At 50.0% G+C, this 57,671-nt stretch carries 58 protein-coding genes and 1 pseudogene (1 of these 59 running past the window's edge); 13 read left to right on the top strand and 46 right to left on the bottom strand.

Features of this window, described 5'->3' with window-relative positions:
* The first annotated feature begins 1,308 nt into the window (after positions 1–1,308).
* Positions 1,309–2,982, top strand: a complete 1,674-nt coding sequence (locus tag JOD01_RS05360; protein WP_204517204.1) for a restriction endonuclease — start codon at positions 1,309–1,311, stop codon at positions 2,980–2,982.
* Positions 2,983–3,333: 351 nt separating this feature from the next.
* Here JOD01_RS05360 and JOD01_RS05355 read toward each other — a convergent pair whose 3' ends face one another.
* The 34 genes from JOD01_RS05355 to JOD01_RS05195 all read right to left on the bottom strand — a co-directional run bounded on the left by JOD01_RS05355 (position 3,334) and on the right by JOD01_RS05195 (position 34,310).
* Complete coding sequence (locus JOD01_RS05355) at positions 3,334–4,596, bottom strand: MFS transporter (protein WP_204517203.1); 1,263 nt, start codon at positions 4,594–4,596, stop codon at positions 3,334–3,336.
* A gap of 560 nt (positions 4,597–5,156) precedes the next feature.
* Positions 5,157–6,707 (bottom strand): YifB family Mg chelatase-like AAA ATPase, encoded by a 1,551-nt coding sequence (locus tag JOD01_RS05350; RefSeq protein WP_204517202.1) that lies wholly within the window; start codon positions 6,705–6,707, stop codon positions 5,157–5,159.
* 95 nt (positions 6,708–6,802) lie between these two features.
* The gene (locus JOD01_RS05345; RefSeq protein WP_338028527.1) at positions 6,803–7,168 is read right to left on the bottom strand and encodes a YolD-like family protein; all 366 of its coding nucleotides are present in this window, start codon (positions 7,166–7,168) and stop codon (positions 6,803–6,805) included.
* A gap of 109 nt (positions 7,169–7,277) precedes the next feature.
* Positions 7,278–8,402, bottom strand: a complete 1,125-nt coding sequence (gene yfkAB, locus JOD01_RS05340; protein ID WP_204517233.1) for a radical SAM/CxCxxxxC motif protein YfkAB — start codon at positions 8,400–8,402, stop codon at positions 7,278–7,280.
* 199 nt (positions 8,403–8,601) lie between these two features.
* Positions 8,602–8,958, bottom strand: a complete 357-nt coding sequence (locus tag JOD01_RS05335) for a YraN family protein (protein ID WP_204517200.1) — start codon at positions 8,956–8,958, stop codon at positions 8,602–8,604.
* Positions 8,955–9,248, bottom strand: coding sequence for an EscU/YscU/HrcU family type III secretion system export apparatus switch protein (locus tag JOD01_RS05330; protein ID WP_204517199.1), 294 nt, complete (start codon positions 9,246–9,248; stop codon positions 8,955–8,957). The genes JOD01_RS05335 and JOD01_RS05330 overlap by 4 nt, the downstream gene beginning before the upstream one ends.
* Positions 9,245–11,272 carry a hypothetical protein gene (locus JOD01_RS05325; protein ID WP_204517198.1) on the bottom strand — a complete coding sequence of 676 codons (2,028 nt, stop codon included), beginning with the start codon at positions 11,270–11,272 and terminating at the stop codon, positions 9,245–9,247. The genes JOD01_RS05330 and JOD01_RS05325 overlap by 4 nt, the downstream gene beginning before the upstream one ends.
* A 38-nt stretch (positions 11,273–11,310) precedes the next feature.
* Positions 11,311–12,087 carry a ribonuclease HII gene (locus JOD01_RS05320; RefSeq protein WP_204517197.1) on the bottom strand — a complete coding sequence of 259 codons (777 nt, stop codon included), beginning with the start codon at positions 12,085–12,087 and terminating at the stop codon, positions 11,311–11,313.
* Positions 12,088–12,197: 110 nt separating this feature from the next.
* Positions 12,198–13,100, bottom strand: coding sequence for a ribosome biogenesis GTPase YlqF (ylqF, locus tag JOD01_RS05315; RefSeq protein ID WP_204517196.1), 903 nt, complete (start codon positions 13,098–13,100; stop codon positions 12,198–12,200).
* A gap of 52 nt (positions 13,101–13,152) precedes the next feature.
* Complete coding sequence (lepB, locus tag JOD01_RS05310) at positions 13,153–13,710, bottom strand: signal peptidase I (RefSeq protein ID WP_204517195.1); 558 nt, start codon at positions 13,708–13,710, stop codon at positions 13,153–13,155.
* Between the two features lie 166 nt (positions 13,711–13,876).
* On the bottom strand, positions 13,877–14,224 hold the full coding sequence (gene rplS, locus JOD01_RS05305; protein WP_204517194.1) for a 50S ribosomal protein L19: 348 nt from the start codon (positions 14,222–14,224) through the stop codon (positions 13,877–13,879).
* A 160-nt stretch (positions 14,225–14,384) separates the two neighbouring features.
* A complete protein-coding gene (gene trmD, locus JOD01_RS05300) occupies positions 14,385–15,128 on the bottom strand; it encodes a tRNA (guanosine(37)-N1)-methyltransferase TrmD (protein ID WP_204517193.1) in 744 nt (247 codons plus the stop codon).
* Between the two features lie 12 nt (positions 15,129–15,140).
* The gene (gene rimM / locus JOD01_RS05295) at positions 15,141–15,659 is read right to left on the bottom strand and encodes a ribosome maturation factor RimM (RefSeq protein WP_204517192.1); all 519 of its coding nucleotides are present in this window, start codon (positions 15,657–15,659) and stop codon (positions 15,141–15,143) included.
* Positions 15,652–16,074, bottom strand: a complete 423-nt coding sequence (locus tag JOD01_RS05290; protein WP_204517191.1) for a YlqD family protein — start codon at positions 16,072–16,074, stop codon at positions 15,652–15,654. The genes rimM and JOD01_RS05290 overlap by 8 nt, the downstream gene beginning before the upstream one ends.
* 149 nt (positions 16,075–16,223) lie before the next feature.
* Entirely contained in the window at positions 16,224–16,451 is a 228-nt protein-coding gene (locus tag JOD01_RS05285) for a KH domain-containing protein (RefSeq protein WP_204517190.1), read from the bottom strand.
* Between the two features lie 21 nt (positions 16,452–16,472).
* Positions 16,473–16,745: a 30S ribosomal protein S16 gene (gene rpsP / locus JOD01_RS05280; RefSeq protein ID WP_204517189.1), complete on the bottom strand. Its 273-nt coding sequence runs from the start codon at positions 16,743–16,745 to the stop codon at positions 16,473–16,475.
* A gap of 123 nt (positions 16,746–16,868) precedes the next feature.
* Positions 16,869–18,248 carry a signal recognition particle protein gene (gene ffh / locus JOD01_RS05275; protein ID WP_204517188.1) on the bottom strand — a complete coding sequence of 460 codons (1,380 nt, stop codon included), beginning with the start codon at positions 18,246–18,248 and terminating at the stop codon, positions 16,869–16,871.
* A 10-nt stretch (positions 18,249–18,258) separates the two neighbouring features.
* Positions 18,259–18,597 carry a putative DNA-binding protein gene (locus JOD01_RS05270; RefSeq protein ID WP_204517187.1) on the bottom strand — a complete coding sequence of 113 codons (339 nt, stop codon included), beginning with the start codon at positions 18,595–18,597 and terminating at the stop codon, positions 18,259–18,261.
* A gap of 149 nt (positions 18,598–18,746) precedes the next feature.
* A complete protein-coding gene (ftsY, locus tag JOD01_RS05265) occupies positions 18,747–19,760 on the bottom strand; it encodes a signal recognition particle-docking protein FtsY (RefSeq protein WP_204517186.1) in 1,014 nt (337 codons plus the stop codon).
* A 37-nt stretch (positions 19,761–19,797) separates the two neighbouring features.
* Positions 19,798–23,370 carry a chromosome segregation protein SMC gene (gene smc / locus JOD01_RS05260; RefSeq protein WP_204517185.1) on the bottom strand — a complete coding sequence of 1,191 codons (3,573 nt, stop codon included), beginning with the start codon at positions 23,368–23,370 and terminating at the stop codon, positions 19,798–19,800.
* 173 nt (positions 23,371–23,543) lie between these two features.
* The gene (locus tag JOD01_RS05255) at positions 23,544–23,720 is read right to left on the bottom strand and encodes a hypothetical protein (RefSeq protein ID WP_204517184.1); all 177 of its coding nucleotides are present in this window, start codon (positions 23,718–23,720) and stop codon (positions 23,544–23,546) included.
* Between the two features lie 30 nt (positions 23,721–23,750).
* The gene (locus JOD01_RS05250) at positions 23,751–24,146 is read right to left on the bottom strand and encodes a DUF4257 domain-containing protein (RefSeq protein ID WP_204517183.1); all 396 of its coding nucleotides are present in this window, start codon (positions 24,144–24,146) and stop codon (positions 23,751–23,753) included.
* A 170-nt stretch (positions 24,147–24,316) separates the two neighbouring features.
* Complete coding sequence (gene rnc, locus JOD01_RS05245; protein WP_204517182.1) at positions 24,317–25,003, bottom strand: ribonuclease III; 687 nt, start codon at positions 25,001–25,003, stop codon at positions 24,317–24,319.
* A gap of 51 nt (positions 25,004–25,054) precedes the next feature.
* Positions 25,055–26,296: a beta-ketoacyl-ACP synthase II gene (gene fabF, locus JOD01_RS05240; RefSeq protein ID WP_204517181.1), complete on the bottom strand. Its 1,242-nt coding sequence runs from the start codon at positions 26,294–26,296 to the stop codon at positions 25,055–25,057.
* A 210-nt stretch (positions 26,297–26,506) separates the two neighbouring features.
* On the bottom strand, positions 26,507–26,740 hold the full coding sequence (gene acpP, locus JOD01_RS05235) for an acyl carrier protein (RefSeq protein WP_204517180.1): 234 nt from the start codon (positions 26,738–26,740) through the stop codon (positions 26,507–26,509).
* 85 nt (positions 26,741–26,825) lie between these two features.
* On the bottom strand, positions 26,826–27,572 hold the full coding sequence (gene fabG, locus JOD01_RS05230; protein ID WP_338028526.1) for a 3-oxoacyl-[acyl-carrier-protein] reductase: 747 nt from the start codon (positions 27,570–27,572) through the stop codon (positions 26,826–26,828).
* Entirely contained in the window at positions 27,569–28,513 is a 945-nt protein-coding gene (fabD, locus tag JOD01_RS19595; protein ID WP_239565202.1) for an ACP S-malonyltransferase, read from the bottom strand. The genes fabG and fabD overlap by 4 nt, the downstream gene beginning before the upstream one ends.
* Before the next feature lie 14 nt (positions 28,514–28,527).
* Positions 28,528–29,532 (bottom strand): beta-ketoacyl-ACP synthase III, encoded by a 1,005-nt coding sequence (locus JOD01_RS05225; protein WP_204517232.1) that lies wholly within the window; start codon positions 29,530–29,532, stop codon positions 28,528–28,530.
* 5 nt (positions 29,533–29,537) lie between these two features.
* Entirely contained in the window at positions 29,538–30,545 is a 1,008-nt protein-coding gene (plsX, locus tag JOD01_RS05220) for a phosphate acyltransferase PlsX (protein WP_204517178.1), read from the bottom strand.
* A 70-nt stretch (positions 30,546–30,615) separates the two neighbouring features.
* Entirely contained in the window at positions 30,616–31,194 is a 579-nt protein-coding gene (gene fapR / locus JOD01_RS05215) for a transcription factor FapR (protein WP_204517231.1), read from the bottom strand.
* Positions 31,195–31,522: 328 nt separating this feature from the next.
* Positions 31,523–31,693, bottom strand: coding sequence for a 50S ribosomal protein L32 (gene rpmF, locus JOD01_RS05210; protein ID WP_204517177.1), 171 nt, complete (start codon positions 31,691–31,693; stop codon positions 31,523–31,525).
* Between the two features lie 122 nt (positions 31,694–31,815).
* A complete protein-coding gene (locus tag JOD01_RS05205) occupies positions 31,816–32,334 on the bottom strand; it encodes a YceD family protein (protein WP_204517176.1) in 519 nt (172 codons plus the stop codon).
* Between the two features lie 102 nt (positions 32,335–32,436).
* Positions 32,437–33,519, bottom strand: a complete 1,083-nt coding sequence (locus JOD01_RS05200) for a SepM family pheromone-processing serine protease (protein ID WP_204517175.1) — start codon at positions 33,517–33,519, stop codon at positions 32,437–32,439.
* On the bottom strand, positions 33,516–34,310 hold the full coding sequence (locus tag JOD01_RS05195) for a patatin-like phospholipase family protein (RefSeq protein WP_204517174.1): 795 nt from the start codon (positions 34,308–34,310) through the stop codon (positions 33,516–33,518). Before JOD01_RS05195 ends, JOD01_RS05200 begins: the two co-directional genes overlap by 4 nt.
* 133 nt (positions 34,311–34,443) lie before the next feature.
* Here JOD01_RS05195 and ylbJ point away from each other — a divergent pair, with 133 nt between their 5' ends.
* Positions 34,444–35,667: a sporulation integral membrane protein YlbJ gene (gene ylbJ, locus JOD01_RS05190; protein ID WP_204517173.1), complete on the top strand. Its 1,224-nt coding sequence runs from the start codon at positions 34,444–34,446 to the stop codon at positions 35,665–35,667.
* Here ylbJ and coaD read toward each other — a convergent pair.
* Both coaD and rsmD read right to left on the bottom strand, forming a co-directional pair.
* Entirely contained in the window at positions 35,664–36,149 is a 486-nt protein-coding gene (coaD, locus tag JOD01_RS05185) for a pantetheine-phosphate adenylyltransferase (protein WP_204517172.1), read from the bottom strand. The genes ylbJ and coaD overlap by 4 nt on opposite strands.
* 53 nt (positions 36,150–36,202) lie before the next feature.
* Positions 36,203–36,784: a 16S rRNA (guanine(966)-N(2))-methyltransferase RsmD gene (gene rsmD, locus JOD01_RS05180; RefSeq protein ID WP_204517171.1), complete on the bottom strand. Its 582-nt coding sequence runs from the start codon at positions 36,782–36,784 to the stop codon at positions 36,203–36,205.
* 447 nt (positions 36,785–37,231) lie between these two features.
* Here rsmD and ku point away from each other — a divergent pair, with 447 nt between their 5' ends.
* Positions 37,232–38,134 carry a non-homologous end joining protein Ku gene (ku, locus tag JOD01_RS05175; protein WP_204517170.1) on the top strand — a complete coding sequence of 301 codons (903 nt, stop codon included), beginning with the start codon at positions 37,232–37,234 and terminating at the stop codon, positions 38,132–38,134.
* A 25-nt stretch (positions 38,135–38,159) separates the two neighbouring features.
* Complete coding sequence (locus JOD01_RS05170) at positions 38,160–39,095, top strand: ATP-dependent DNA ligase (RefSeq protein WP_204517169.1); 936 nt, start codon at positions 38,160–38,162, stop codon at positions 39,093–39,095.
* 183 nt (positions 39,096–39,278) lie between these two features.
* On the opposite strand, the pseudogene JOD01_RS05165 reads toward JOD01_RS05170, so the two are convergent.
* Positions 39,279–40,665, bottom strand: a pseudogene (locus tag JOD01_RS05165) (transposase).
* A 438-nt stretch (positions 40,666–41,103) separates the two neighbouring features.
* Positions 41,104–42,342, bottom strand: coding sequence for an aminotransferase class V-fold PLP-dependent enzyme (locus JOD01_RS05160; protein ID WP_204517168.1), 1,239 nt, complete (start codon positions 42,340–42,342; stop codon positions 41,104–41,106).
* Between the two features lie 129 nt (positions 42,343–42,471).
* On the opposite strand from JOD01_RS05160, the gene JOD01_RS05155 reads away from it, so the two are divergent.
* Positions 42,472–43,785: an amino acid permease gene (locus JOD01_RS05155; RefSeq protein WP_204517167.1), complete on the top strand. Its 1,314-nt coding sequence runs from the start codon at positions 42,472–42,474 to the stop codon at positions 43,783–43,785.
* Here JOD01_RS05155 and JOD01_RS05150 read toward each other — a convergent pair whose 3' ends face one another.
* The 3 genes from JOD01_RS05150 to JOD01_RS05140 all read right to left on the bottom strand — a co-directional run bounded on the left by JOD01_RS05150 (position 43,786) and on the right by JOD01_RS05140 (position 46,732).
* Positions 43,786–44,415, bottom strand: coding sequence for a LysE family transporter (locus JOD01_RS05150; protein ID WP_204517166.1), 630 nt, complete (start codon positions 44,413–44,415; stop codon positions 43,786–43,788).
* Positions 44,416–44,551: 136 nt separating this feature from the next.
* Positions 44,552–45,475, bottom strand: a complete 924-nt coding sequence (locus JOD01_RS05145; RefSeq protein WP_204517165.1) for a hypothetical protein — start codon at positions 45,473–45,475, stop codon at positions 44,552–44,554.
* Positions 45,476–45,616: 141 nt separating this feature from the next.
* Positions 45,617–46,732, bottom strand: a complete 1,116-nt coding sequence (locus JOD01_RS05140; RefSeq protein WP_204517164.1) for a hypothetical protein — start codon at positions 46,730–46,732, stop codon at positions 45,617–45,619.
* A 213-nt stretch (positions 46,733–46,945) separates the two neighbouring features.
* Here JOD01_RS05140 and ligD point away from each other — a divergent pair, with 213 nt between their 5' ends.
* The 3 genes from ligD to JOD01_RS05125 all read left to right on the top strand — a co-directional run bounded on the left by ligD (position 46,946) and on the right by JOD01_RS05125 (position 49,146).
* Entirely contained in the window at positions 46,946–47,848 is a 903-nt protein-coding gene (gene ligD, locus JOD01_RS05135; RefSeq protein ID WP_204517163.1) for a non-homologous end-joining DNA ligase, read from the top strand.
* Between the two features lie 108 nt (positions 47,849–47,956).
* Positions 47,957–48,754: a prolipoprotein diacylglyceryl transferase gene (lgt, locus tag JOD01_RS05130; RefSeq protein ID WP_204517162.1), complete on the top strand. Its 798-nt coding sequence runs from the start codon at positions 47,957–47,959 to the stop codon at positions 48,752–48,754.
* Between the two features lie 155 nt (positions 48,755–48,909).
* The gene (locus JOD01_RS05125) at positions 48,910–49,146 is read left to right on the top strand and encodes a hypothetical protein (RefSeq protein ID WP_204517161.1); all 237 of its coding nucleotides are present in this window, start codon (positions 48,910–48,912) and stop codon (positions 49,144–49,146) included.
* Positions 49,147–49,198: 52 nt separating this feature from the next.
* On the opposite strand, the gene JOD01_RS05120 is transcribed toward JOD01_RS05125, so the two are convergent.
* From JOD01_RS05120 to JOD01_RS05110, 3 genes are all read right to left on the bottom strand, one after another.
* Positions 49,199–50,218, bottom strand: coding sequence for an inorganic phosphate transporter (locus tag JOD01_RS05120; RefSeq protein WP_204517160.1), 1,020 nt, complete (start codon positions 50,216–50,218; stop codon positions 49,199–49,201).
* Positions 50,211–50,828, bottom strand: coding sequence for a DUF47 domain-containing protein (locus JOD01_RS05115; RefSeq protein ID WP_204517159.1), 618 nt, complete (start codon positions 50,826–50,828; stop codon positions 50,211–50,213). Before JOD01_RS05115 ends, JOD01_RS05120 begins: the two co-directional genes overlap by 8 nt.
* A gap of 187 nt (positions 50,829–51,015) precedes the next feature.
* Complete coding sequence (locus tag JOD01_RS05110) at positions 51,016–51,648, bottom strand: GGDEF domain-containing protein (RefSeq protein WP_239565200.1); 633 nt, start codon at positions 51,646–51,648, stop codon at positions 51,016–51,018.
* A gap of 254 nt (positions 51,649–51,902) precedes the next feature.
* Here JOD01_RS05110 and JOD01_RS05105 point away from each other — a divergent pair, with 254 nt between their 5' ends.
* Positions 51,903–53,162, top strand: coding sequence for an MDR family MFS transporter (locus tag JOD01_RS05105; RefSeq protein ID WP_204517158.1), 1,260 nt, complete (start codon positions 51,903–51,905; stop codon positions 53,160–53,162).
* A 133-nt stretch (positions 53,163–53,295) separates the two neighbouring features.
* Here JOD01_RS05105 and JOD01_RS05100 read toward each other — a convergent pair whose 3' ends face one another.
* Together JOD01_RS05100 and JOD01_RS05095 are read right to left on the bottom strand one after the other, a co-directional pair.
* Positions 53,296–54,999, bottom strand: coding sequence for a diguanylate cyclase (locus JOD01_RS05100; RefSeq protein ID WP_204517157.1), 1,704 nt, complete (start codon positions 54,997–54,999; stop codon positions 53,296–53,298).
* 147 nt (positions 55,000–55,146) lie between these two features.
* On the bottom strand, positions 55,147–55,407 hold the full coding sequence (locus JOD01_RS05095; protein WP_204517156.1) for a DUF2573 family protein: 261 nt from the start codon (positions 55,405–55,407) through the stop codon (positions 55,147–55,149).
* A 143-nt stretch (positions 55,408–55,550) separates the two neighbouring features.
* Here JOD01_RS05095 and JOD01_RS05090 point away from each other — a divergent pair, with 143 nt between their 5' ends.
* The 4 genes from JOD01_RS05090 to JOD01_RS05075 form a co-directional block, all read left to right on the top strand.
* Positions 55,551–56,621, top strand: coding sequence for a type III polyketide synthase (locus JOD01_RS05090; RefSeq protein ID WP_204517155.1), 1,071 nt, complete (start codon positions 55,551–55,553; stop codon positions 56,619–56,621).
* A gap of 4 nt (positions 56,622–56,625) precedes the next feature.
* Complete coding sequence (locus JOD01_RS05085; protein ID WP_204517154.1) at positions 56,626–57,147, top strand: isoprenylcysteine carboxyl methyltransferase family protein; 522 nt, start codon at positions 56,626–56,628, stop codon at positions 57,145–57,147.
* Positions 57,148–57,294 (top strand): hypothetical protein, encoded by a 147-nt coding sequence (locus tag JOD01_RS05080; protein ID WP_204517153.1) that lies wholly within the window; start codon positions 57,148–57,150, stop codon positions 57,292–57,294.
* Positions 57,295–57,383: 89 nt separating this feature from the next.
* A protein-coding gene (locus JOD01_RS05075; protein ID WP_204517152.1) for a hypothetical protein crosses the window boundary here: on the top strand, positions 57,384–57,671 show its 5' portion. The gene runs 39 nt beyond the window's last position; only the first 288 of its 327 coding nucleotides appear in the window; its start codon is at positions 57,384–57,386; its stop codon lies beyond the right edge, outside the window.

The following is a 57,671-nucleotide window of genomic DNA, read 5'->3' as shown; positions in this document are numbered from 1 at the left end:
CTTACTTGCCAAAAACAATTACGAAATTATGTTTTGCTTCAATATCAGGATGATTGCCTAACAATATTCTTTCTGAGGTCATCGCTATCTCGGAGTACTTCCCTCCCTGAAATCTTAATGTCTCTGCAACGAGGATGTATTCAACCTGGTTAATTCTTTGTAATAAATACTCTTCTAAATAGTTAGCTCGTAAATTAGGAGCTTGACAGCTAATATCATATGATGTTGAGTATTCTTTTCAGGGATTGAAAACCTGATTCATCGATCTCTGATTTCTTAATTTGTTTATAGATCCTTGAATTGGTGAAATAACCATATGATCACTCCAGTTATTTAAAATGAGTTTACACATTGCGTTTATACCCTAATTTTATTCATTGTCAGATTTTTTGATGAATATCTGTAATTCAGTTGGATTGGAAGCTACCATGGAACCTCCATCCACTCACTCATACTACTTTTTCATATACTTCATGGTACCTTGTTTTTATACGGCTTGTTCTGGATCAATTGTTTCAGCAAAAACGGGGGAAACCTCTCCTGACCAGCCTAGTGTCAAGGGTAGAGCTCAGGCTGTCATTAAATTGTATCTAGCTATAACGCAAGAACTAATGCCATATTGCATAAGAATATTAGTTCTTATAAAAGTGATGTTATATGATAGTCATATACTCTACTCCACTTGAGACATGGGTAAGTCACTTTTATTTGCAACTAAGCATAGAATCGCCTACAAATCTGGATGAACAGCCAATAGCTAAATCTTGACTATTTATCTCTTCTACAAAGAAATACCTTCCATGTCTTACGAAATTGGCGGTTCAAAAGTATTACGATCGAAAAAAGGACTCTCTCAGAAAGTCAAGAGGGAGTCTCTTTACGATGAGTTATGTCATATCCTTCTTCACGCCGGTTGTCAGGTCTGATGCCGACTGCTTTTCGTGAGCTACAGAAGTGGGAAACAAGAAATTTTACTCGGTATGCTTCTTTACCGCTGCACATGATAAGTGATTAGACGTAACGGATAATGTGGAGGTACTGTCAGAGCATTTTACGGTTACAACGGAGCTATGTACTGAGAGGTTGTACTGATTCATGAAAAGGTAAAACATCTCAGCGATTTGATATCCTTGTAATCCGAACTAGTTTCCCGATAATTCTCTTTAGAATGAGACATTTTTCCTACTTTTCGACAATAAACGACTGAATTCCCGCCCCTGCTTTGGTAAAATTTGCACAATGCCACATTATAATACCCTAACATTTTGGGAAACTTGTAGAGTAATATTTTTTTGGAGGTGGTAAACTTTGGGACGTGGTATTGTTAGCACTTTTAGCAAAATTGCTCGGGAAGCAGCGAAAGCACAACGCAACGCTGAACGACGCCAAAGGGCCGTTCAGCGAGAATATGAGCGCCAAAAGAGGCTCCAGCGGCAGTATGAAAGACAATTGGAACGCGAACACGATAAAGCATTGAAACAAGCCATTAGGGATCAGAAAAATTATGAGAAAGAGCAGAAAGCTCGTTATTTGCAAAGTCGAAAAGATGAAACGCAGGATTTGAATGATGAGGTGCGATACATTCTTGAAGATTTTCGATCTGTTTTATCACTTACACTGAAAACCGATGATACAATTTCATTCGAATCGTTGTATCCAAAAGAAAAATTCCCTGCGTTTGTGCCACCTCCAGCTTCAACGATTCCTGCTAACCCTCAACCGATTAAGGAAGACTTCTTCAAAAGTGTAAAACTCGAACCCTCCTTTTGGGAAAAGACCTTGGGGATTGGTAAAGAAAAACGTCTTGAAAGTGTTAGACAAGCAGAAGCTGCTTACAATTCTGCTCAAGCGGAGCACGAACGAATAAATAATGTAATCGAAAACATTTTGAAAGAAGATGCCAAGCTTTTACATGAGGCGAAGGAACGATATGAGAGAGAGAAACAAGCCTTTGAAGACGAAATTGCCCAACGTATCCAGCAAGTGGATGAATTTAAATCAAAATATTTTTCCGGAGAGAAAGAAGCAGTTGAGGCATATAATTCTATGGTCCTAGAGCGTTCTCAGTACAGTGACCTGTTCCCCCAACAATTTGAACTCTACTATGTTGAGCAAAGTAAAGAGCTAGTGGTGGAATATGAATTACCTTCCTCCAACGCAATACCGGTGTTTAAAGAATATAAGTACATCCAAAGCAAAGATGAAATTAAGGGAACAGAATTTAAGCAAAAAGAAAAAACTGACATTTATTCAAACCTTACCGCATCTGTAACTCTTCGTACATTACATGAGTTGTTTGAAGCGGATCAAGCGAATGTAATTGATTCCATTGTTTTCAACGGTGTAGTTTCTACCATAAACCCAAGTACTGGACTTGAAATACGTCCCTGCATTATTACCGTTCAAACCACTAAAAGTGAGTTTAATCAATTTGACCTTAGCAAAGTCGACGTAATCGCATGTGTTAAGGGGTTACGTGCTCAAATATCGCCTTCCTTGACGGAATTAGCACCCGTCAAACCCATTGTGAATTTGGACATGTTTGACAAGCGTTTTGTCGATGAACGTGACATGATTTCCGGTATCGATGATCGGACGAACTTGCTTGAAATGGATCCTTTTGACTTCGAACATCTTGTATGTAATCTCTTTGCAAAAATTGGCCTAGAATCAAAGTTGACCCGATCAAGTCGAGACGGCGGTGTAGATGTCATTGCGTTCGATCCTCGCCCAGTTTTTGGCGGAAAATATGTCATCCAGGCCAAAAGATATCGTAACACTGTTGAAGTTGCAGCCGTCAGAGACCTATATGGAACTATGATGAATGAGAATGCTGCAAAGGGTATTCTGGTAACTACGTCAACATTTGGACCAGATGCCCGCGGTTTCGCAAAAGACAAACCTATTGAGTTAATTGACGGAACAAATTTGCTGTATATGCTTGAACAACAAGGCATTCGCGCAAAAATTATTATCCCATAAATAAAGACGGTGTAAGCCGTTTTTATTTTAGTTCTTTTGTGGAACAAACGTTCGCTCCGTGGAGGGTTAACATCACGTTTGAACTACACCAAACCACTGTTCTGGTGGAGTGGATTGAGAAGTATAACGTAAATACCGTATTCTCTCTCCTGCTAATCTTTCGCTAGATAATGTGGGACTGCATCTCACCTAAACGTTCTACCACCCAGGTACGGTTGTAAAATTTCTGTATTTCCTTGCTTAATCACTGAAAATAGTTCATGTTATAAAGTGTTAAAACGCTCATCACATTCCTTATCCGGTTGAAATATTTACGTTGTGTTCCATATTGTATTCAACCTCATCAAAACTTCAGCTCCTGTTATCAATGGTTCTAATGTTGGTGAATATATAGATCAAAATAACAACTAAAATTACAGTCATTCCTCCACTTTTCATTAAGAAGTAGGAACCATGGTGTTTCACGATCAAACCAGATAACATACCTGCTAAAGGTACACTTAAACTTTCTAGCATCGTTGCTGTACCAAAAATTCTGCCAAGTTTATTTTTCGGCACCTGCATTTGCCATAATGTGTAAATCGTCCTATTAATGATTTGAGAAGAGAACATAACCAGACCAAACAATATCGCTACGATGAATGCTTTTTCTGTGTATCCCAACAGCAGGATAGACAATCCCATTAACGACGAACCAATGAGAACCAGAAACCCGTTTTTTATTTTTTTCATCACAATCGGCAATACCAATCCTGCAACAAAGGCGCCAACACCATCAGCAGCAAAAACAAAACCAATTTGTGTAGAATCCATGCCTAACGTATCTTTCAAATGAAACACCATCATTGCAAACATTGATACAAAGCCAAGATTAATCATAAAATTCAGCAAGATTAGTGGCAGAACTGAAGGAATCTCAACTAACAAAGCAAAGCCCTCTTTGAAATCCTCCCAAAAGGTTCGCTTGCTTTTTTCTTTTTTAGTGGTATGTTCTTGATCAATCATATCTGTCTCTTTAATCAAGTTCATAAGTATAAAAATAACGAAGAATGTTAGAGCATCAATCCAAAGACTATGAACGGGAGACAAAGAAGTGACTAGAAAACCGGCAATTATAGGTCCTAACACTTTGCTTACGGACCTTCCCAATGAAAATTGTCCTGACGCATGTGGAAGTTGCTCTTTCTTCACTACACTTGGAGTAAGAGAGTTGATTGCTGTACGATATACGAAATTAGACGCAATCAGTAAAAACCCAATCGCAAAAATTACATAAATATTCTGTGATCCAAGAGTAAATAATAGGGGAATTGCACATACTGCCGCCGTTTGAAGCAGGGAGTTTATCATCACTACCTTTTTTGGATTACTTCTATCTACAATCGTACCGGCGAATAGACCGGTAAGTATTAATGCAGATTGTTCGACAGCGAAGGCTACTCCCATCCACACGGAAGAAGAAGTTATATAATAAATTAATAATGGAATGCCAATTTGGTAGATATAATCTCCCATTCTCGATACTATGTCGCCAATCAAAATATAATAATAAGACTTTGGCAGGATCGTACTTTCCTTTTTCTTCTGCTGAATCTCGAGTGTAGACGAGCTCATGTTTACCTCCCGTGTATTTTTCTCGACCACAAATATTAACATACTCTTCACAATCCAATTTTAACCATTTCAGTAATTTTTTCCATAAGATTTTTTGTTGAAAATCGGAGAATAACTAATATATTTGTGTATTTTTATGTTGAAACTCAATGAAATATTTCCACTATATTGAACCGTAGCAGAGAGAACTTTTTGCAGAAGGAGCTTACGGATCAATTCGAATAGTGAGTGGTCTGCTAAATAAAAGAGGGCTTGAGTTATTAATCGGCATGTCGTTCAGATTAATGGTCGAGAGCATCGCGTCCAGATATGGCTGTTCTTCGGTAAAAGCTTCGTGCGATCGATCGCCTTGCCAATCAATTTAAAAAGCACCACCAAGCCGAATTCAACGGCTGACAGTGCTTTGGGGATCTTTTCTTTAGCTGGAGCGGAATCTTTGAACAGAACAAGCGGGACAATCCCCCTGCTCTTCTGCCGACAGTGTCGAAACGTTCTGCGCGTTGATCGAATCAATTTTTTCTCCAAACCCCTGAACCAAAGATCATGGATGCCGGCGACACTCAACCAGGCACCGCCCGATCGAGACTGCGGTACTTGACCGCTTCTGCAATATGTACGGCCAGAACCTGCTCAGAGTGGTCGAGATCGGCGATTGTTCGCGCTACTTTCAGCACGCGATCGTACCCCCGCGCGCTCAGGCCCATCTTGTGAAACGCCAGACGCAGCAGCTGCGCTCCCTCTTTGTCCAGGTTGACATGCTTGCGCAGCTCATCTCCTTGCATGCCGCTGTTAAAAGGAAACGACAGACGCTCGGCAAAGCGCGCTTCCTGAGTCTTGCGCGCTTGCTCCACACGCTGTCGGATCAGCTGGGAAGGTTCCGCTGTCTTGCGCAGTTCCAATTCCTCCACCGGTACACGCGGCACTTCCAAATGAATATCGATCCGATCGAGCAGCGGACCGGACAGCCGTGCGCGATACTTCTGGATTTGCTGTGGCGTGCACGTGCAGAGCCGCTGTTCGTCATAAGTGCCATAAAAACCGCAGGGACATGGATTGAGCGATGCGATCAGCAAAAAGCGCGCTGGAAACGTATAGACTTGCCGGCTTCGCCCGATCGTCACACAGCCTGCTTCCAGCGGTTGCCGCAAAACTTCCAGGACGTGGCGGGAAAACTCGGGCAACTCGTCCAAAAACAAGATTCCGCCATGCGCCAAACTGCACTCGCCGGGACGCGGCACCTGCCCCCCGCCGCCGACCAGGGCCGCTGCGGTGATCGTATGATGCGGTGCGCGGAAGGGGCGTTCCTCGATCAATCCGCTGTTTGTCCGCAACTGTCCGGCAATGCTGTAAATTTTCGTCACGTCATACGACTCTTCCCGGCTCATCTGCGGCATGATCGTTGGCAAACAGTGGGCCAGCAGCGTTTTGCCTGAACCGGGCGGTCCGATCAGCAGAACATTGTGAAAACCAGCCGCCGCAACTTCCAATCCTCTTTTCACAGACTGCTGCCCCAACACATGAGCAAAATCCCAGCGGCCTTTTGCCCGCTGCTGCGTTGACGAAGCGACGCTCAACGACTCTTCGGCAAAATGGGACGGGGGCGCTTTTTCTCCGGTCCAATACTGTACGGCCGTCTTCAGCGTATCCGCTGGCATGATCGTCAAATCGACCAGCCTCGCTTCCGCGGTATTTTGCTGCGGCAAGATGACATGGGTAAAGCCTTTCTGCTTCGCCTCGAGTAAGATCGGCAATACCCCCGACATCGGCCGCAGCGAACCATCGAGAGCCAATTCGCCCAGTATCAGTGTCTGCTCCGTCCGCTGGCGCACCTGCTCGGAAGCCAATAAAATCCCCATGGCAATCGCCAGGTCAAAACCGGAGCCTTCTTTGCGCAAATCGGCCGGCGCCAGATTTACGGTAATCCGCTGCAGCGGAAAATCAAAGCCGCCATTGCGCAAAGCGGCGCGGACCCGGTCTCTCGCCTCTTTCACCGCGGAACCGCCCAGGCCGACCAGTTCAAATTGCGGCAGCCCATTAGCGATATCCACCTCTACCGTAACAATCAGTCCATCGATTCCCTGAACAGTTGCCGAAAAAATTTGTGCATACATGGCCTGCCCTCCTTGTCCTGCATCAAGGTTTCCCATTCACAGTCTACTTGTTGGCCTTGGGACAAAAAAAGCGGATTGTCGACAAGCAAGAACCTTCATTTTTCAGATTGGGGAAAGGTCGTCTTGGTTACATGGACCAGGTTTTCAATGTCGATCCACTGCGAACTCCAGTCATTCACCAATTTAACGCGCTTCTGCTCAATATTAATCTCTTTCACGATTCCCCAAGCGGTTTCTACCATTCCCAAATTCCCAACGATCGGGATAAACCATTTTACATTGATGGCATAATCATATTGCGTGCTGTCATAAATGCGGAAGCACATCTCGCCAAAGTCTTCTTCCTCGATAGAGGGACATTGCACTAACTGCTTTATTTCGCTGCGATTCTGCATCGTTTCTTGGTGTACGTGCAGTTTCATTCGTTGATTGCCGAATTCATCTTGTAATTTCTGAGACACTGTTATCACTCCGCATAGGAACATTTGTTCCTATATTATGGCGCAGGCAGTTCATTTATTCAAGCAAAAAAAAAGACTTTGCCCCCGCAAAGTCTTTGCTTACCCTGTTTTATTTGGAAATGTTCGCTTGACGCATCGTAAAATCCGTTTCTGCATAGTAAGTATTTTTCACCAGCACATTTGGCCCCAGACATTGGACTTGTGGGCAATGGCAATTGAGCTGTTTGGCCAGCGAGCTGTCCAGCCACTTGTCATAAACCTCCGGCAATGAATCGTTTTGAATATTGCCCAGCGCCTGGCCATCGCCAAAGTCGGTGACGATCACATCTCCGGTAAACATATTTATATTTAACCGCGAGCGGCCATCCGGATCGTTGCGTACCGTTACCTTTGGGCTGGCATACAAACGTTCCAGCAGCTGCAAATCCTCCGGCCGATCGCTGCAAGCGTAAAACGGAAGGGTTCCAAACAACATCCAGACCGATCGGTCGCGAATATCGAGCAAATGGTGGATCGCCTGTCTTAATTCATCGAGGGACAGCGGCAGCAGCGCGCTGGCGAAATCGCTTGGATACATCGGGTGAATCTCATGGCGTTGGCACTTCATCTCCTCCACCACTTCCCGATGAATTTTCTCCAAGTAAGGCACGGTATTGCGGTTGAGCATCGTTTCGGCCGAAACAAACACGCCCGCCTCCACCAGTTTGCGACTGTTGGCAAACATCTTGTCCAAAAGTTTGGCTCGCTGGGCAAAGGTTGGTTTTTTGTCCATCCGGGCAAACCCGACCTCTGCGAATTCTTCCACAGTTCCCCAATTGTGCGAAATATGTAAGACATCCAAATACGGGATGATCAGCTCATAGCGGTCGAAGTCCATTGTCAGGTTGGAGTTTAATTGGGTGCGGACACCGCGTTCATGGGCATATTTCAGCAACGGGAGAACATACTGCTTGACGGACGCCAGCGACATCATCGGTTCTCCCCCGGTAATGCTGAGCGCACGCAAATGCGGGATTTCCTCCAACCGCTGCAACAGCAGCTCAAGCGGCAGCGCAGCCGGATCTTTGACCTGCAACGTATTGCCTACCGCACAGTGTGCACACCGCATATTGCACAAATAGGTGGTCGTAAATTCGACATTGGATAACACCAGTTTGCCAAATTTGGCCTGGTCGATATATGCTTCCCACGGGTCATTTTGAGGGGTTATCGGTTCTTTCACTTTCATTGTCATCCGCATTTGTTCCTTCTTTCCTGTTTCAATTGTCTGCCTATATTATATTACATGCAAAAAAGAAACCTTCCAACGAATGGGAAGGTTTTTAAAAGAATTGTTTGGAGGAGTTTCATCGCGTCGAGTACAGTACATAGTACGTCACAATCAGATCGTCTGCTGTAGACGTTTTCCCCAATCGTTCTGCCTATTTCTGGCACTAGAATGCATGCGGAAAGTGCTTGATTCGCGGTTCTCCCCCTTCGATCAGAACCGTGATCACGTCAAAGCGAAACGTTTTGGCTGATTCGTTGGCTGCTTGTAAATATTGCAAAGCCAGCTCGCGCAATTTTTGCCGCTTTCTCCAGGTAATGGATTCCGCTGGCGTACCAAACCTTTGGCTGGAACGGGTCCGTACCTCGACAAACACTATCATTTGTCCATCTTCGGCAACGATGTCAATCTCGCCACGTCTTGTTTGCACGTTGCGCGCGATGATTCGGTAGTTTTGCCGAAGCAAGAAGGCCGCCGCCAAATCCTCTCCCCATCTTCCCAATTGTTTGCGCGGTAAAGTCATGGGCGACGCCCTTCCCGATCAAGGCGATAAACAAATGCGAGTATTTCTGCCACCACCTGATAAAGCTCGGGCGGGATCTGCTGATTTAAATCGAGCTTGCCCAATACTTCCACCAGCGACGGATCTTCCTGAATCGGAATCTTGTTCTCTTTGGCCGATTTCAGGATGTTTTCGGCAATGTATCCTTTTCCCTTGGCGATGACCGTAGGCGCATCGGTTACTCCCGCCTGATAGCGCAAGGCCACCGCCTGTTTCCGCTGTTTGGCCGAATCTTTGGACGCCTGCCTCATACGCGGATATCCACCCCTTTGTAGTCGGAGAGCATGCTGTTGTTCACCGCAGAAAATGTCGTGTTCGGCTGTTGCACCGGCAACGCTTGCACACGCAATCCGGATAAATGATAACCAACCTCCCGCAACTGCTGGGCAAATGTTTCTTTCATCTGATAAGCCAACTTGTCCAGCCACGGCTGGTTATTAAAAACTTGCACATTGACAATCCGATTGACGATCGAGACATCGACCATGGTGATGCCCAATTGTTGCAAATCGAGGTTAAAAAACAAGCGGCAGTTGTCAGCGTCCAGCTGGCCGCCTTCTTGCTTGCGCGACTCGATTTGAACGTAGGCGGTCTCTTCTCCTTGGTCGTTGCGCAGAGGCACCTGCATGACCACCTGCGCCAATGCATTCGTATTGGACTGCTGTGACAGCATCAATTGCTGACCAGTGATCTGCTGCAACAACTGCTCCGCTGAATCCCGCAAACTGTCAGGGACAGCCTGGGACGAGGATTGGGTAATTTGCAGCAGCAACGACTTCACGTTGTCAAATCCCGCCTTTGGCTGCGAATCGCTTGCTCCGGGAGCCAACGCATGTTGCATAATATCTCGCTCATGCATGACCCCAAGCTTGTGAAAAAACTCTTTCAACGGACTGGCCTTGTCTGTCAGTCCATACGGCTGAACCAGCGCCGGTTGTTCTGCGCCGCTGCGCGTCACACCGGCCGTCGTTCCCCCTGCTGCTACATCCGCTTTTCCGGCTGCAGGTGAAGGTCCGGCCTCGTTGGCCATATCCGGCGTGCCAACCCGCTCATCCACTCGCGCGACAGCAGGCGCCTGAGCGGAGTCGCCTGCGCCGCTTTTGGCAGCAACAGCAGGAAACGCAGTCGCTTGCGGTTGCGGCGCCGCATTGTTGCGAGCTGATCGGTTTACGTCAGCTTCCGGCTGATTCACACCCGGCCGGGCTTGTCCCGTTTCGCCAGTGCGGACCAGTTGCGGTGCATCATCCCCGCTTGTTAGCGAAGGGGCGGCCGCTTGCGGCAACGCCGATCCTTGTTTTGCAACTGCTTCCGGGTGACCAGCGAATGCTGGCCCTTTGCCCGTCGGTTGCTGCGAGTCGCCAGCAGTGCCTGACGGCTGTTTGCCACTGTCTATCGGTTGCGCTGTTGTGGCCGCTTGGGGTGCTGTGCTGGCCGGAGGAAGGCTGTCCGCTGCCTGTTGCGGGCCAGTTGAAGCATTTGCCGCCGCTCGGCCCGCTGCCTGTCCGGTACCGGCGCTAACAGCCGTTTGTGTTTTTGGCGGCTGCGCTCCTCCCGCTGGCTCTTCTGACAACGCTTCGTTCTCCTGATTGGTTGCCGCGACATGCAAAGGCAATTTCTCCAGTTTGTCTTTTGCTTCCGCGACCACTTGCTTTACAAGTGCTTCCGGCGTGTTCTCACCTGCCTGCGGACGGGCCGACTCTGCTTGCAAAAATTGCGATGCCTGTTGCAAAAAAGTTTGAATGGACTGCGACAGCGGTTTGCCGGAGAGAAAGCTCTGCAAGCTGTTGACTACTTCGCTGGTCAATGGCAGCTTCCGTTTGAACGCGAGCAGAAAAGCATCAACCGTTGCCTCGGATGTTCCCTGCTCCCGGGCGATGCTGGAAAACGCCTGAACCAGCTCTTTTGTCACCGGCAAATTTTGTTGCAGCAGCGATCGCATGATCGTCCGATTTTCTTTTGTATCGGCCAAGCCGAGCGAATTCATCAGGCCGGTCAGAGAGTTGTCCGCAGCCTCCGCCGATCCCGTCAACATTTTCAATGTAACCATTCCCGAGGAAGGCTGCACCTGAAGCCAAGCCTTTTGGCCAGCCTCCAGTTTGGTTTCCAGTTTGGCCGTTACCTGCTGACCTCCGATCTGGACTTGCGCCATATTGTCCGGATACAGCTTCAGTACCGTTCCCCGATAAACTTGTCCCGGCTGGAGCTCAAGCTGTTTTACCGATTGTGACGACGCTCGGGTCTGCAATGTGTTAAGCAGGTTGGAAGTTTGGATCATCGGGCAGCCTCCTTTCATGGTTCAACGATAGTTTTGCGTCAGGCCCATTCCTTCACACCGGTAAAAGAATAGCGGTGAATCGGCGAGGGGCCGAACTGTTGGATCGCCCGCAAATGCTCGGCCGTGCCGTAACCGGCATTCTTGTCAAATCCGTATGCGGGATACTCAGTTGCATACTCTTGCATCAGCCGGTCTCTCGTTACTTTGGCCACGATGGAAGCGGCGGCAATGGAAATGCTTTTTCCGTCCCCGCCGATGATGGGAATTTGTCTGCAAGGCAAGTCGGGCAGCCGTACCGCGTCGATCAGACAAACGTCCGGCGGCAGCGAAGCGGAATCAATCGCCAGTCTCATCGCTTCTTTGGTCGCTTCCAGGATGTTGATCTGGTCAATCCGTTCCGCCGAGACAATTCCTGTGCCTATCGCCAGCGCCTCTCGTTTGATCACTTCGTAAAACGCGGTGCGCATCGCTTCCGGAACTTTTTTCGAATCATTCAACCCCGGCAAATAGAAATCGGGCGGCAAGCAGACGGCACAAGCCACCACCGGCCCAGCGAGCGGACCTCGCCCCACTTCATCGATGCCAAAAATATACCGCGCTCCTTCTTGCCATAGAGTCCGTTCATACTGGCTCATCTCCGCCCAGCGAGCGGCCAGTTTTTCCTGATGGGCCAGACGGTTTTCCAGTTGGCGGGCCAACTCGCGAACCCCTTTGCGGGGATCTTCTGCCAATAATGATAGAAAATCTTTGCTTAGTTCGTCCAATTTTTCTACTGCTGTTCGTATTTCTGTTATCGACATTTTGGCGATATCCATTGATCACTTTCTCTCCTATGTACCTGAAAATAAAAAGGAACCCTTTGGCTCAAACGAATGTGACACAATGGAAAAACCGCCTATCCGTTGATAGACGGTCGATCTGCCCATTAAAAGTCAGCTTGCGACAAGCTTAACGGCTTGCCAATCGGTTCCGCCATCTCCCAATCCTCCGGCCGTTCCAAGGAAATGACGCCCATCTTGCCTGAGCGCAGTTCACGCAGAAAAATTTCCGCGGCTTTGTCGTAATCCACTTGCCCGCCCGATACGAGACAACCGCGTTTTTTCGCGATTTCCTCCAGCATTTCCACTCGATCTTCGGGGAGTTGTTTTAGTTTGAACCGCTCTGTCAATCGCTCGGGATAATAATGCATCATATAAGCGATCACAAACAATGCCACTTCCGTAAAATCAATCAGTTCATCCTTGATTGCACCGCTGGCAGCCAAACGCAAACCAACCATCTGATCTTCAAACTTGGGCCAGAGAATCCCCGGTGTGTCCAACAATTCCAGGGAATCCCCCATTTTGACCCACTGTTGCGCCTTGGTCACAGCCGGCCGATCGCCGGTCTGGGCGACTGCCCGTTTGGCCAATCGGTTGATCAGCGACGATTTGCCGACATTGGGAATCCCGAGGATCATGATTCGCACCGCACGAGCTTGCATGCCCCGTTCGGCTCGCTTGTTCAGCATATCCGCAGCCAATTCCTGACAATAGGCAGGCAGTTTGTTGACTCCCTTTCCGCTCAGCGCGTCAATCGGCAAGGTGCGAATTCCCTGATTTTTAAAGTATCGCATCCAAAGTTCTGTTACCTGTTCATCGGCAAGATCCGCTTTGTTCAGCAGAATCAGGCGCGGCTTTTCTCCGACAATTTCGTTGATCATCGGGTTGCGGCTGGACAGCGGCAAGCGGGCGTCCAGCAATTCGATGACCACATCGATTTGCTTCAGCTTTTCCGTCACTTGCCGGCGGGCTTTGGCCATATGCCCAGGAAACCATTGAATCGTCATGTCATTCACCTTCTTTCCACATCAGCTTTTCGTCATGGCAGGATCGGCTGGCTTAGCGGGTCACTCTCAACTCGCCGAATGGCCAGAAGACAAGTTCGGCGCGGCCCACCACCGTGTCCACATCGACCGGGCCGATCGCTCTGCTGTCACGGCTGTTCAGGCGATTGTCGCCCATTACAAAAATCTGGCCATCGGGAATCGTGATCGGGCCAAAATCTTCCGTCAGGGGAACCCCCTTCTGCTTGGCTTCTTTGCGCTTCTCCGCCAGGTATGGTTCATCGGCCTGCTTGCCATTCAAATAAAGCTGATCGTTTTTCATTTCGATCGTATCGCCGGCTACGGCAATCACTCGTTTTATGTAATCACGCGTTGGTTCGGCATGAAAGACGATGATATCGCCCCTTTGCGGCTGGGAGAGCAAGTAGATCGCCTTGTTGACAACCAGTTTTTCCCCGTTGTGCAAAGTCGTCTCCATTGATTGTCCATCCACGACGAATGGCGCAAACAAAAAAGTGCGGATCAGAAACGCAAGGATAATCGCGATCCCCAATGCTCTGATCCATTCCCAGGCTTCACGTCTTCCCCTGCTGGAGGTGGTTTGTTCACTCATCCTATTATCCTCCCGCTTTCAGCACTCATATGCAAAAAGATGCAGGTTTGCCACCCGCCCGTACAATTTTTCGGTTGAATGGGAAAAGAAGGAGGGCTGGCAACCAGTCCTCCTTCTTTTATTGTGAAAAGCGCTATTCGGTTTACACACGCTTTCCTTGTTGGTTTTATCGGCGGATTTCTTTAATCCGGGCTGCTTTACCCACACGATCACGCAGGTAGTACAGTTTCGCGCGACGTACGCGACCATGACGCACTACTTCAATCTTTTCGATTTTAGGAGTGTGAACAGGGAAAGTACGTTCAACACCTACGCCGTAAGAAACTTTACGGACGGTAAATGTTTCGCTAACACCCGAACCGCGACGACGGATCACAACGCCTTCAAACAGCTGAATACGCTCGCGCTGACCTTCAATAACCTTCACGTGTACACGAACAGTGTCACCAGGTCGGAACGCAGGAAGATCCTGTTTCAATTGTTCTTTTTCTAATTCACGGATCACTTGATTCATTTCAAATTCCCTCCTTCCGATCAGACGTTCTTACTCGTCCTTTGACTCAAGTCACAACTGCTTGAGCTACGAGTAGCGGACCGCCTTAGTCAGCGGGCAAAATTGCCACAAGCAATATAATAACATAATGGACGAGCGACTACAATATTTTTTTCCTTGATTATTGACCGTTTTCTTCCTGCTCGCGGCGTATTTCCGCCAAAAGCTCGCTCATTTCCTTGGTCAGTTCGAGCTGCTCCAATAGTTCGGGCCGCCGCTGCAGCGTCCGGCGCAGCGATTCTTTCAAACGCCACCGTTCGATGTTGGCATGATGGCCTGAGAGCAAAATCTCCGGCACTTTCCAGCCGCGAAACTCGGCCGGCCGCGTATAGTGCGGATATTCCAACAGCCCGGTCGAAAAAGAGTCCGTCACCGCAGATGTTTCGTTGCCCAACGCGCCGGGTTGCAAGCGGACGACGCTGTCGATCACGACCATCGCCGCCAATTCGCCGCCGGTCAAAACATAATCGCCAATGGAGATTTCATCGGTGATCAAATGTTCCCGGATGCGTTCATCATACCCTTCATAATGGCCGCAAATGAAGATCAAATGTTCTTCCCGGGCCAATTCCTCCGCGATCGCCTGCCGATATGGCCGCCCCTGTGGACACATCAGGATGATGCGCGGTTTCGTGCCTTGCGCGATGTCTTCCACCGCCCGAAACAACGGCTCAGGCTTCAACACCATCCCCCCGCCGCCGCCATACGGCGTATCGTCAACGGTGCCGTGTTTGCTTTCCGAATAATCCCGGAAGTTCGTAACCTTGTATTGGACAATTCCTTTTTCCGCGGCCTTGCCCAGTATGCTGGTCTGCAAGACGCCGGAAAACATTTCCGGAAAAAGGGTTAAAATATCAATCCGCACATCGCTTCCTCCCTACAGCAGACCTTCCAGCAAGTGGCAAACAACCCGCTTTGCGGCGATATCCACTTCCTTGATGCAGTCGTCGATAAACGGAAGCAAAATTTCGCCGCGCTTGCCCTTGACCACCCATACATCATTGGCTCCAGGCTGAAGCACGTCGACAATTTTGCCCAGTTCTTCCCCTTCATCGGTTACCACGTCACAGCCAATCAGCTGGTGTATGTAAAATTCATCTTCCTCCAGTTCCATCAGCGCCTCTTCCGGAATTTTCAGCTCACCGCCCTTAAACTTCTCCACATCGTTGATTGACGTAAAGCCTTGAAAGCTGATCAATTCAAACTCCTTATGCTGACGGCGCGATGCAATCGTCAATGGAAGCGGTTCGGTGAGGGATGGATGAAATAAATAAAGCTGGTTTCCCACTTTAAACCGTTCATCCGGAAAATCGGTCGTGGAGATGACCCGAACTTCCCCGCGCAGCCCTTGCGTATTTACCAGTTTGCCCACAGTAAAGAAACGTTTGTCACTCAACTGCTTTTCCTCCTTCGCGAATCTCGCTGACGATTCCGTCTCTGATAATAATTTCCGTTCCCCTCATCATCTCGTCCCAGGAATCGCCAACCTTAATCTGGACACTGCCTTCTACGGTTGCATAATCCAGTTCACTGCCGTCCGGCAATTGCTCGAGCTGGTCCAGTTTGAACCGGATCAATTCCAGTTTTTCCTTCCTCGTTTGTTCTTCCCGTGCGACGCGTTCTTTAGCCAACCGAAACGTATCGGCCGATTTTTTCTGGGCGTCCAGCAACAGTTTGCGGCTTTCAAACTGCCACTGTTCCAACTCCAGAGCGATCTGCCTGGCCTGTTGCTGATACTCGGCGATGAGTCTGGCTCTGGACGATTCGGTAAGTACAACCTTCACCCGTATGGGACGTTGAACTGTCAACATTCAAGCGTTCCCTCCTCCTGCTTGCCCGCTTTAGCCCGAACGAGCATAATCAAGAATTAATCATCGCAAAAAACAGAGGCATTGGCAAGCCATTTTGGGAAGCAGCGTCTGATAGAAAAAGGCTGGGAGTCTGCTCCCAGCCTTGAGGTTTAAACAATTTCCACTATGACGCGCTTGTCCGTTTGCACAGACGCAGCGATCACTACGGTCCGCAGTGCTTTGGCGATCCGTCCCTGTTTACCAATAATCTTGCCCATGTCCTCAGGATGGACAGATAATTCATAAACGAACGTCCGGTCTCTTTCCACTACGTTTACACGCACTTCTTCCGGATGATCTACGAGAGCTTTTGCGATCGTTTCGACCAGCGCTTTCATCGTGATTCTCCCGTAAAGAAATTATTTACCGTATTTGGTTTCGTGTACTTTCGCGAGGACGCCTGCTTTGGAAAGCAGATTGCGAACGGTATCGGTTGGCGCAGCACCGTTCAAGATCCATTGAACAGCTTTCTCTGTGTCGATGTTGACAACAGCTGGTTGTGCAACCGGATTGTAGTAACCGATTTCCTCGATGAAACGACCATCACGTGGAGAGCGGGAATCAGCCACAACTACACGATAGAATGGTGCTCTTTTGGAACCCATACGTTTCAGACGGATTTTTACTGCCATGTTGTTCACCTCCTATAAAATCAACGCAAACACGTTGTTATGCATATATCTGAACTATTGCAGGCCAGCGTTTGCTGTCTGCAAAGAGAGTTCAAGCGTTTGGAGAAACCGTCCGCACTTCCATCATTTGAACGGAGGTTTAAAGTTGAACGGAAAGTTCATCCCCGGCATTTTCAGACCGCCTTTTTTCTGCTTCTTCTTGATCTTGTCGGTCATTCCGGTAAACTGCTTCATCATCTTCTTCATATCTTCAAACTGCTTGATGAACCGGTTTACTTCCTGAATGCTGGTTCCGCTGCCTGCGGCAATCCGTTTCCGTCGGGACGCATTCAACAGATCGGGATTGGCCCGTTCCGCTTTGGTCATCGATTTGACGATAGCCTCGACACGTCCGATTTGCTTTTCATCCACTTTCATATTGCCCTTGAGCTTGTTCATGCCCGGCAACATGCCGAGAATATCTTCCAACGGCCCGAGATTGCGCATCTGCTGCATGGAATCGAGAAACATGTCAAAGGTAAATTCCCCTTGCCGCATTTGCCGTTCCATTTGTTTCGCCTTCTCGGTGTCGACCGCTTCCTGCGCTTTTTCAATCAGGCTGAGCACATCGCCCATCCCCAAAATCCGCGAAGCCATCCGATCGGGATGAAACGGTTCCAGGGCATCCAGCTTTTCGCCCATCGCGGCAAACTTGATCGGTTTGCCGGTAACCGCTTTGACCGACAACGCAGCACCGCCGCGCGTATCACCATCCAGCTTGGTCAAAACTACACCGGTCAACTCCAGTTGCTGGTTAAAGCTTTCCGCCACATTGACTGCATCTTGACCAGTCATGGCGTCAACCACGAGCAGGATCTCATCAGGTTTGGCCACTTCGCGAACTTGCCGCAGCTCTTCCATCAACGCTTCATCAATATGCAGCCGACCGGCCGTATCGATCAAGACGTAATCAAGATGGTTTTCTTTTGCGTGCTCGATTGCCTGTCTGGCAATTTCCACCGGGCTTACTTGATCACCCAGGGAAAAAACCGGCGCTTTGATCTGCTCGCCCAATACTTGCAGTTGTTTAATCGCCGCCGGGCGGTAAATATCCGCTGCTACCAGCAACGGTTTGCGATTCTGCTTTTGCAGATGTTTCGCCAGTTTTCCGGTTGAGGTCGTTTTCCCTGCCCCTTGCAGACCGACCATCATCACAACGGTTGGCGGCCGATTGGCAACCGCGATTTTCGCGACATCTCCGCCCATCAGAGCGGTCAGTTCCTCGTTGACGATCTTGATGACCATCTGGCCGGGGGTCAAGCTTTTCAGCACCTCTTGGCCAACTGCCCGTTCCTTGACGCGAGCGATAAACTCTTTTACTACTTTAAAGTTAACGTCAGCTTCCAACAGCGCCAAGCGCACTTCGCGCATCGCTTCATTCACGGCAGTTTCGTCAATCTTTCCTCTGCCGCGAAGCTTGTCAAAAGCGCCCTGCAGTCGGCTGGCTAAACTTTCAAATGCCATACGAGCCCTCCTAATCCATCTCTGACAGTTCCAGGAGCAAAGCATGTAGCTCTTCTCTCGTTGCACCTTCACATCTCTCTGCGACAAACCCCTTCAACTTATCGAGGATCGCTTGCCGCTGTTCGTGTTTCGCTGCCAACTGAAGTTTTTCTTCATATTCGAACAGCTGCTTTTCCGCCCGCTTGATATGATCGTAGACGGCTTGTCGAGATACCTCGTGCATTTCGGCAATTTCCGAAAGCGACAAATCATCCAGATAATATAGCTCCAGGTACTCGCGCTGTTTTCCTTTTAAGAGAGTGGAATAAAAGTCAAACAAGAGATTCACTTGATTGGTCTTTTCCAACATGCGAACCAATCCTTTGCATGAGGTACTCGATTAACATGTAAAGGTTTTTCCCTTTACAGCACGTTACATATCGTACCTAATTCTTTACCCTCTGTCAAGGTTTTTTGTTGACAAGGTTTGCAAAAAAGTTGTTCCTGCCGGAAAACCGTTTATTCCTGCTGTTGTTTCGCCGTTTCCGCCGCTTCCTCGGCAATCAGTCCGGCAAACAGCGCATGGACAAATTGCTCCGGATCGAATGGCTGCAGGTCGTCCATCCGTTCGCCCAACCCGACATACTTGACGGGAATTTTCAGTTCATTGCGGATGGCGATGACGATGCCGCCTTTGGCCGTACCGTCCAGTTTGGTCAAGACAATTCCGGTAACGCCGGCAGATTGGCCAAACGTTTTCGCCTGTGACAGCGCATTTTGGCCAGTAGTGGCGTCAAGCACAAGCAGCACTTCATGCGGAGCGCCGGGCACTTCCCGTTGAACCACCCGGTACACTTTGTTCAGCTCTTCCATCAGGTTTACCTTGTTTTGCAACCGGCCGGCTGTATCGCACAGCAAAATGTCAACGCCGCGCGATTTGGCTGCTTGCAGGGCATCGTAGATCACCGCTGCCGGGTCGGCCCCTTGTTGATGCTTGATCACATCGACGCCCACGCGCTCTCCCCATACCTCCAGCTGTTCGATTGCCGCCGCGCGGAACGTATCGCCCGCGGCCAGCAACACCTTTTTGCCCTGTTGCTTAAACATATGCGCCATCTTCCCGATGGTCGTCGTTTTTCCCACGCCGTTGACCCCGACAAACAAAATGACGTTGAGCCGTCCGTCTTCAAGCTGCAAGCTGGTCGCGTCCGCTTCCTCATTTTTCAGCAAAGCTACCAGCTTTTCCGACAAAATCGGCTGCAAATCAAGGGCGTTTTCAATTTTTTGCCGCCGGACCTCGCCGCGCAGCTCGTCGATCAATTCCATCACCGTACCTACGCCAACGTCAGCGGTAATCAGAATTTCTTCCAACTCCTCGAAGAAATCCTCATCAATCTTTTTGTATCGGCGCACCAAGTCCTCTACTTTTTCGACCAGCAGATTTCTCGTTTTCGTCAAACCATCGGTAAATTTTTGCGTGACCGCCTCCGATTTTTGCACAATGGCCTCACGCAATTTGCTGAAAAAGCTCATGCCCATCCTCCCAATTCGGTTTTGCTTTCAAAATCGTTTATGAAATATTTTCGATTAACTTTTTGGTGTCTTCCAGCTTCACCGAGACAAGCTTGGAGACGCCGCCTTCTTGCATCGTGATGCCATATAATACGTCGGCACTCTCCATTGTTCCTTTGCGGTGTGTCACGCAAATAAACTGGGTTTGTGCGCTAAACTCATGCATATATTCGGCGAAACGGGCGACATTCGCTTCATCGAGCGCCGCCTCCACCTCATCCAGCACGCAAAAGGGCACAGGTTTGACCCGCAAAATGGCAAACAGCAGCGCCATCGCCGTCAAGGCGCGTTCGCCCCCGGACAGCAGCGCCAGATTTTGCAGCTTTTTGCCCGGCGGCTGGGCAACGATGTCGATTCCGGTTTCCAGCAAATTGTCCGGCTGTGACAGGAGCAGATCGGCTCGTCCGCCGCCGAACAGTTGGACGAAGACATCGCGGAACTGTTCGCTGATTTCCTCGAACGTTTCCTTGAATCGGCGCGACATCTCGGAGTCCATCTCCTCAATCACCTGGTAGAGCATCTCTTTTGCTTCATTCAAATCGGCTTCCTGTGTATGCAGAAATTCGAATCGCTCCGACAAACGCTCATATTCCTCGATGGCCCCGAGGTTTACCGTCCCCAGTTCGGCAATCTGTTTTTTCAGGCGGTTCACCAGTTGTTGCGTCTCGGCCAGCTCAGCGCGCGGCGGATATTTCTGCTTGGCCAAATCATAGCTGATTTCGTACTCTTCCGAGAGCTTGTTCAGCAGATGATCGAGTTCTACGTCAAAGCGATTGGCCTTCACTTCTTCCTGGTGCAGCTGATCCTCCACAGCTTTCAGTTGTTTCCGCAATTCCTTGGTCTCATTCTCCATCTGCTGCTGGACGGCAAACAAGGAGGCTCGTTCCGCCCGCCGTTCGTGGATCAGCGCTGCTACGCGCTCTTTATCTTGGCGCAATTCGGCAATTTTGTCTTCGAGCTCCTTGCTCGTCGACTGGTTCGTCGTTTCCAGTTCATCGAAGGACGCCAAGTTTGCATTGAGTTCCTCCCATTCTTGCAACAGCGTGTCCCGTTCTTGCCGCAGCCGCTCGATCTGTTCCAGACGCGAGCGGTGTTCTTGCTGGACCTGTGCGTCAAGCACTTTCAGTCCGGTAATCCGCTCGTTCATCTCTTCCTTATGGGAGAGTTGTTCCTGACGCTTTGCCTCCGCTTCCTGGATCGTTGCTTGCAACGCTTTTTCTTCCGCATCTTTTTGCTGCAAGGCTTCCTGCAACTGCTGCAGCTTTGCGTCAGCCTCCTCAATCTCACGCGCGAAGCCATTCACGTCAATGGTTAACAATTGCAGCCGCTCCGTGATCCTGCGGCCTTCCGCTTCAATCTGTTGCAAACCGCTTTTCAGTTCCTGTTCCTTGAGCCGTTTGGTTTCACCGTCCGACCGCAGCTGTTCCTGTTCGGCTTCCATATCGGCCAGTTTGCGCTGCAACGTTTCACAGCGCTGATTTTGCTCGGCAATCCGCCGCTCGATTTCCGCCATTTCGGCTTCCAGCTCTTCTGCCTGCCGATTGCGGCCCAGCAAGTTGGCGCTGTTTTTCTTCACCGCCCCCCCGGTCATCGAACCGCCGGCATTGACGATATCGCCCTCCAAGGTGACGACCCGATAGCGATAACCACAGCGGCGCGCCACGCGGTTCGCCTGCTCCAGCGTTTCCGTAACAATCACATTGCCCAGCATCGATTCGATGATCGACCGATACTTTTCATCAAATGAGACCAGTGTGCTGGCGATGCCGACAACCCCCGCCTCCTGATCGATGATGCGCCGATCCTCCGCCTGAATGCTGCGGGAACGGATGACATCCAGCGGCAAAAAGGTGGCTCGTCCGGCATGATGTTTTTTCAGATAGGCGATCGCTTCCCGACCGGCCGCTTCATTGTCAACGACGACGTTTTGCAGCGCACCGCCCAAGGACACCTCGATCGCCGTTTCATACTGCTGCGGGACGACCAATAGTTCAGCCACAGCGCCGTGAATGCCGGCAAAACCTTTTTCGCGGGCTTTTAAGATTTCCTTGACCCCTTGTTGAAAACCGGCAAATTCCGCCTGCATCTCCTTGATCAAATCCAGGCGGCTTTTGTTGGCTTCACGCCTTTGTTCCCAATGACGCACCTCTCTGCGGGCCTGTTCCAGCTGCGCCTGGCCTTCGCGCACCCGTTCCATCAGCTGCTTGTATGCGGCAAGCGTGTCCGCGATTGCTTGTTCCATCTCGCCAAGCAAACGCTGCTGCTCCGCCAAGCGCTGCAGGCGCGATTGTTCTTCCTGTTCCAGCCGTTCCTTTTCCTGTGTGACCCGTTCCATCCGCGCCTGACTGGTCTCGATCAATTGCTGTTGATGGCGAATCTCGTTGCGCAGGCCGGCCATTTCGTTTAACTTCTCAAAATAATCGCCTTTTAGCCGCTCCACATCATCGGTTAACGTTTGCACCATGGCCGAAAATTCCGCTTCAGCGGCCAGCAAAGAACCTTGCGCCTCAGCCAGACGCTGCTTGGTTTCTTCCGCCTTGGCCTGTTCCTCTTCCAGCTGCTCTTCCACGCTTTGCCGCTTCTCGGTCAAGCGGTGCATCTGCTCCATCGTTTGCTGCCGGTTGGAGCTGAGATTACGCAGCCGCTCCTTCAGTACTTCGCGCTGGCCTTCCACTTTTTCCGTTTCCTCACTGACCTGCAGCAATACTTGTTGCAGCTCTTCCAGCGACTGATCGAGCTGACTGACATGAAAACGGGCCTGTTCCAAATCGGAGTCTTTCTTGCTGACATTGGTGGAATAGCCGACCAGCTCCTCTTGCAGCCTGGCGACCTGTGCGCTCGCTTCTTCCCATTTGGCATGCGTTGCTTCAATTTGCTGAACATAGAGGGAAATCTCATGCTCTACGAGCTGCTCATGCAATTCCTTATATTGTTTCGCCGTTTCCGCCTGTTCTTGCAGCGGTACGATCTGCTCATTGATCTCGCTGACGATATCGTGGATGCGGACGAGATTTTGCTCGGTTTCCTCGAGCTTTTTCTCCGCTTCCCGTTTGCGGTTTTTGTATTTGACTATTCCGGCCGCTTCTTCAAAAATCCCCCGCCGGTCCTCCGCTTTTGTACTGAGAATCTCCTCGATTTTCCCCTGACCGATGATCGAATAGGCTTCTTTCCCCAAACCGGTATCCATGAACAATTCCATGATGTCTTTTAACCGGCAGGCTCGTTTGTTTATGTAATATTCGCTTTCACCCGAACGGTAAACCCGGCGGGTGATCGAGACTTCACTGTATTCCAGGTCCAGCGCCCGGTCGCTGTTGTCCAGCGTGAGCGTCACTTCGGCATAGTTCAACGGCTTGCGTTTATCGCTGCCGGCAAAAATGATGTCCTCCATTTTCGCACCGCGCAATGATTTGGCGCTCTGTTCCCCCAAAACCCAGCGAATCGAGTCCGACACATTGCTCTTCCCGCTGCCGTTTGGGCCAACCACTGCGGTTACGCCTTTGACAAATTCCATTTCGGTTCGATCGGCAAACGATTTAAACCCTACCAACTCCAGGCGTTTTAGGTACATGTACAAATCCTCCCAGATTTACGCTTGTCCGAAAGCCAAGCGGCGCACCTGGCCGGCACCATGGTTCACGGCTGCCGACAGATGCCGTTTGCGAAATACATTCCTTTAACTTACCTATTTTATCATAGAAGTTCCGTTTGTCGAAGGACTTTCCCCGATCTTTTCGCAGCCAATCAAATTTCTTGCTGTTCCAATCGTTGTACATAACGGGCTTTCCCTGTCTCCAGGATGGACAGCGCCTTTTTCTGCAAAGCATAGATCTCGTTGCGGGTGCGCGCACTTAAAATTTGCCGCTTGTATTCCTTGTAAAGCTTGACTTCTTCCTCGGTCAACAGCAGTTTCGCTTTCAACTCCATCCCTCCATATTTCAACCATATAGATTAATGCTCATCATTCGTGACTTCCACGCGGATCAAACCATCCTCCGATACTTCCTGCGCGGGCAGATCCGGAAGTTGGGTGGCGACCTTGCTCCTGACTTCCTCGGTCATTTTGGCTTCCTTGGCGATGAAGGCCCCTCCGGCAAATCCGGAAATCATCGAGACATAGATCGCATTGGCTCTTTCCAAATCCAGCGGCAACGTTGCGATCAAACCAGCGGCAATCCCCAAGAGAATGTCTCCTACGAAGCCAAGCGAATAATTATACCGACTCTGGTCATCCAGGTCGGGCACTCGTTTTGGCATCAGCAGTTTCCCGTCATTGTAGTAAATGGCGTGCAGTATTCCCCCAAACGCTCCTGCCAGTACAATATAAATGTAGTCATACCACGGCATAATCGTTCCTCCAACTTTTCCCTGCAGAGATGGTATGGCTGTCGTTACCAATCGCTTCCTTCTCAACACAATATTCAGTTGGAACTTAATCCATTCAGGCTCTCGCCAAAAATGAGCAATCTGTCCACAAAAAAAGAGGCCCCCACAAACGGGGAGCCCCTGCTAACCGATTATTTTCCACTCAGTACAAACAGCGCGCGCGCAGCAGCCTGCTGTTCTGCTTCTTTTTTCGAACGGCCTGTTCCGGTGCCGAGCGATCGATTGTTCAGTAAAACTTCAGAGACGAATTCACGATTGTGCGCAGGCCCTTTTTCCTGCACGATCCTGTAGATAATTTCACCCAAATTATCCTGCTGAACGAGTTCCTGCAATTGGCTTTTGAAATCCGTCACGCGGACAAAATCCCCTTTGTCAATGCGAGGATACACGTATTTCTCCAGAAATTGAAAAACTGCATCGAGACCCTGATCCAAATAAAGCGCTCCAATAAACGCTTCAAACACGTCAGCGAGCAATGCCGGACGTTGTCTCCCACCAGTCAGTTCCTCTCCTTTGCCCAACAAAACCAACTCGCCAAATTGCAGCAGTTCTGCAAACTTGACCAAGGAAGGCTCGCACACAATCGCAGCGCGCAGTTTTGTCATTTCCCCTTCACTCATCTTCGGAAAGGTATGGTAGAGAAACTTGGAAACGGTCAATTCCAAGACGGCATCGCCGAGAAATTCCAGCCGCTCGTTATCCTGAATCCGTTTGCCTCGTTGTTCGTTTACATAGGAAGAATGGGTGAATGCCTGCCGCAATAAGCTTTCGTCGTGAAACTGAACGCCAATTTTTTCTTGCAGCTCTGCAAAATTCACACCCTCACCACCATTTCGATCCTGCCCTGCCTTTGACAACGTGCAGAAAATTTATGCTTCGTAGCGTTTTAATACAATCGACGCGTTATGCCCGCCAAAGCCAAACGTATTGGAAATACCCACATTGACCTCTGCTTTGCGCGCTTTGTTCGGCACATAATCCAAATCACAATCAGGGTCCGGATTCTCCAGGTTGATTGTCGGCGGAAGGATTTGATCGCGCAAGGCAAACGCCGTCGCAATCGCTTCAATACCACCGGTCGCCCCCAGCAAGTGTCCCGTCATCGACTTGGTTGAACTTACAGCCAAGTGATACGCATGTTCGCCAAAAACGGTTTTGATCGCCCGTGTCTCCGCCTTGTCGCCAATATCGGTGGATGTTCCGTGTGCATTAATGTAGCCAACTTCTGTCGGTTCAATTCCGGCATCGCGCAAGGCTGCACTCATGCAGCGAGCGGCCCCTTCGCCATCTTCCGGCGGAGCTGTTATATGGTGGGCATCAGCGCTCATTCCGTATCCAATCACTTCTGCGATAATCGTCGCGCCGCGTTGCAGAGCGTGTTCCAGTTCTTCCAACACGATCACGCCTGCACCTTCGCCCATCACAAAACCGTCACGGTCGCGATCAAACGGACGGCTGGCTTTTTGCGGCTCATCATTTCGCGTGGACATCGCTTTCATCGAGCAGAAACCGGCCATTGCCATCGGACGGATCGTTGCTTCCGCTCCCCCGGTGATCATCACATCTGCCTGTCCCAACTGAATGAGACGGAAAGCGTCGCCAATGGCATTCGTTCCGGTTGCACAGGCGGTAATGGCGCTGGAAGTCGGCCCTTTGGCACCGAACTCGATGGAGACCAGCCCGGAGGCCATGTTTCCGATCATCATCGGAATAAAGAACGGGCTGACCCGGCGCGGGCCTTTTTCCACAAGGGTCGAATGCTGTTCTTCCCATGTGGCCAATCCGCCGATCCCTGATCCGATGTATACACCAACTCGTTCCGCTATCTCAGGCGAAATCTCCAACTTGGCATTCTCTAGTGCCATTTTGGAAGCTGCCATTGCGAACTGTACGAATCGGTCTGTACGTCGAACCTCTTTTTTGTCCATAAACTCTTCCGGATGAAAATCCTTAACTTCACCAGCGATTTGAGTCGGGTATTCGGAAGCGTCGAAAGCCGTAATTTTATCAATTCCGGATTTCCCCTCCAATAAACTCTCCCAAAACGCAGACGCATTATTGCCAACAGGTGAAATTACGCCAACTCCGGTAATCACCACTCTTCGCTTCATTACGATCACCTCTATATAAAATCAGCTAGACGCTTCCTATTTATGCAAAAAAAGCAAAATCCCAAAAATGAATAAAAAATGGCTCAATGGTAAGGGAGGAGTCCCGCAAATTACGGGACTCCTGCATCAATGAATCCAATCTTCCGCTCGCAAAGCTTCACGGAGCGATCGGAAAAAGCCATCTCCTTGCAGAGGGAGCTTCTCGTTTTCTTATTTGTGGGCCTCTATGTATTTTACTACTTCACCCACGGATGTGATTTTTTCCGCATCTTCATCGGAAATTTCCATATCAAACTCATCTTCCAGCTCCATCACGAGTTCGACAACATCCAGAGAATCGGCGCCAAGATCTTCTTTGAAAGAAGCTTCCAGCGTGATTTTGGATTCATCTACGCCCAAGCGGTCGACGATGATTTTTTTCACACGGTCAAATGTATCAGCCATTTTTGCTTCACCCCCTCTCCCGTATTATACGAGAAGCTTGAACGAAAAACCAGTTTGGAATCATCCAAGAAAATTCGACGCCAGTTTACATGTACATGCCGCCGTCGACGTGCAACGTTTGGCCTGTCATGTAATCTGCTGCCGGAGAGGCCAGGAAGCAAACTACTTGGGCAATCTCTTCCGCCTGTCCCAGTCTGCCCAGCGGGATTTGCGTCAACATCGCCGATTTCAGCTCTTCCGACAACTGATCCGTCATATCGGTAGCAATAAAGCCGGGTGCAATCGCGTTGACCGTAATCCCCCGCGAAGCAAGCTCGCGCGCCGAAGTTTTGGTCAGCCCGATCACGCCGGCTTTGGCGGCGACATAGTTCGCTTGCCCGGGATTGCCCAATACTCCCACCACGGAAGTAATATTGATGATTTTTCCGGAACGCTGCTTCATCATCGGACGAGTGGCAGCCTTGATGCAGTTGAACACACCTTTCAGGTTGGTGTTGATCACCTCATCCCATTCTTCCTCTTTCATCCGCATGATCAGATTATCCCGGGTGATGCCGGCGTTGTTGACCAAAATGTCAATTTTACCGAACCGGTCCAACGCTGCCTTGAACATCTCGTTGACTTCCTCGCCGTTGGCCACATTGGCCCGAACGATCAACGCTTCCCGGCCCATCTCTTTCACCTTGGCTGCGGTTTCAGCCGCTGCCGCCTCACTGCCCGCGTAATTGATCACGACATCCGCACCTGCCTCGGCCAAGCGCAGGGCGATCGCGCGGCCAATCCCGCGAGATGCGCCGGTGACCAGCGCCGTTTTACCCGTCAAAGTACTCACAAAACCCCTCCGTCCAACAGTTGATTTAGGGAATCCATGTCTTGAACTGAAAAAATGTTCCCGTCGGCGGGCGCAATTTTTTTGATTAGTCCCGCCAACACTTTGCCTGGACCTATCTCGACAAACGTCGATACCCCTTGTTCGACCATCCATTGAACCGAATCTTCCCATAATACCGGAGCGGCTACCTGTTCTACCAGCTGAGCGGCAATCTGTCCCGCATCCGTTACGGGACGAGCGGTGACATTGGCCACAACCGGCACAGCCGCATCCGCTACGGTAACCTCTTGCAGCGTGTTACGCAATTTTTCCGCGGCCGGTTTCATCAAGCTGGAGTGGAAAGGACCGCTTACGTTTAACGGCAAAACCCGTTTTGCGCCATTTGCTTTGGCTTGTTCGCCGGCCAGTTTGACCCCTTCCGCACTTCCGGAAATGACAATTTGCCCGGGAGAATTTAAATTCGCCAACTGAACCGGATGGCCGGAGGCGCTGACTTGCGCGCAAATTTCGCCCAACGCTGCCCGCTCCATGCCAAGCACCGCCGCCATGCTTCCTTGCCCAGCCGGAACCGCCTCTTCCATAAATTGTCCGCGAGCACGAACGACTTTCACCGCATCGCGAAACGACAGCGAACCGGCAGCAACAAGCGCGGAATACTCACCCAAGCTGTGCCCCGCAACATAATCGGGAGTTACCCCCGTCTTTTCCCGCAATGCGGCCAATACCGCGACGCTCATCGTCAAGATCGCCGGTTGTGTGTTAGCGGTAAGGCGCAACTCCTCTTCCGGGCCGTTAAAACAAAGTGTCGACAAAGCAAAGCCCAATGCTTCATCAGCCTGTTGAAAAATATCGCGGGCTGCCGAAGACTGTTGCACCAGTTCGGCTCCCATCCCGACAAATTGGGATCCCTGTCCCGGAAAAACAAACGCGATTTTTCCCATTGTTTTGTTCTCCTTTACGCTTGTTTGCTCGACCATTTGAGCAGTGCCGCTCCCCAGGTCAATCCTCCACCGAAGCCGACGAGGACAACATTGTCCCCCTCCTTGACACGTCCCGCTTCAATCGCTTCATCCAAAGCGACCGGAATGGAGGCAGATGACATGTTTCCGTAGCGGTCGAGATTGACGATCACTTTATCCTGCGACAAGCCAAAGCGCTTGACGGCTGAATCGATAATGCGCAGATTGGCTTGGTGCGGTACGAGCAAATCGATCTGCTCTTTGTCCAATCCGGCTTTTTGCAGCACCTTTTCCGTCGCTGCATTCATCACCCGAACAGCAAATTTGAACACTTCGCCGCCCACCATGGAAATGTAGTGGAGATTTTGCTGCACCGATTCAGCAGAGGCCGGAATCCGCGATCCGCCAGCCGGCTGCGACAGCAACGGGCCGCCGGAACCGTCAGCCCCCAGATCAAAGGCTTGGAACCCATACCCTTCGCCAACCGGGCCAAGCACGGCCGCACCGGCTCCGTCTCCGAACAAGACGCACGTATTGCGGTCCTGATAATTGGTGATTTTGGATAATGTCTCGACCCCGATCACCAGCACGTATTTGTACATGCCATTGGCGATAAACTGCGCAGCGGTCGTAATGCCGTACAGAAAACCGGTGCAAGCGGCTGACACATCCAACGCAGACGCTTTTTTCGCCCCCAGCCGTTCTTGCAGCAGACAGGCGGTAGAGGGGAACATCGTGTCCGGCGTGACCGTAGCGACGATAATCATATCCAGCTCTTCGGCGCTGATGTTTGCTTTTTGCAATGCTTTCTTTGCGGCTTCATAGGCCAGATCCGACGATGCCTGCTCTGCCGAGCTGATTCTTCGTTCGCGGATTCCCGTTCTGGTGACAATCCATTCATCCGATGTCTCAACCATTTGTTCCAGGTCAAAATTGGTCAGCACCTTTTCCGGCACATAGGAGCCGGTGGCGAGTATGCCTACGGAACGCAACCCCTTCATCATCTTCACTCGCTTTCTCGATAGATCTCTTTATTCAATTCTTGCTGAATGTAGCTGTTTACATCTTGTTTGACAAAGCGGGCTGCCGCTAAAATTGCATTTTTGATCGCACGGGCATCCGATGATCCGTGTGCCTTGAAAATCGGGTAGCGAAGCCCCAATAACGGCGCTCCCCCATACTCCGCGTAGTCCAGCGTGTTTTTAAAACGGTACAGGCTCGGTTTCAGAATCAGCGCAGCCATTTTGTTCAGCAAACCGGAAGTCAGTTCCTTTTTCAACCGGGAAAAAATAGAGGTGGCTACACCTTCGGCCGCTTTCAGCAGCACATTGCCGACAAACCCGTCGCAAACCAATACATCGCATGCGCCTTGCATCAGATCGCGCGCTTCCACATTTCCGATGAAATTCACATTTGCCTTAGACAGCAAAGGAAAGGTTGCTTTGGATAGTTCATTTCCTTTCGCCGCTTCTGTGCCGACGTTCAACAGTCCGACTCTCGCTTGTTCAAAGCCAAGCACCTTCTCGGCATAGAGACTGCCCATCACGGCATATTGCAGCAAGTGAACAGGTTTGGCGTCCATATTGGCGCCCACGTCCAAGGCCAGCGTTATCTTTCCGCTCAAAGTTGGAATCAAGGCAACCAAGGCAGGGCGTTCAATCCCCGGCATCCGCCCGGCGATCAGCAACCCGGCAGTCATCAGCGCGCCTGTGTTGCCCGCCGAGATGACCGTTTCCACCTGTTGCTCTTTTGCCAGATTAACGGCAACGACGAGCGAAGCGTCCTTTTTGCGGCGAACCGCTTTCACCGGTTCATCTTCGGCTTCAATCACTTCCGTCGTGCCGCGGATTTCGATCCCTGCCGGAATTTCCGCAGGCAAGTGAGCCCTGATCGCTTGTTCATTTCCGACCAGCACGACGGTAAGCAGCGGGTCCTCCTTTATCGCCTGAAGTGCCCCTTCCACATTACTTTGAGGAGCATGATCGCCCCCCATGACATCTAAAGCAATTCGCAAAAAATTTTCCCCCTCTATGCAGTTGTTCGAACAAATTCACGGTCATTCGAACATTTTTTCCGGTAATGATTTAGGGATGAGTCGCGGTTGGCAAACATACCACGCGGAATGTAGCGGAAAAAACCGTTTCCCCCTGAACTTTCGTTTCAACACGCACTTTGCTTTCTTCGCCGTCTTTACTTCGAACGGTTGCTTTCGCGATTAATTTCTCGCCAAGCCGAACAGGGCGAACAAATCGCACTCGTGCCGTAGCGGTTAACGCCACTTCGGCATCAATCACCGCAACCGCCAAAGAATTGGCTTGAGCAAATATGTAATGACCGCGGGCGATCTGGGTACGCGAAAAGACGTGCTCCTCTTTGATTTCCAGAACGGAAATCGCTTGTGTATCCAGCTGAAGATCGAGAATTTCCCCGATCACTTCATCGATTCCCAATGATTTTACACTGTCCAGATTTTTTTCCGCCACGTTTTTGATTCGTTCGCGAAGTTCCGGAATCCCCAGTTCCAAGCGGTCCAATCGTATGGTTTGAATACTTACATCAAATAATTCTGCCAAATCTTCGTCTGTTGCAAACGGATTTTCACGCAAGGTTTGCAGCAACTGTGTCTGGCGTTCTTTTTTCGGTATGCGGGCGATATTTGGCACCCCCAATGTTTGCGATCAGTTTTTAATACCTGGTACCAAGATTATATGGCAGACGTTGAACATTTACAACCCTAAATCCGTGAACCGGCGGCGCACCCTGTTTCCGCCCTGCGCAGACGACCGCCCGCTCTCCTGTATGTTCGTGATGCAACGGACATTTTCCTGCCTTTTCACCCGATTCGGGTCCGACGGAACATCGCCCCGTTTTCGGCGGCCAAATAAAAAAGCCGCAGGACAGCAAGGCTGTTGTACCGGCGGCCAAAACGAAGATGTCACCTATGTGCCCAACATGTAAAAAAGCAAGGTGATCAACTCACCCTGCTTTTCATTATTTTGCTACTTTGACACCTTTATAGTATCCGCAGCTTGGGCAAACGCGGTGCGCAAGCTTGTGTTCACCACAATTGTCGCATTTTACCATACCTGGGATCTCTAATTTGAAGTGCGTACGACGCATTCTTTTACGGGTTTTGGAAGTTCTCCGTTGAGGTACTGCCATCTTCCTTACACCTCCTTCAACTGATAAATGCTGCATGTTGTTATATGGATGGGAAGGGCAAAGAGCGCTTGTACCATCCGTTCAAAAATGAAGCCGAAGAAAAAAGCTTCACCTTGAAAACATTACTCGGTGCTGTTCTTGAAAAAGTCTGCCAACCCGGCGAGCCGCGGATCAATCCGTTCGTTTTTGCAACCGCACATCTGCTCGTTGCGGTTTGTCCCGCAAGACGGGCAAAGACCGAGACAATCCTCCTTGCACAGCGGAAACACTGGTATCTCCAGCAGAAAATCTTCTTGCATCAGCGGAACCAGTTCGATTTCGTCCCCTTCTAACGGAACAATATCGCTGTCTTCGTCCAACTCCACTGCTGCGTCTGGCGGAGAAAACGTCTCTTGAAATGGAACAACCACGTGCTGAGTAAAAGGAGTCAAACAGCGGGCACAAACGAAATCCACGTCGGCACTCATTTCACCGTTCACGTAGTAAAGATCGCCCAGTTTTACTGCTTCCCCCTTGACTTCGACGGGAGTTAACCCGCGAATTTCCTGATGCCGTTTTTTCAGTTCCACAGGGTCCAACGTAAAGCGGAGCGGCAATGGCTCACCTTTCCGATGGTCTAAATCGGTTAGTTTAATATTCATGTTTAGCATCACCTCAAGCACGACAATGTTGATTATAGCTTTTGCCCCAACCTTTGTCAACCAATTTTCCTTGACAGCAATTTTATCGCTTCGCGGCAAACCTCATCGCTTGGGCGGCAGCGTTTTTAAAAAGGCAATCGCATCGTCCACCGTTTTCACAGGAACGATTTTCATGTGGGTGCCGATCCTTTTTGCGGTTTGCACTGCCTCCGCGTAGTTGGACGGCTCTCCTTGCGAATCATCCGGGGCAAAAAAGATTTCCGCATCTGCTGCATCCGCGGCAACGACTTTATGATTAATGCCGCCAATCCGGCCTACGGTGCCGTCAGCGGAAATGGTGCCCGTTCCGGCGATGCGGTATCCTTTGGTCAAATCTTGATCTTGCAGCAACTGATTATAAATTTCCAGGGTAAACATTAAGCCGGCGGAAGGGCCGCCGATTCCATCGGCCGAGATCGTTACCTGTTTGGGAACCTCGATCAGCTGATCATTGTCTTGCTGAATGCCAATTCCCGCCCGGGTTGGTTCTCCCGGAAGCGGGGCCAGCTTGAGCGTTGCTTGCTGCGGCTTGTCGTCGCGCAAAAACGTCAGCTGCACGACATCCCCGGCCTTTTTCCCCGCCAAACTTTTGAGCATGTCATTGGCATCGGTAATTTTCTGCTGATCGACAGCCGTGATCACATCGCCGACTTGCAGCACGTTTTTCGCGGGCATTCCAGCGATCGTGCCCATGACGACGACACCCCGTTTTTCTATTTTCACTTCATAGCCGGCCAGGCGAAAGGCAACCGCTTCGGCAATTTTCTGCGAATTGTCCATAACGGCCAATTCTCTTCGCGTATAGTCTTCATCGGTTTCCCCTTTTTGCACGACCAGCTCTTTTTCCATCAGTTCCACATCCGGGGACATCTTCGCATACCAGTACCATAGACGATTCGCTTCCCCCATCCGTACGGTTGTCAGCATAAAGGTCCCGGCTTCTTTGCTTTTGTTGCCCCCCTCCACCGCAACGATCGGGCGCAGTTCAATCGCTGAACCGGGGCGGGTCACATAATAAGGCGTCGGCTGGTTTAAATAAAAAAATACAGCGGCCATCACAACGACGGCGAGCAACAGGGAAAGCCAACGCTTGGCGCCGGGCCCCTGTGCCTGATAACTTCGGCCGGACTGCAAATCTTCCGTCATTTCCCTTCCTCCCACTTCTGTATCAACTCTTTTATCTCATCCACGAAGCGAAGCGCTGTCCTTTCCCCTTCCGCGATAATTTCCTGAATCGAGTTATAAGCAATACTGCTATAGTGTCCAACATCGGGACGGATTACAAGATCGGCCGACAGCATGTTCAGCCGGAGAATTTCCCTTTCCATCACATCAATTGTTTGCGCGATCACATCGAAGATCGTTCCGACCTTCATTTTGGTATCAAACTGGGCCACATCCACGGCAATCACAATGTCTGCGCCCATCTCCCGAACGACCGTGATCGGCACTCGATCAATTACCCCGCCATCAACCAGCAGGCGATCGCCCACTCTTTCCGGAACGAAAATGCCGGGTATCGAGATGCTCGCTCGTACCGCCTGATCGACCGGTCCGCTGTCAAACACGACCCGCTCTCCGGTTTCAATATCGGTTGCGACAACCGCAAACGTTTTGTTCAGCTCTTCAATCCGTTTGCCATGCGTCAACAGCCGAATCAACTGCTTGATTTTGTCACCGGCGATGAATCCGAGGTTGGGCACGGTCAAATCCAGCCAGTGCTTCCGTTTCAAATGCAAGGCAAGCTTTTCAATCATGTGCGGCTCAAGGCCATTCGCGTAAACAGCGCCGATCAGACTGCCCATACTGCTGCCAGCGAGCATATCAATTTCCACCCCATGCCGCTCCAATATTTTCAACACGCCGATATGGGCAAAACCGCGCGCGCCTCCTGACCCTAAAGCCAATCCAACCTTTGGTTTCTGCTTCTGTCCCATCAGACATCCCTCCCGCTACTTAAACAGTATGAAGGGACGTCCCGTTCTTTTCATTGTCAGACAAGTTGTAATGCGCATAGTTTTCCTCGAACAAGCGTAGACATGTACTAACTTGTCTGCTTGGGAGGAACTTATGTCACGACATTCACCTATCATGACCTTAATCTTCGCCATTAGTTCGATCGCTTTGGTGTTTGCGCTGGTGACGCACTTGCAATCTTCATTTGAAGCTGCCCTGCGGGGTCTGAAGATATGGTGGGAGGTGGTTTTTCCAGCCCTGCTGCCTTTTATCGTCGTTTCGGAAGTTTTGATGGGGGTTGGCGTCGTACACTTTGTCGGCGTATTGCTCGAACCGTTGATGCGTCCCCTGTTTAACGTTCCGGGCACCGGCGGCTTTGTGTTGACCATGGGCTTTTCCGCCGGCTATCCTGTTGCGGCGAAATTGACCACCAAGCTGCGAGAACAAGGCAACCTGACCCAGGCAGAGGGCGAACGGCTTGTCTCTTTTGCCACTACCGGCGATCCGCTGTTTGTCGTCGGAGCGGTTGCCATCGGCTTCTTTCACAGCGAACAGTTCGGGGCGATTTTGGCGATTACCCACTATCTGTCCGCATTGCTGCTGGGCGTCCTGTATCGGCTGCATGCTCCCTCCGCCCCTGCCACCGCCCCGTTGGAAAAGACGCAAAAACCGTTGCTGCTGCGGGCATTGCAAGCGATGCACAGAGCCAGAATCAGCGATCGGCGGCCTTTTGGCCAATTGATGGGAAACGCTGTCCATTCCGCCCTCAACACCTTGTTGATGATCGGCGGCTTCATGATTGTTTTTTCTGTGTTTATTCAGTTATTTGAAACGATTCGGTTCACTGATTTTTTAAGCAACGTCTTGTCGGTCGTGTTGGGACCGCTCGGCTTTCCTCCGGCTTTTTCCAAAGCAATCATTTCCGGCGCTTTTGAAGTGACGCTCGGTTCCCAGGCGGCCAGCACGGTCCCATCTTCCATTTCCCTGGTATGGAAAGCAGCGATCGTCAGCGCGATTCTTTCCTGGGGAGGACTCAGCGTCCATGCCCAAATTGCCAGCATTCTCAGCTCGACAGACATCCGTGTTGCGCCGTATTTGCTCGCCCGCATGCTGCATGCCTTCCTCGCCGCCATGCTCACCTTTGTCCTGTGGAAACCGCTGTCTGGCATCGCTTTCGGCGAGCATGTCCCGGTCTTTCGCCTTGCCGATCAAGGCTTGCCGATTCATTCCTGGTGGGAAACGTTCCATCATTCCTCGCTGCTTGCCGTTGTTTTGCTGATTGGCTTGCTAGCCTTCAGCGGGTTGCTCAATCTATTCGGACGCTCCTCCAGCCGTTAACGGGCTGGGGGAAATTTGCCTCGCAGCGCCTGTTCGACCACGGATGGCACCAGCCCGTCCAGTTTGGCGCCATACTTAGCCATTTCCTTGATGATGCTGGAGCTGAGATAAGCATAAGCAGGATTGGTCATGAGAAAAAACGTCTCTATTTCCTCTGCCATTTTGCGGTTGACAGCGGCAATGGGCTGTTCGTATTCAAAATCAGCCGCGCTGCGCAACCCTCTGACAATGACCTTTGCCTGCTTTTTTTGCATATACTCCACCAACAGTCCGCCAAACGAATCAATCTCCACGTTGGCAAGCGACGATGTCGCCGCCTTGAGCAACTCCACCCGCTCTTCCACGCTGAACAGCGACGTTTTCTGCGAATTTTGCAAAACGGCCACAATCACTTTGTCAAAGATTTTCGCACTCCGTTCGATAATATCCAAATGTCCATTGGTGACAGGGTCAAAGCTCCCCGAACATACAGCAATTGCCATAAAAATCCCCCACTCCTCGCTTCGCCATGCAGGCGAAAAGACGTTTCCCAAAATCAAGACTCCGTTTCCAGGTCACTGTCGGCAGTTTCATAACGATAGATCGTCACCCCGGTATCGCCATATTGGGCTTGTCTCACACTCCGGCAGTGCCCGACGAGTTGCGGCAGTTCGGTTGCGGCATCGTGCTCGGCGACGATGATCGCTCCTTCCGCCAGCAAACCCAGCTTTTGCAGATCTTCCATATTTTCTTTTACCTTTTGCTTGGCATACGGCGGATCAAGAAAAACAAAGTCAAACTGCAGGGCGCGTTTCCCCAAAACCTTGAGTGCCCGCGACGCTTCAATCTTGTAGATCTCGGCGCGTTCATCAAGCCGCAGCGCTGCAACATTTTGTTTAACGACAGAAAAAGCTTTCGCATCCATCTCGACAAATACTGCTTTTTCCGCCCCCCGGCTTAATGCCTCAATTCCCAGCGAACCGGTACCGGCATACAGATCGAGAACGACTCCTCCCTCGAAAAAAGGGCCGATCATATTGAAAATGGATTCCTTGACTTTATCGGTCGTAGGTCGAGTGCCTTTTCCCGGTACGGCGTTCAAAGGACGGCCTCTGTGCTCTCCGGCGATTACACGCATTTTTTCTCACCTGTTCTTTTACGTATTGGCAATGATTTCATACTATCACAAGGTCGTTTCAGCGTAAAATCGCAAGCTTACCTCCCGCTTCCCTGATGTTTTTCAAAAAAATAAACGAAATCAGGTATAAGCCCATCCATAAATGGCAAAGAATAGAACTAGCGACGCAACGGTGTCGCTGACAACCGCGGAGAAGACTTACGTTTCCCCATAAGCTCTTCCTCCGGTTTCTCCTCTCCCATAATTGAAATGCGGTTCGTTTTGGCGCATTGAATGTCTGATAGGAGCATTCATGCCATTTGGTTCCCCCTGCGGGAAAATCTGAACCGCTACCTCACCTGAAAATGGTGGGGTATTTTTTTTGTCATCAACACCAAAACTTATCCAGACGTCTGACAGATGATTTTTCACGCACTTGCCGATACTAACCGCAAGGAGGAGAAACGCATGCATACTGTCTGGAAAGGTTCAATCAGCTTTGGTTTGGTGAACATCCCAATCCGGATGTTTACGGCCACGGAAGAGCGGGACATCCATTTTCGCCAGCTTCACAAGGAATGCCATACCCCGATCAAATACGCCAAAATGTGCCCGCACTGCGATCGTGAAGTCAGTGCGGACGAAATCGTACGCGGGTTTGAATACGAAAAAGGAAACTTTGTGATCGTGCAAGACGAAGATCTGGACAAGATCACGCCGGAAACGAGACGAGCGATCGAAATACTCGATTTTGTCGATTTGACCGATATCGATCCGATTTACTTTCAGAAAAGCTATTACTTGTCGCCGCAAGACACGGGCGATAAAGCATACGCCCTGCTCCGGCAAGCGATGAAAAACACCGGAAAAATCGCCATCGCCAAAGTAACGATCCGCAATCGGCAAAGCTTGGCGGCAGTTCGCATCTACGACAATTGCATCGTCATGGAAACGATCTATTATCCGGATGAAGTTCGCGCCGTATCGCAAGTCCCGGCTTTGCCTGACCACGAAATCGAACTTGCTGAAAATGAGCTGAAAATGGCCGAAGAGTTGATCCGGAACATGTCCACTTCGTTTGATCCGGCCAAATATACCGATCAATACCGAACAGAGCTTCAACATCTGATTGAGCAGAAAATGGAAGGAAAAGAAGTAGCCGTCGCTCCAACGGCTCCGCGCGCCAATGTGATCGATTTGATGCAAGCGTTGAAGGAGAGTCTGGCAGCGACGTCAAACGCCCCCGCAGGCTCTCCTGTCCGAGTCAGTACGCAAGCTGCGGAGCGGCCGGAGGAACGTCCCGCAGCGGAACCTGCACAAGCGACGACAAGCACAACCCGAAAGCTGCGCCGCAAAAAAGCGGAAGCGTAAACATTGTGCCGCTGGAGGTGTAGCGATGCAACCGATTGACCCGATGGAGCCGATCGCCAGCGAAGTTGTTCCGCATGGCCCGGAATGGATCGCCCAAGTCAAATGGGATGGCGTTCGGGTGCTGACCTACGCGGATGGTCTGTCCGTTCGTTTGTTCAATCGCCGGCAAAACGAACGCACCTGGCATTATCCGGAAATCACCCAGCTTGGCGATTATTGCAAAACCAACTCGGTCATCCTTGACGGTGAAGTGATTGCTCTCGGCGAGGACGGAAAACCTTCCTTCCACGAAGTCATGCGCCGGGACGGCCTGCGCCGCATGGAGAAAGTCAGCCAGATGCAAAAAATCGTACCGGTCACCTATATGATTTTCGATCTCCTCTATTTGAACGGGGAATGGGTGATCCAACGATCGCTGCAAGAACGAATGGAGTTACTGCAACGCATGATTGTGCCGAACGAGCAAATCCAGCTTGTTTCTTCGCACAACGACGGAAGCGCTTTGTTTACCGTAGTGCAACAGCACCAACTGGAAGGCATTGTGTTAAAAAATTTGACCAGTCGGTATGTGCTCGGCGGAAAAGACGCCTCCTGGCGGAAAGTGAAAGATTACCGGGATTTGATTGCCGTTGTCGGCGGAGTTACCTTGCGGGACGGAATCGTTAATTCGCTGCTGCTCGGTCTGTATGACAGAGAAGGTCGTCTCCATTATATTGGGCATGCTGGCACAGGCAAACTTACGCAGCAAGACTGGCGCGGGCTGACGCAAACCATCGTCCCGTTGCGCCAGCAAGCCATGCCGTTTTACCGGCTGCCGTCCCGTCACAAGGACGCCGTCTGGCTGAGCCCGCAATTGACGGTGAAAGTACAATTTGCCGAGTGGACCGCCAGCGGAACGTTAAGACAGCCCAGCATCCAAAGCTTCGTGGATCTGCCCGCTGCCGAATGTGTGCTCGAATAAAAGCACGCAAGCACCGCTCGGTGGAAAACTGTCCTTGATGTCGTACGGGCGTTGACGCCAAACTGAAAAGCCCCGTTTCTCGGAGAGTCCTGCAAAATACCTCTGTTGAGGTTTGCGGATCGGGTAACCCACACTATTTTTTTACAAAAAAGGACTTGAACGAAAAATGCAGTCCATTCTCCTTTAAGAGACGGGCTGCATTTTTTCGGCCAATTTTATCATCCGTTTTACATTTACGACGAAAGTCGTAAGTATTGCCTGTATTCGCATACGAAAGAGACTACGGTACTTGGCCTTGGTCATCCCATGATACCTTTTTAATTCAGCATTTTTGTGCTCAATAATCGGTCTGCGACGAATACGTTCTTTGAACGTATCGCTGTTTTCAAACTCGATTTGCGCCTTGTAGGGTTCCGCCACGATCCGGATGGAGTAGGTCTTGCTCTTCGCTCCTGGTTTGAAACAGCCTTCCCTAAGTGGGCATGTCTTACATTTCTCCGTATCGAAGTAAAAAACGAGAGAACGACTTTTGCCACTCTGCTTGCTTCCTTGGACAGCCTTTCGGATACTATGTTGTCCTGCCGGACAAATAACAAAGTCTGCATCAGTTATCTTTACCCGAATATGCGGTGTCAGCAATCACTTCTTGTACTTCTATTCCCACGTCAAGCGATTGGTTCAAAAGTTCTTTGAATTGGTTTCCGTCATCCGTACTTCCTCCGGTGACCTCCACAGCCGTAATGATTTCTTCATCCGTCATGGCAATATGCTCTTTGTAGCCAAAAAAGGATTTCGTATTGCTCTTCCATCCAAAGCGGGCATCTGGATCAATGGCCGACATAATGCCTTTATTGGCCAGCAGACGCTCATCTTCCACGATGGCCTTGGCGACCTTGATCTTCTCCGAGATGGAACCCTCATGATCGGGTAACAAAGTCTCGACTGTCTCTCCAAGTTCCGCCAAGTAGTGAAGCATGATCTTCTCGGCACCCTCTTGATCCTTCTTCAACTCCGGTAACCTCGGGAGTTTCTTTTCAAGTTTTGGATGCTTTTTCACCACAATACGGAATAAACGCTTCGCCGCATCTCGCAGTACTTCAAGAGGCTTTTGTTTTGGCGAAACTGCCAGTGTATAAGTGGAATCCACGATGATCGTCTTTGATTTCACAAGTCCTTTTTCGATGCACTGACGTACAACCGATTTGAGTACCTCGTCTACGGCTCCGGCTCCTAACCGATGATTACGAAAGCGGGATAACTGAGAGGGGTCAGGAAGGGTATCTTCTGGATTTAAACCTAAAAACCACTTATAAGCGAGGTTTACCTGCGTTTCCTGAATGATGCGTTCATCCGAAAGATTGTAGAGAACCTGTAAAAACAGCAAGCGAAACAGGAGCTCCGGCTCGTTAGCTGGTCTTCCGTAATGCTCACAATAAGAAGAACGAACCAATTCATGAATGAACGTGAAATCGACGATTTCATTGATTTTACATAATGGGTGATCCACGGGAATCAGTTTATATAATTCGGCATGGAAGGATGCCGTGATTTGTTTAGAGGGCTGTAGCAATGGTTCCAACTCTTTCGTTTTCTTTTTATTGTACATCAAAACCCGGTGTCGAAGCGGCACTGGGTTTCAGCCTGTTGAAAACCTACTGTTTCGGAGGAGAAGCATGTTTCCAGGCCGAGCGACTAGCGGAGTCCAGCCGAGCGGAACAGCGAAGCCCGGGGAGACAGAAGCGCAATCCATGAGTAACCTTCGGAGCTGCGCGCCGTTTTGCGCTTCCCCCGGGATCGCTGTGGAGCGGACAGTTTCACATCCTTGCAGGACGTAGACCGGAGCGCAGATCGGAAACATGCTTCTCCCCACTACAGCTACATTCTCGATAATTGAAACCCCAGTACCTAAGGGCACTAGGGTTACGGTTTACAGATATTAGGTGGACTTTTGCAGGGCTCTCTTCTCGGGGCTTTATTTTTTGCCTGTATAGGACGAAAAAAAATATCGTTATGCTTTTAACGAATGAACGGCATCCAGAGCTTGTTTAATTTCCTCTGGTGTATTGTAAATCCCCGGAGTAAAACGGGCATAGCTGTGCAGGTAAGGCGCTTCTGTCGCAATTACCTTCTTTTCAACCAGCCGTTTGACCACTTCTTTAACCGTCATCCCTTTTACTTCAAAAGCGATAATTCCCGCTGACAAATGATCGTCCAGCGGCGTAACCAGATTGACATGGGACATCGAGGCCAATCCTTCCTTGCACATCCGGTTCAATTCATGAACCCGCTGGTACACTTCGTCTTTGCCGATTGACTCGATAAATTCAAACGCGCTCGGCAACGCCCAGTAATGTTCCATCGCGTGGAACCCGCCGGGTGACATATGAGTCCCATTCACTTTTTTCGGCTGTTGTTCCCCTTTGATAATATCGTACATTGTTTCGGAAAAACTGGGGATCACCGGATAGACATGCTGCCACGCTTCCGGGGTGGCTGCGATAATGCCGGTTCCGCGGGGGCCATACAACCATTTGTGACAGCCAGAGATCAGAAAATCGCAACCGAGCTCGGCAAATGATTCCCGTTCGATTCCAAAGCCATGAACACCGTCGACCACCAGCAAAACTTTATTTTCCTCGTCACGGTGCCGGTTAATTTTGGCCAAAGCCTGTGCCAGTTTCGCAATCGGTGTTTTCAGACCTGTGCTGGAATGGACCCAGGTAGCGCCGACCACTCTTGTCCGATCCGTAACTTCTTTGATGATGTTTTCAACCATTTCTTCTTCGGTTACTTCGTGAATATCACGGTAAAGCGTTACCTCGCGAAATCCCGCTCCCGTCCGTTCCGTCGCCCGCTTAATCGCTTCCTGCTGGGAATAGTAGTTGTGCTCGGAAGTGAGGATCTCTTGTCCTTGTTGAATATTTAATCCTGTGTAGATCGTGCCCAGCCCCATCGTGGTACTGTCCGTCAAGGCGATTTGATCCGGATCATCGATGCGCAAATATTTGGCGGCAGCTTCCCTGGCTTTCTTGGCGTATTCTTGCTCATGCTTGACGATATACATGACCGGATTTTTATCCAATTCACGGCGATGATGATCAATCGCTTCCCTGACCGGTTTTGGGTGGGAGGCAAAATATTGGGAAGTCCCCAGATGAATGTAATCCGGGCTTAGCTGAAACAGGGAGCGGATCGCTTCCCAATCAACCGACGTCTGTGCAGGTCTTGTCAATTCTGTTGTTGGCACCCCATTGTGTTCCTTTCCTGGTTAGTTTCAAACCACCATATAGTATGGCAAAAACGAATCAGCCTATGCAGTATAAGCATCATAAAGGTATCAAACGATAAGGACACACAAACTGGGGAGGTATTACGGATGAGCAGTCAGTCCAACGCAAAAGGTCACCTGTCGTGGTGGAAGCTCGCCCTGTTGGGAATGGGATTTACAACGGGTACGGGATTCTTCCTGGGGTCCAGCATGGCGATCGAAAAAAGCGGGTTTTCCGTACTGATTCTGTTCCTGTTGGCCGCCGTTGGCACCTACTTTGTGTTTGATGCGCTGGCCAATATGATTGCCCAACATGCAGAACAAGGCTCCTTTCGTACCTATTCGAAGAAGGCGTTCGGCCATTGGGCAGGGTTTAGCCACGGATGGATGTACTGGTTGTCGGAGATGTTGATACTAGGCAGCCAGCTGACGGCCATCGGGTTGTTTACGCGCTATTGGTTCCCGCAAATTCCTTTATGGATCTTGACCTCGGTGTATGCGATTTTGGGTATTATTGTCGTTCTATTAGGGACAAAAGGGTTTGAAAAAGTGGAAAATGCTTTTGCGGTGATCAAAGTATCCGCGATTCTTTTGTTTATCGTTCTCGCTTGTCTGGTGTTTTCAGGAGTTTTGGGCAAACAGCATGCCCACATGCATACCCCGGATGGCCGAATATTTCTCGATGGAGCGTTAGGATTGTGGACATCATTGATTTATGTCTTTTTTGCTTTTGCCGGTATCGAAGTGATGGGATTGATGGCATCTCAACTGAAACATCCCCAAGACGCTCCCAAATCGGGGAAAGTGATGCTTTCGATTGTCACAGTGCTGTATATCGTTTCGATTGGTTTGGCACTGTTCCTGGCCCCGATGGAAAACTTCAACTCCAAACAAAGCCCGTTCGTAACTGCCTTAAAGGATCTGAAGTTTGAGCTGATCGTCCATATCTTTAACGGCGTATTGATCGTGGCAGGGTTCTCCAGTTTGGTCGCTTCGCTGTTTTCGGTTACGCAGATGATGTATACGATCGCCAAGGCCGGTGATGCCCCGCACATCCTGACGAAAATGAGCAGGCGGAAAATCCCCTATACCTCGCTGATCTTGACCGTATGCGGCATGATTGTCTCGATCGTCATCGCCCTGGTTCTTCCGGAAAAAGTGTATGAATACATCACCACCGCTGGCGGGTTAATGCTGTTATATTCCTGGCTATTTATGGTCTTTTCCGCTCGAAAACTGTTAAAACTGTCCGTCTGGGGACACATCAAAACGATTGCGGCTGCCATTCTCATCGTCATCGCGGCCATTGGAACGCTGTTTGACAAAACCAGCCGACCCGGCTTTTTTACGAGTTTTGCCTTTCTTGCGATCATTGCGATTGCCCTGCTGTTTTTGCGAAAACGCTGGAAAAGGGCGGCCTAATCAGCCGCTCGCCAGCAATTGAAAGGCTTGCCAGCCAAAATAGCAACCAAAGCCGATTAAAGACAAACCGGCCAGCTGCGAGATGACCATCAGAAGCCCTCTGTGCAGAAATTTATGAAAATTGCTGGCAACAAAAGCCATCCCGATGTCCCACAAAAATAGGCCAATAAAAATGCCGGAACTGTAAAGAAGCAAATCCCAAGTCTGATACATTTCCACCGTTTTCGCCAAAATGGAGCCGTAAATTACCAACCAAAACAGAATACTTAACGGATTGGCGAGTGTCAGAAAAAATCCTGAAGAAAGAGATTTCATTACAGACTCCTCACCGCCCCGCGTCCCTGTCTGCAGCTTGCTGGCGTCTTTAATGCTTTCGATTCCCGTGTAGATCAGCACGAAACAGCCAAAACACCAGAGAAACGATTTCATAAATGGCGTCTGCAAAAAATGGGCGGAACCAAAGTAAATCAGCAACATGAACAGAGCATCTGCGGCCATTGCTCCTAATCCGACCACCCATGCATGCAAGAAGCCGTATTTGATTCCCTTGTCCATTTGCGCGGCGTTGATCGGGCCGATCGGAGCGGCCAGTGAGAGACCAAGCAAAACATAGCTAAAAAATGTCGGCATACGTGTAAACTCCTTTATTCTTTCTCACTCCTTGTACATTCTTATGAACAGGCGATGAAAATATGTTGGCAAGCATCAAACAAAAGACACCCGTCATCCTCATAGAGATAACGGGTGTCTTGATCTTGTTGCTCAATTAAAATCCGGTTGGTACTCCAGCTGCGTAGCCGGTTGGAATGCTGTTATAGCCGAAGCCGCCATCACGGGCGATTTGGTTTCTCACTTGTTGGACATCCGTTCCGGCAAAACCCGGTTGGAAGACAGCTTGCGCGTTGCTGCCTTGGAAGCCGACTCCGGCAGTTTGATAGCCAGCGTTTGCTTGATAACCGCTTTGGAAATTACCGCCGGAGAATCCAGCTTGGCCCACATTGTAGCCAAAACCGCCGTCACGGGCAATCTGATTTCTCACTTGTTGGACGTCCGTTCCGGCAAAACCCGGTTGAAAGACAGCTTGTACGCCGCCCCCTTGGAACCCTACGCCGGCAGTTTGGAAGCTAGTGTTTCCTTGGAAACCGGTAGATTGTACAGGCACGCCTGCTCCGAAATTGCTTTGGACAGAATTGTAACCAAAGCCGCCATCACGCGAAATTTGATTTCTCACTTGTTGCGGGTCGGTGCCGGCGAAGCCTGGCTGGAAGATCGCTTGTACGCCGCCCCCTTGGAAGCCTACACCTGCTGTTTGGAAGGATGCGTTGCCTTGGAAACCGGCGGATTGTACAGGCACACCTGCGCCGAAGCCGCTTTGCACAGAATTGTAGCCAAAGCCGCCGTCACGGGCAATTTGATTTCTCACTTGTTGAACATCCGTTCCGGCAAAGCCTGGTTGGAAAACAGCTTGTGCACCACCAACCGGGCTTTGGAAACTTACGCCGGACTGGAAGCTGGCGTTGTTTTGGAATCCGGCGGGAACTCCTGTTGCGAAGCCGCCCTGCACAGAATTGTAGCCAAAACCGCCATCACGCGCAATTTGGTTGCGCACCTGTTGTACGTCGGTGCCAGCAAATCCTGGTTGAAATACAGATTGAACGCCTGATACATTTCCAACATTATAGTTATACATTTATTTCCCTCCTTTTGAGATTAGAATTTGCTAACCGAGGAAAAATTATGCGGCGTGCTAAAAAGATTTTTTCATATTTCTCGGCAATCAAAACGGTACGGAAGCTGGCTTCCGCACCGCTATTTTTTGAAATAAACGGTTTTAACGGTTGTTCTGCGCCCCGCCGGTCGTACCGTTTGATTGCAGCGCACTTTTTACGACCAGGTTCACATCACGGCTATAACTTTGCGAAGAGGTCGGCGTCTGTTTCAAGCGTTCGATCGCGGCAACTGCTCGCGGGTCGGAAACGGTCAACACGGTTACGTTATTGCCGAAAATGCTTTGGATAACAGAGCGGGCGTCACGATTATTCCCACCGCCGCTCGTTCCGGTTGTTCCGGTAGTGCCGGCTGTTCCTCCGCCGCCGGTTCCGCCAGTCGTTCCACCTGTTCCTGTCCCGCCGCCAAACAGGCCGGTTGTTCCGGTAAACATGCCTGTGCCACCGGTTGTTCCCGGATAGTTCGTGTTTGTTTTGCCTCTTCCGCCGCCGTTGGTTCCGCCAGTTGCTCCGGTTTGTCCCCCTGTGTTGCTATTGCCCGTTTGCCCGACAATAATCGTATCTCCGAGGATCAGGACGCGTGCATCTTGGATTCCGGCTGCCCGCAATTGGGAATCCAGATAGGAAGACGCTCCGGAATAGCTGCCCGCATTTGCGCCGGTCGTTCCGAAAATACCGCTGCCATAGCTGCTGGTTCCAGCCGTACGTCCCATTCCTGCTCCGGTGCCATAATTGCTTAAACCACTTGAGCCACTCGTCCCATATCCACTGGCACCGTAACCGGTTGCACCAGTAGTGCCAGTCATTCCGGCCCCTGTACCGTAGCCGCTTGTCCCCACACCTGTCATCCCGTTGCTGCCATAATAACCGTTTGTGCCGGTTCCACTCATCGCACCACCGGCTGTTCCAGCCCCGGCTGAACCGTAACCATTGGTACCGTATCCGGTCGATCCGTACCCGTTGGTACCTGTGCCAGTCATTCCGGTTCGGTTGCCAAAACCAGTTGCTCCGACACCCCCAGCGTTTCTCGTTCCCGCTGTGTGTGTACCTGCACCACCGGCACCTTTCCCGCTGATTCCGGTTCCGGCATTACCGTAATTTTGTGTCGTTGCGCCGGAACCGCTCTGGTTCGTCGCGCCACCGCCATTATTCGTTCCACAACCGGTCAGTAGCAGTGCCGCACATAGTAATGACGCACCTGTTTTCATCCATTTATCCATAAGCTGACCCCCTTTGTCTGATTGGGAAACCTCCTCCCTCCATTAACTTGTCCCTCTTGCTTTAAAAAAACGCTGCCGGTTGAATGGGAGATATTGTTGCGGAAGTAAAGTCATGCATACAGCAGTCAGCGTCCGCCAACGGCGCGGGAGTATGCGTCAAAGTGTTGTAAAGCATACTATCCACTATATCCGTTCTGGAAAGGAGAGGCCGGTTTGGTTGTTACACATCCGGAATTCAAACTTACGATAGAAGGAAAGGATTTGTTGATAAGCAATCCCCATAAGCCGCTGTGGCCGGAAGCGAACGTCACCAAACTGGAATACTTGCAATACCTGATGAAAGTCGCTCCGTATATGCTGGCCTATACCCAAAACCGCTTGTTAACGGTCATTCGTTATCCACATGGCATTCACGACAAACATTTTTACCAAAAGAATGTTCCCGACTACGCGCCGTCCTGGATTGAGACTGCTGTTTGGGAATCGACTCGCTATGTTTTGCTGAACAATTTGCCGACCCTGCTTTGGCTCGCCAATCAGGCCGCCTTGGAGTGGCACATTTCTTTCCACGAAGCAGATCGCGAATTGCCGACGGAGCTCGTCTTCGATCTCGATCCATCGACAGCCGATTTTGCACCTGTCCGGGAAGCCGCGTTATTGCTGAAAGAATTGCTTGATTCCCTGCAACTGCCCGCTTTTGTCAAAACATCGGGAGCAAGCGGCTTGCAAATCTACGTGCCGATCGAACGCCGCTATACGTTTGAACAAACCCGCGCGGTCGGTCAGTTTATTGCCCACTATCTGGTGGAAAAACACCCCCGATTGGTCACCGTGGAACGTCTGGTAAAAAACCGCGGCACAAAATTATATATTGATTATTTGCAGCCATGGCGAGGCAAAACATTGACCGCTCCCTATTCAACAAGAGCGAGACCGGAGGCGACCGTGTCCACCCCCGTTGCCTGGGAAGAAGTCCCGAACATCTCTCCCCGCGATTTCACCATTTACGACGTCCCTGACCGTATTCAAAAAATGGGCGATTTATTTGCCCCCTTGCTGGATCCGGACGCACAGGTGTCGCTTGACCCGATTCTGGAGTTTTTAGCCAATAAGTGAGCAAACGGACCCTTGCTCACAAAGTCGACATATCCCGTTTCTTTCGTTTCATAAGGGGGATGTGCTATACTGTCCCAAGAATCTGGTTTACCAAGGAGGGACAAAAATTTGATTGATCCGATTGCCTTTTCGATTGGTTCATTGCACGTGCACTGGTACGGAATTATTATGGGGACAGCCTTTTTTATCGGAACTTATTTAGCCCGGTATCATACCAAACGCGTCGGTCTTGACCCGGATCATATTCTCAATATGGTTGTACTGATTATTCCTGCAGCAATCATTTGCGCCAGAGCTTACTATGTCATTTTTGAATGGGAGAATTACAAGGATAACCTGCTGCATGTCTTTTACGTGTGGGAAGGCGGCCTGGCCATTCACGGGGGGTTAATCGGCGGCATCCTTGCCGGAGCCTACTATGTCCGCAAACATCGTCTGCCTTTTTTATTGCTGGGCGATCTGCTGATGCCTAGCGTCATTTTGGGGCAAGCGATTGGCCGTTGGGGAAACTTTATCAATCAGGAGGCCCATGGGGGTCCGGTAAGTGCCGAATTCATGTCGCACTTTCCCGCCTTCATTCGGGACCAGATGCTGATCGGCGGTCAATATTACCATCCGACCTTCCTGTATGAATCGCTTTGGAACTTGCTTGTTTTCGTTATTTTGCTGGCCATGCTGTACCGCTTCAAAAAATTTGACGGTCAAGTTTTGTTCAGTTACCTGATTCTGTACTCTATCGGTCGTTTTTATATTGAAGGAATGCGCACAGACAGTCTGATGATCGGCCATGCTTTGCGTACCGCGCAAATTGTCAGCCTGATTATGATTGCACTCGGCGCGATCTTGTTAATTGTGTTCGGCATGCGCAGCAAGCGCACGCGGACCCAGGAAAAAATCAGCGATTAGGAACGATCGATTTCCAAAAAGACCAAGCTGTCGAGGTTGTCTCGACAGCTTTTTTTGCGGGTGAAAATCTGTATGGCGAACGTATACTGCTTCCATTGCCGGATAAAAATAGAAAGTAAACAGGATTCATACAATTGGCAAGGGAGGAAATCATTTTGGAAGAAGAAGATCTGCTGGCGGAATATTTGGAGTATGAAGTGAATGTCTACCTGCTCCCGTCCGTTGTTTCTCCACATGGCGAACCGTATGAGTTCGGACAGCTCACCGCATGCAGTCGGACTGGAGTCGTCCTGCAACAAGACCGCTTGCTCACGTATATTCCGTTTTCCTCCATTCAAAAAATTGAAATCAAGCCGAAGCCTACGCTCTGGGAACGTTTAACCGGCAGCTAAGCAAAAAAAAAGACCCGCCAGCCAATTTGGCTGACCGGGTCGCTTGTCCGATTTAAAACAGTACATTTAAAAAGACGTAAATGGCCGCCGACAATACCGCTGTGACCGGCAAAGTGATAATCCACGTGAAGATGATCCGCCCAGCCACTCCCCATTTCACCGCGGAGAATTTTTGCGAGGCTCCTACCCCAAGAATGGATGAGGTAATGACATGGGTGGTGCTAACCGGTAATTTCAAGATCGTAAAAATGGTAATGATTAAAGATGAAGACAAATCAGCCGAGAAACCGCTAATCGGTTTTACCTGCATGATTTTCCCACCCATCGTTTTGATAATCCGCCAGCCGCCGACCGACGTTCCCAACGCCATCGCGAGCGCGGCAGCCAATTTCACCCAAAGCGGAATGATGATTTCCCCAGTTTCACTGGCAAGGAAACCGCCGGAGATCAGGGCAAACGAGATGATCCCCATTGTTTTCTGCGCGTCGTTGGCACCGTGACTGAATGACTGCCAGGAAGCTGACAATACCTGCAACATGCGAAAACGTTTGTTTGTCTTGTGATAAGGCATATTGGCGACGATCGCCGAAACGATTTTGATGACGATGAAACCGACAATAAAGGCGACAACCGGAGAAATGATCAAAGCCTCGACAATATTGGTAAAGCCTTTCCAATTCAATGCTCCAAATCCGGCGGCACTCGCTACGGCGCCACTAATGCCACCGATCAAAGCGTGAGAGGAAGAACTGGGGATTCCAAACCACCATGTGATCAAATTCCAGAGGATCGCCGCAGCTAAAGCAGCCAACACAACCATCATTCCGTTTTCCATCTGAAAGGGATCGGCAATGCTGCCGGCAATCGTCTTGGCGACGCCGGTATACGTTAACGCCCCTAACAGGTTGAGTACAGCGGCCAACAGGACTGCGGTTCGCGGACTAAGTGCCCGTGTGGACACAGAAGTGGCGATCGCGTTGGCGGTATCATGGAATCCGTTAATAAAGTCAAAACCGAGCGCAAGGATGACCACCAAGATCATGATCAACAAGTCAGTGGTAAACTCAGGCATTCTTTAGCACGATCCCTTCCACCAGGTTGCTTACATCCTCGGCGAAGTCAGCACAATCCTCAAGTTTGTCATAGATTTCCTTCAGCTTGATCGCCTCGATCGGATCAGCCCCTTTGGCATTTAACAGATCGGATACCATTTTGCGGTAGTTGGCATCCGACTCATGCTCCAAATCTTTAATCTCTTGGGCAATCTTGTCGACCACCTCATGATCCAGTTTGCGCAACGTCCGGATCAATTCCATCAGTTTGTTCGTACATTGAACGAGAATGTTGGCTTGCGCCAGAATCCCGGCATCCGGTTGTTTTACCTGGTACAAAAACATCCGGTCCGCAACGCCGTCGATATAGTCAATGACCGAATCGAGCGTATGGGCAAGATGGTGGATATCTTCACGCTCCAGCGGAGTGATAAAGGTTGAATTTAGTTCATTCATGATCCGCCGAACAATTTGGTCGCCTTCCCGTTCTGTCTCTTTGATCCCTTTTACTTTCGTTTCAACATCTTGATAATTTCCAACCATTTCGTAAAAGAGATGCGCACCTTTATGAACAATCGCCGCCTGCTGCTCAAACAAATCAAAGAAAGTATGTTTTTTCGTTTTTAACATCTTTATGTAGTCACTCCCTCAAAAAATATGGCGCCTTACCGATTATACCGAACTGCTTTGTTAAGGTAAATTTAATTCAAAGTGAAAGGTGTAATTTTTTTGTAAAGTAATTATTAAGATTTTGTAAAGAAAATAACCCGCATCCCCCTAAAAGGAGGTTACGGGTTATTATCTCCAAAAGTGTGCATTACATGACCGTTAATAAACAATCCTTTTTCTTCTTTGCCTCATACATACATGTATCTGCCACCATCGCCAATTCCATCGCATTTTCCGCATGGTGCGGAAAGGTAGCCAGTCCGATACTGACCGTAACGCCATTTAACTCCGTTCGCACACTGCTGCGAATCCGCTCACCGATCCTCATTCCTTGCTGCGTGTCCGCTTGAGGCAGCAGAACGACAAACTCTTCACCACCCCACCTGCCGACGACATCGTTTTTTCGCACGTTTTGTTTTAACAATTCTGCGAATTTACGCAAAATTTGGTCTCCAGCCAAGTGACCGTATTTGTCGTTGTAATTCTTGAAATTATCCAAATCAATAAACAGCAGCGTCACTTGATAATTGAGCCGCTTCGCCGTTTTTATTTCCTTCTCCAGCATCTCCACGAAACGTCTGTTGACCAGTGTTCCAGTCAATGAATCCTGATAAGCCAGCAACCGTATCTGCTCATAATGATTCCCGAGAAAAAAACCTGCGCATGCCGCGATCCCCAGCAAAACCCATCCCATGAACGAAAGCTCATGATGTTCATAGATGAACAACAAAAGAAAAGACGGCAACGTAAACAAAACCGCACCGAGCCATCGATAAGTCAAAGATATCTCCCTCCGGTAACAACCACAATCAATAACCTGCCAAATACGCTTGGAAAGGCTATATCACATTTTAACTTCAAATAATTGCCAATTCAAGTAAAACCGCCCCTCTTTTATTGACAAAATTCGATAGTTTTTGTGTTCAAAGAGCCTGATGACTGAATATTAGAACTAATCGCAATCGGCTTTCCATTTGCATTTTTTTCCTGTATACTTTCGAAGCATATGCTGGCCCACAAGGGAGGAGAGGGTATATGAAGCACTGGTTGCCAAACTTGATCAACCGTTACGACACCGCCATTTGGATCCGTGTGATTGGCACGATTTTAACGACTTTTTCCAATTTTATGCTTCGTCCCTTTTTGGGCTTTTTCCTCTATGACAAACTGGACGGCAACTTGCTGTTATCCGCATTGGTGGTCAGCCTGCAACCGCTCTCCAGCATGATCTGTTCGCTCTATTCCGGTGGTCTGGCCGACAAATACGGGCGAAAACCGATCATGATGGTCTCGTTGCTGATCGAGTCGGTAACGATGCTTGGCTATGTTTGGGCTGACTCAATATATACTTTTGCCGTGCTCACAATTTTAAACGGAATTGGCGCTTCCTTGTTTTGGCCCGCCGCCAGCGCACAAGTGACAGACGTCGTGCCTGAAGAAAAACGAAGTGAAGTGTTTGCGCTTTTGCATACAGCATTAAACATTGGCGCCGCAGCCGGTCCGCTGATTGGCGTGGCTATCTATAAAGTGAATCCGGATATCGCCTTTGCCCTTTGCGCCGCCACGCTGTTTTGCTACAGCCTATTGATCCTTTGGAAAGTTCCTGAGACTTTGCCGAAAGAGAACCGCCTGCTCTCGCCAAACGTGAGTGAACCGCAACCGCAGCCGCGGCTCAAAATCAGAGAACATCGCCATCTGTTTTTGATTACGCTGGCTGCCTTGCCGGTTTCCTTGCTGTATTCTCAGTCGGAAATGATCTTGCCCCAGCACTTGCGGACCCACTTCCCCGATTTTCTGGAAGTGTTCGCAACCATGCTGACGATCAATGGTTGCATGGTCGTCGCCTTGCAAATGGTCGTCGCCAAACTGGGCGACCGTTTCCCGACAAAACGTGTGATTCTCGCTGCCTATCTCTGTTTTGCTTGCGTCGGATTTGGCTATGGCTGGGCACCGTCCTTTCTGCTGCTTATCCTGGCAGAAATCGTTTTTACGTTGGGGGAAATGCTCTATGGACCGCAAATTCAAAAAGCGGTATCCGTTCTCGCCCCGGCCGAGTTCCGCGGACGGTACTTTTCCATCTTTGGTTCCAACTGGGCAATCACCGGAACGATCGGCCCTTCCATCGGCGCCTTTGCGCTTACCCACATTGGCGGCGCTTACTGGTATTCGATCGTTGGTCTGCTGCTGATCGTCGCTGGTCTGTTCCAGTACCGGCTCGTCTCGAAAATTACATCTCGCTCGCCGTTGACGCTTTCCGAACCGCCCATTCCTTCCTCAACCAATGAACCGGCCTAGAGCTGAATGGAGAAGGATCGTCAGCCGCGGAATTGGTCCAGCAATGCATAAGGGGCTGAACCTCCAACAGTTTTTGCAAACTGTTGAGGCAGCCCCTTTGCTCATGCCAGATCATCATATTTTTGTTCCTCGCTCAGTTTAGATTGAGCAGCCGTTTGACGCGTATCTCCAACTCCACAAGCGAGAACGGTTTCGACATATAGTCGTCTGCCCCCAACAACAACCCGCGCACGACATCGTCCTCCTTATTTCTGCCGGACAACATTAACACCCGGGTCGTCGCCAATTGAGGATTTTGCTTCATTTTTTCCAAGACCATAAATCCATCCAGTTTTGGCATAATGCCATCGAGGATACATAAATCAATCGGAATCGTTTGTAACAGATGGAGGGTTTCTTCGCCATCCTTTGCCTCGAACAGCTTCAACTTTAAAGCCGAGAGCCGCGATTTGAGAATCGAGCGAATAAACTTGTCGTCATCCGCGATCAAAACACGCTTAACCGGGGTAAACAGAGTTGAGCTTGCTTCTTCCGTATCCTCAGTCCGTGAGCAAATCATGATGCGGTTTCGGCCTTTTTGTTTGGCCAGGTACATGCTTTCGTCAGCCAAATGCAGCCAGCCATCCGCTGTCATTTTTTCGTCATACTGGGCCACCCCGGCAGAAAACGTAATGAAAAAATCCTGCCCTTCTACTTGGACGATCGGTTCCGCCCGCATCCGCTGAAGGATTTCTTCCAACAGCTCGGCCGCTTCCGTCTTGGTCTTTTGCGGAAACAGGATGACAAACTCTTCCCCGCCAAAGCGCGCCAAAACGTCCGTCGATTTGATGCTGCTTTGCAGCAAATGGGCAAACCCCTGCAACACCTGATCGCCCACCGCGTGGCCGTACGTATCATTGAGTTGTTTAAACCGATCAATATCGAGAAAACCTACGGAGACCGGAGTATTGCTTCGCTTCGACCGGTCCATTTCGATCAACAGTTGCCTCTTAAAAAAACGGCGGTTGTAAAGTCCGGTCAACGGATCGATTGAAGCCATTTCTTCATAATGTTTGCTTCGCAAGATTAATTGGCGAATTCGTGCTTCCACTTCTTCATAATGAAAGGGCTTGGTAATAAAATCGTCCGCCCCCATCTGTAAACAGCGGACTTTCTCATTGTGATACTCCGCATCCGTGAGCACAATCAATGGAAGCCACTTGGTCAGTTGGTTGTCACGCAAATATTCCAGCAAGGGGTATCCATAGCCCGGTCTGGAAAAAAGATCAAGCGCAATCAGGTCATACTTACGCTCACGACACATCTCTTTTGCCGATTCAACATCTTCCACAGCATCTATCTCATACCCGTCTGATTCCAGGCGACGGATCAACGACGAGGAGAAAAAGCCGTGGCATTCCATCAGCAAGATTCGTCCGCGCTGAATCGCGCTGCCTTCATATGCCCCCTGTTCCTTACGAGTATTTTCCAGCTCGCGAAGTTGCACTTCACATTCTTCCGCCATTTCGTTCAAAATTGTCTTCGTTTGCCTATAAAAGTCTGCTGGCGGTTCTTTTCCCGCTTCCTTCGCCCAGCTCCACATTTGAATCAACTGTTCGGCCATTTCCGCAAACTGCTCATATCCAAAAAAGGGCGCACTCTCTTTCAATTCCGTACCAATTTGATAAATCAGGATCGCCGTCTGATCGTTATAGTGGAGACCATATTCGGTCAGATTTTGTTTTAATGTCCGGATGTACTGGTTCAGTTCTCGAAGAAATTGAATTTTTCCACGGAAGCGTATCTTTTCTGCTTGTTCTGTTTTCTTAAAGTCACTGGAATGATTTACGATAGACAACTCCCCCGCTCCTTAGGTTTTCAACAATTTGCCCGATTAGTTACATACCCGTTATAATCATACGCTGAAACCAGTTCTTTTTTACTATACTAGAAGTGCCTCTTTATGCTGCTCCCTTTTCGTCACAGTCACCTTTTCCGCGCCGCTTCATTCTTTCTTATGCAACTCCTGATTCCACTGTTTGATTTGCTCATTGATTTCCCGTAGTTTCGCTTTCGCCTCTTGGTGTTCCGCTACACTGGCCCAATGCTGGACAAGCGGCGGCATGACCCGCTGCATATGCCCAAACAGGCACCACAGTTTCACCAGTTCGATTCGTTCAGGGGTGGCCTCTCCTGTCAAGCGCTCGGTAAATTTCTCCAGCAACCCTTCCAATTCGGCAATCGGCAGCTTGTTTGCTTCGTTCATCCAAATCCCTCTTCTCTTTTTTTAATTATTATAACGAATCTGCTCGGGAAAATAAGCGCGTTTTCTCACATTTGGAATGAGTTTGTCCGGATTGGGGGAAAATGGAAAAGAATGCAATCAACCTCTAAGTGGAGATGTGATCCATGCCTTCGATCTTATCTGTTGGAACCGCCGTTCCTCCCTATGAAGTGGCTCAGCAGGATTCCATGCATTTGTCCCGCGAGCTGTTTGAACAAGCGTTTCCCGATATAGACCGTTTATTGAAAATTTTTGCCTCCAGTCAAATCCGCAAGCGTCATTTTGCTGTCCCGCTGGATTGGTTCACCGCTGACCATCCTTTCGCGGAAAAAAACCGCCTGTATCTGGAGTTAGCGCCGGCTTTATGCAAACAAGCGATCGAAGCCTGTTTGCAAAGGATGGATCTTGCCCTGGAGCAAATCGATTGCGTCGTTCTCGTCTCCAGCACAGGGATCGCCACCCCCAGTCTCGATGCCCACCTCGTTTCCCTTCTCCCGTTTCGAGAAAATGTGACGCGGATTCCGCTTTGGGGATTGGGGTGCGCAGGCGGAGCGATGGGCTTGTCGCGCGCTGCCGACTATGCAAAAGCCTACCCGGAATCGCTGGTTTTGCTGATCGCTGTTGAACTTTGCTCCTTGACTTTCATCCGTTCGGACTTATCCAAGTCCAATCTGGTGGCCTCTGCCTTGTTTGCGGATGGCGCGGCTGCCGTCCTGATCGCCGGCGACCGCGCCAAAGCAGCGGACCGGAATGCCAGCCCTGCCCTCCAGTTTTTAGGCAGCCGTACTACTACTTGGCGGGATACGCTGGATATTATGGGGTGGGAACTGCAGCAACAGGGGTTGCGGGTTTTGTTTTCCCGGGACATCCCCACTTTGGTCAGACAAAAAATGGGACAAAATGTTGAGCAATTTTTGAGTGAGTTTGACAGCAAACTGACGCAAATCAGCCAGTTTATCTTTCATCCGGGCGGAACCAAAGTTCTTGACGCTTATCGGGACACACTCGGCCTGTCCCAAGAGCAGATCGGTCTGTCCGAAGCGGTATTGAATGAATACGGCAACATGTCTTCGCCTACGGTCTTGTTTGTGTTGGCCAAAAGTATGCAAAAAGACTGGTCGGCCCGACAGTACGGACTAGTCTCTGCGCTCGGGCCCGGATTTAGTTCCGAATTGATTTTGCTTGAAGCGAGGTGATTTTTTGCTTCTGTTTTTCGGGATTGTCTATGTGGCCGTGATTATACAACGCCTGTGGGAAGTAGGATTGGCGAAGAGAAATGCTGCCTATATTCGAGCGCAAGGCGGGTATGAAGTGGGCGCCGGGCACTACCGCTATCTGGTCGCGCTCCACGTTTGCTTTTTTCTCAGTCTTCTGTACGAAAGCCTGCAGGTCAGTCGCTTGCCGCAACTATGGTGGCTTCCATTCGGCTGTTTTCTGTTGGCTCAATGCGGCAGATATTGGTGTATCGCCAGTCTCGGCCGATTTTGGAATACGCGAATTTTTGTTTTGCCCGGCGCTTCCCTGGTCAATCGCGGCCCGTACCGCTTTCTGCGCCACCCCAATTATTGCATTGTAGCGATTGAGCTTTATACGCTTCCCGCTACGTTCGGCGCTTATGGAACCGCTGTGATCTTTACGCTGCTCAATTTATGGCTGTTGCTTCGCGTAAGAATTCCGCTCGAAGAAGAAACTTTGGAAACACTTGCAAAGGAGGAAACTTGAATGAACCGAGAACAGGAACCCACTCTCCCCGACTTTAAAGAACTAAGCGACCGTGTGATCGCCCCGCCCCCGGACAGTCCGATCATTCGCATCCGCACCAACTTGGACGAGCAACAGGTGGAGGAGCAGGAAAAAAAGCAACCGTAGTTTTTCTGATCCTTTCTTTTGCATAAAAGCAACGGAAGTAAAGAATGATAATCGAGGTAAGTGATTCTATAAAAAGGAGGTTCTTCCCCATGAATACAGGATATGCGAATCAACAGCTCACTCAATGCAGACAGTTGGCCCAGCAACTGCTGCAGCAAACGGCGCAATCCAATGAGGTTTACCGCAACATGTTGCAGCAAGAACAACAAAATGCTTCTCTTCTGCAACAACTGGTGCAACGGGAAACTCAAGCCGTCCAAACGATCCAGGCAGCGATGCAAGGACATGAAGTTGCCATGCAACGGCTCCAGCAGGTGCTCAATCTGTGCGAACAAATGGAACAACAGCTGGTTAGTTCCGTTAGTCCATACGGCGCC

The organism is Brevibacillus fulvus, from assembly GCF_016908525.1.
Taxonomy (GTDB): Bacteria; Bacillota; Bacilli; order Brevibacillales; family Brevibacillaceae; genus Brevibacillus_G; species Brevibacillus_G fulvus.
The sequence above is the reverse complement of the archived record's forward strand: the minus strand, read 5'-3'. Positions and strand labels throughout refer to the sequence as shown.

Excerpts from the sequence above, each read along its gene's own strand:
- JOD01_RS05355 (WP_204517203.1), bottom strand. The coding sequence starts at position 4,596 with ATGAGCTCGTCTACACTCGAGATTCAGCAGAAGAAAAAGGAAAGTACG.
- JOD01_RS05350 (WP_204517202.1), bottom strand. The coding sequence starts at position 6,707 with ATGTATGCACAAATTTTTTCGGCAACTGTTCAGGGAATCGATGGACTG.
- yfkAB (WP_204517233.1), bottom strand. The coding sequence starts at position 8,402 with ATGACAATGAAAGTGAAAGAACCGATAACCCCTCAAAATGACCCGTGG.
- JOD01_RS05335 (WP_204517200.1), bottom strand. The coding sequence starts at position 8,958 with ATGACTTTACCGCGCAAACAATTGGGAAGATGGGGAGAGGATTTGGCG.
- JOD01_RS05330 (WP_204517199.1), bottom strand. The coding sequence starts at position 9,248 with ATGAGGCAGGCGTCCAAAGATTCGGCCAAACAGCGGAAACAGGCGGTG.
- JOD01_RS05325 (WP_204517198.1), bottom strand. The coding sequence starts at position 11,272 with ATGATCCAAACTTCCAACCTGCTTAACACATTGCAGACCCGAGCGTCG.
- JOD01_RS05320 (WP_204517197.1), bottom strand. The coding sequence starts at position 12,087 with ATGGATATCGCCAAAATGTCGATAACAGAAATACGAACAGCAGTAGAA.
- ylqF (WP_204517196.1), bottom strand. The coding sequence starts at position 13,100 with ATGACGATTCAATGGTTTCCTGGGCATATGGCCAAAGCCCGCCGGCAA.
- lepB (WP_204517195.1), bottom strand. The coding sequence starts at position 13,710 with ATGAGTGAACAAACCACCTCCAGCAGGGGAAGACGTGAAGCCTGGGAA.
- rplS (WP_204517194.1), bottom strand. The coding sequence starts at position 14,224 with ATGAATCAAGTGATCCGTGAATTAGAAAAAGAACAATTGAAACAGGAT.
- JOD01_RS05290 (WP_204517191.1), bottom strand. The coding sequence starts at position 16,074 with ATGTTGACAGTTCAACGTCCCATACGGGTGAAGGTTGTACTTACCGAA.
- JOD01_RS05285 (WP_204517190.1), bottom strand. The coding sequence starts at position 16,451 with ATGAAAGCGCTGGTCGAAACGATCGCAAAAGCTCTCGTAGATCATCCG.
- rpsP (WP_204517189.1), bottom strand. The coding sequence starts at position 16,745 with ATGGCAGTAAAAATCCGTCTGAAACGTATGGGTTCCAAAAGAGCACCA.
- ffh (WP_204517188.1), bottom strand. The coding sequence starts at position 18,248 with ATGGCATTTGAAAGTTTAGCCAGCCGACTGCAGGGCGCTTTTGACAAG.
- JOD01_RS05270 (WP_204517187.1), bottom strand. The coding sequence starts at position 18,597 with ATGTTGGAAAAGACCAATCAAGTGAATCTCTTGTTTGACTTTTATTCC.
- ftsY (WP_204517186.1), bottom strand. The coding sequence starts at position 19,760 with ATGAGCTTTTTCAGCAAATTGCGTGAGGCCATTGTGCAAAAATCGGAG.
- smc (WP_204517185.1), bottom strand. The coding sequence starts at position 23,370 with ATGTACCTAAAACGCCTGGAGTTGGTAGGGTTTAAATCGTTTGCCGAT.
- JOD01_RS05250 (WP_204517183.1), bottom strand. The coding sequence starts at position 24,146 with ATGCCGTGGTATGACTACATTTATATTGTACTGGCAGGAGCGTTTGGG.
- fabF (WP_204517181.1), bottom strand. The coding sequence starts at position 26,296 with ATGAAGCGAAGAGTGGTGATTACCGGAGTTGGCGTAATTTCACCTGTT.
- acpP (WP_204517180.1), bottom strand. The coding sequence starts at position 26,740 with ATGGCTGATACATTTGACCGTGTGAAAAAAATCATCGTCGACCGCTTG.
- fabD (WP_239565202.1), bottom strand. The coding sequence starts at position 28,513 with ATGGGAAAAATCGCGTTTGTTTTTCCGGGACAGGGATCCCAATTTGTC.
- JOD01_RS05225 (WP_204517232.1), bottom strand. The coding sequence starts at position 29,532 with ATGAAGGGGTTGCGTTCCGTAGGCATACTCGCCACCGGCTCCTATGTG.
- rpmF (WP_204517177.1), bottom strand. The coding sequence starts at position 31,693 with ATGGCAGTACCTCAACGGAGAACTTCCAAAACCCGTAAAAGAATGCGT.
- JOD01_RS05205 (WP_204517176.1), bottom strand. The coding sequence starts at position 32,334 with ATGAATATTAAACTAACCGATTTAGACCATCGGAAAGGTGAGCCATTG.
- JOD01_RS05200 (WP_204517175.1), bottom strand. The coding sequence starts at position 33,519 with ATGACGGAAGATTTGCAGTCCGGCCGAAGTTATCAGGCACAGGGGCCC.
- JOD01_RS05195 (WP_204517174.1), bottom strand. The coding sequence starts at position 34,310 with ATGGGACAGAAGCAGAAACCAAAGGTTGGATTGGCTTTAGGGTCAGGA.
- ylbJ (WP_204517173.1), top strand. The coding sequence starts at position 34,444 with ATGTCACGACATTCACCTATCATGACCTTAATCTTCGCCATTAGTTCG.
- coaD (WP_204517172.1), bottom strand. The coding sequence starts at position 36,149 with ATGGCAATTGCTGTATGTTCGGGGAGCTTTGACCCTGTCACCAATGGA.
- rsmD (WP_204517171.1), bottom strand. The coding sequence starts at position 36,784 with ATGCGTGTAATCGCCGGAGAGCACAGAGGCCGTCCTTTGAACGCCGTA.
- ku (WP_204517170.1), top strand. The coding sequence starts at position 37,232 with ATGCATACTGTCTGGAAAGGTTCAATCAGCTTTGGTTTGGTGAACATC.
- JOD01_RS05170 (WP_204517169.1), top strand. The coding sequence starts at position 38,160 with ATGCAACCGATTGACCCGATGGAGCCGATCGCCAGCGAAGTTGTTCCG.
- JOD01_RS05155 (WP_204517167.1), top strand. The coding sequence starts at position 42,472 with ATGAGCAGTCAGTCCAACGCAAAAGGTCACCTGTCGTGGTGGAAGCTC.
- JOD01_RS05150 (WP_204517166.1), bottom strand. The coding sequence starts at position 44,415 with ATGCCGACATTTTTTAGCTATGTTTTGCTTGGTCTCTCACTGGCCGCT.
- JOD01_RS05145 (WP_204517165.1), bottom strand. The coding sequence starts at position 45,475 with ATGTATAACTATAATGTTGGAAATGTATCAGGCGTTCAATCTGTATTT.
- JOD01_RS05140 (WP_204517164.1), bottom strand. The coding sequence starts at position 46,732 with ATGGATAAATGGATGAAAACAGGTGCGTCATTACTATGTGCGGCACTG.
- JOD01_RS05120 (WP_204517160.1), bottom strand. The coding sequence starts at position 50,218 with ATGCCTGAGTTTACCACTGACTTGTTGATCATGATCTTGGTGGTCATC.
- JOD01_RS05115 (WP_204517159.1), bottom strand. The coding sequence starts at position 50,828 with ATGTTAAAAACGAAAAAACATACTTTCTTTGATTTGTTTGAGCAGCAG.
- JOD01_RS05105 (WP_204517158.1), top strand. The coding sequence starts at position 51,903 with ATGAAGCACTGGTTGCCAAACTTGATCAACCGTTACGACACCGCCATT.
- JOD01_RS05095 (WP_204517156.1), bottom strand. The coding sequence starts at position 55,407 with ATGAACGAAGCAAACAAGCTGCCGATTGCCGAATTGGAAGGGTTGCTG.
- JOD01_RS05090 (WP_204517155.1), top strand. The coding sequence starts at position 55,551 with ATGCCTTCGATCTTATCTGTTGGAACCGCCGTTCCTCCCTATGAAGTG.
- JOD01_RS05080 (WP_204517153.1), top strand. The coding sequence starts at position 57,148 with ATGAACCGAGAACAGGAACCCACTCTCCCCGACTTTAAAGAACTAAGC.